Source organism: Isoptericola sp. NPDC058082 (assembly GCF_042885055.1).
Classification (GTDB): Bacteria; Actinomycetota; Actinomycetes; order Actinomycetales; family Cellulomonadaceae; genus Isoptericola.
Map to the genome: position 1 here is coordinate 129027 of NZ_JBHVSQ010000006.1, position 43224 is coordinate 172250.

Below are 43224 nucleotides of genomic sequence, written 5' to 3' on the forward strand. Positions count from 1 at the left end.
CAGCGGCACCGGACGGCCCGCGGGCCTCGTACTTGTGGAGGACGCCCGCAAAGTCGCGGTACAGCGCCTGCGCCCGCCAGACGCCGGGGGAGATCTCACGGCGGCGAATCTGCCCCCAGCGTCCCGGCTCGATGGGCTTGCGAGGCATCGGTCAGCCCACCGCGTGGTCGTCGGTAACGCGATCGAGCCAGGCCTCGACGTCGTCGGGCCGGTAGCGCAGCCGGGCGCCGACGCGGACCACGTTCGGCCCGCCACCGCGGCTCGACCATGCGTAGACACAGTGCAGGCTCACGCCCAGGTACTCGGCCAGCTCGTCCGGCGTCATCAGTCGTCGGCGGCTGGTCGTCCGGTCGATCTGGCTCACGCTCGTGGTGCTCATGATCGATACTCCTTCGCTCGGTGAATCTGCCTTCTCCGTTGAGGCCGTTCAGTGGCGGGTCGAGTTCGGAGCGAGGACAGACGGTCCTCGCTACCGTGACGTGGGTGACGAACCGGCAGCGACGCAAGCTCCTGCTCCTCGCTGGATGCCTTATCGCGCTGAGCGGCCTGCTCCAGTTGTTCGTCGCGCGGCAGCCGCTGTTCTTGGTGGTGCTGGCGTGGGTACAGCTCGTCGCCGGTATCGGAGTCGCGATTGCCGCGTATCGAGGTAACGGTGGCGGGTCCGACGATTCGGATGAGTTCCGGGGAGCGCACTAGACACCCGCAAGGATCCGCCGGACCTCGGCCTTCCACTGTGCGTACTCGCGCGCACGGGCGGCTGCGGCGTCGGCGAGGGCCTTGTCTCCGGGGTTGGTCCAGCCGGTGCCGGCGTAGGTCCAGTGCCCGATGACGAGCGTCGTGTCCTCGTCGTCGGCGAGCAGCCGGTTCTCGAGGTCGGCGGTGTCCATCGGGGCACCGTCGCGGTCGGCGTCGGCCTTGAGCTTCTGGAACCTGGCGCGGGCCCGGCGCAGCCGGCCGAGGGGGATGGAGTAGCGCCGGGACTTGCTGGAGAAGTGGCCGCGGAAGCCGAGCATGTGCGCCCACTTGGTCAGCAGCCGGTAGGGGCTGTCGGCGCACTGCCCGCACGTGCAGCCGCCGTCGTCCTCGGGGTCGGGGCCGGCGAGTCCACGGCAGGCGGTGCGGGCGCGTTCGGCGAGCCAGCGGCAGGTGCGGATGAGGCGCTGGTGGTGGGGCCGGGGCGCGTACGGGTCGGTGCCGGTGCCCTTGGTGGAGTACTTGGCGAGGTAGCCGGCCACCTGCTCGGGGCGCAGGTCGTCGGTGCCGTCGTCGTTGTCCGGCACGCCGGAGCGCACACACCGCACGTCGAGCTGCTTACCGAAACGCAGCACGCGCGGGACGTCGCCGCCGTCGACCGGGGGAGCGGTCACCACGACAGACCGAGCGGCGTCCTTGGCAGCTTGCGCCAGCGTCTCGCCATCGAGGGGTGCGGGCGAGCCGGGTCCGTCCGGTCCGTCGAGGCGGATGAGGGCGTGGAAGTGCACCAGGCCGCGCACCTGGTACTCGGCGACCTTGGCGAACTGCACCGACGCGACGTCACGCAGGGCGGATTCGGGGACGCCGAAGCGGCCGGCGACCTGGCGGCGCAGAGCGATGGTGAAGCGGCGCCACAGCTCGGGGGCGTGCCACTGCCACACGACGGCGGAGTGCCAGTCGTAGCAGTCCTCGCACAGCGGCCCGCCGACAACGGGGTCGGTGTCGGAGTGCTGGGCGGTGCACGAGCGCGGACGGCCATGCGGGCAGACGCCCGTGCCGTGGGGGCGGCAGCGTCCGCCGCGCTTGCCTCCGGTGCCGTGCACGTGCCCGAACGACGGCGCGGTGAGGGTGGCGAACACGAGCGGGCTGTCCGCGACGGCGTCGGGGACGGTCTTGCCGCCGAGCAGTCCGGCGCGGATCATTTCGAACGTGTCGCGGGCGTAGACACGGGAGCAGGCGGGACAGACGGACTCTCGCCGGTTGCCGCACGCCCGGTACAGGGTGCCGAGCGGGGCGTCGGTGGAGCTGAACTGCGACAGCACCTCACCCGTGGCCGCGTCGATCGTCGTCGAGGTGCCGTGCAGCCGGATCGGGTGGGAGCAGTAGCCGGTGCGGGCAGCCGCTTCGGCGAAGGCGCCCGTCGTGCGGTCCCGCAGGCGAGCCACGATTCCAGCAGCCTGCGCGTCGTTGAGACCGGCCAGGTCGAGGGGAGCCTCGGGGGAGTGCCCCCAGAAGCCCTCTCCTGCCACCGTGGCCGCGTTCATCAGGCGACCTCGGCGTCCCGCTCGACGGTCGACCTGCGAGGCGATCGCTTGCGCGGCGTGCGCGGCCGCGGCGCCGTCTCGACGGGCTCGCCTGGAGCCTCAGACTGGACGTCGTCGCCCGCAAGAGAGTCCGCCTCAGTCTCGGCGGGCAGCCGCGGCACAGGCGGTGCCGGGTAGGTGGCGGCAACCATCCGGATAAAGTCGTCGGCCCAGTAGTCCGCGCGGACGCGCTCGACGTGGCCGTCGTCCCCGACGAGGTACCCGGCGCCGGGCATCGTGGTCGCGACGTGGTGGGCCGGCGCGGCAGCGGCCATGCCCTCTCCGAGGACCATGCGCGTCTCGGCCGCCGACGCGAGGCGCAGCGCGATCGTCTGGGTGAACAGGTCCCGCATGCCCACGGTCTCCTTGCGCGGGTCCTGCACGAACGCGACGACCATGACCCCGAACGCGCGCCCCTGGGTCAGGATCAGCTTCAACAGAGTCGCGGCCTCGTTGACGACGTCCTTGGAGGCGTAGGCGGTGAGCACGGCGAGTTCGTCGATCATGAGCACGTGGACGGGGTCGCCCGGTGTCGGGGTGAACGTGCGCGACAGGCCACGCATGAGGCTCTGCCGGTTGATGATGACGCGGTGCAGGTCGCCGAGGAGCCGGACGGCGTCGGGCTCGTTCATGGCCACGTGGGAGAACATCGGCGCCCCGACCGAGACCTCGACGCCGCCCTTGAGGTCGACGCCCCACAGTTGCACCATCCCGGCGTGAGAGGCCGGGGCCAGGTTCCCCGCGATACCCCAGAAGATCGACCCCTTCCCCGACCCCGAGCGGCCGACAACGAGGGTGTGCCGCGCCGCGAGGTCGAGACGCCACGGCGACCCATCCGAGCAGCGACCGACGGTGACCCCGCTCGTCTCGATCACGGACGGGATGATCGGCAGGGTCGGCACGTGCAGCAGCTCGCGCATCGTGAGCGACAGTTCGAGCCAACCACCTCCGATCCGGTGGGTCTCGACCGCCTCGGCCCCGACCGACGTCGCGATGGCCTCGGCCGCGGCGGCGACGTCGTCGACGGTGTGCCCGACGCGAGCGCGGACTCGGAAGGTGAGCGTGTTCCCCGAGGTGCGCACACGGCGCAGGCGGGGGATCACCCGTGCCCCGTCGTCGGAGTCTGAGGTCGCCAGGCCGCAGCGGTCGGCGATCGTCGGCCAGCGCTTGCGTAGGTGATGGCGCCAGCCGCGACGCCGGATCGGCCCGCCGAGTACTGCCTCATAGGTCAGCGGGTGCACGACGGACCAGACCGCGCGCAGCAGGCAGAACGCCGGGACGCACCACATCACCGCGTAGCCGGCCACCTTGTGGTCGAGGATGAGCAGGACGTTGCCCAGCACGACGCAGGCCAGCACAAGCCGCCAGGACCGCAGCGTCCACCAGATCAGGTGCCACACCGCCCCGGCGACCGTCCGGATGACGGCCCACGCCGTGCCGAGCGTGTCCATCACGCCGCCTCCGCCCCATCAGACGGACGGTCGTCCAGGTCGTCCCACCACGGCTCGACCGGAGGGAACGCCCGCACCGGTCGGACGAGCTCGCCCGAGTAGTGCACCGCGAACCGCGGCTCGACCCCGGACATCGAGGACCAGACCGTGAACCCTCGGGCGTGGTCCTCGGGCGGGTACTCGGTCACCTCGCCCAGGGACAACAGGCGGGCCAGGTGCTCGGCATCCGCCTGAGAGTCGACGTGCACGCTCACGCGCGTGCGTCCGAGGGCGAGGTAGCCGACCCGGCCTCCGACCCACTCGACCAGATCCCCGGCGACCTGCAGCAGCTCGGCGGGAGCGAGCCCGCCCGTGGGCGCGGACATCAGGCCGCCGCCTTGGCCGTAGGCGGCTTCGCGTCGGTGCGGTCCTGCCCTGGAGCGACCATGCCCGACGCCCGGAACGACCAGGACAGGCGCGGCCGCGGGCCCGAGTCGTCGATCCACGGCAGCGCCGTCAGGCCGGTGAACTCCACCGGCGTCCACGGCAGGGGAGAGGTGTTCTTCGGCGGGACCGGCTGGACCTCGGCCGCGAACTTCACGTTGACGCCGATGTCCTTGCGGTTCGCGTCGTCGTCGCCGTCGATGACCGTGCACTGCCACAACGGCAGCCCGGTCTCCTTGTCCCGCTGCTGCGGACGTGATCCGTCGGCCCGCTTCTCGCCGTTGAAGTCCGCGACCGGCTCCACGTAGCCGCGCAGGAACGCCCCGTTGGGGAAGACCATCGCGTGAGCGATGGGGAAACGCTTGGCGATTGCCATCGTCTGACTCCCTGCATCTCGTGACTAGGTTGACTAGTCATGTGGTTGGACTCACTCAGGATGCATGGCTTGGCTAGTCATGTCAACGGATCGAGCAAGGTTGGCTGACTTGGATGGGCAACGGGTCCTAGGGTGGACGGCATGAGTCTCGATCCCGACGACCCGCGACCGCCCTACCTCCAGGTGGCGACGGCGCTCCGCGCTGCGATCCTCACGCGCAAGATCGAGCCGGGGGACAAGCTGCCCAGCCAGAACGAGCTGGCCGAGCGTTACGGCGTCTCGCGGATGACGATCCAGCAGGCGCTACGTGTCCTCAAGGACGAGTCGCTCGTCGTCTCCCGCCAGGGCAGCGGCGTCTTCGCGCGCGAGCGCACGGAGAAGCCGGTCGGCCTGCGGCCCCACATCGAGAAGGCGTTCGAGGCCGACGAGGTCAGCATCGACTTCCTCGGGTACACCGCCGAGACCCTGCACGGCGCGATCGCCGAACCGCTCGACAAGATCCGCGCGGGTCGGCTCACGCCGAAGTCGATCCGGATCCGCATCTTGGTTTCGGACATGACCCAGCCGCTCGCACTGCCCGTGGCGGTCGACGGCGTCGAGCGTGACTCGGCCGCCGCGCGAGCCCGGATGGCAGACCTGAGCACTCGCTACATCGGCGGTGTCACCGACGCCGTGCAGGAACTCGCAGACCTCGGTCTGGTCCCTGACGCCACGGTCGAGACGCGCCGCTTCGCCGGTGCCCCGATGTTCAAGGCGTACGTCATCAACAGTGCCGATGCCTTCTTCGGCTACTACCCGGTCGTCAAGCACGACGTCCGGACAGCGGGCAGCCAGGTGTCGATCTACGACCCGATGGGCAAGGACACCGTGCTGTTCCACTGGACCGACGACGGCGACATCGAGGCCGTCGACACTCAGTTCGTCATCGAGACCCGCAACTGGTTCGACAGCGTCTGGAACACCATCGCCGTCGAGGACGCCAAGTGACTGACGCCCGCACGCTGCTCTGGTCCGCACGCGCCGTACTGCTCGATTTCGACGGCCCCGTGACGCCGCTCATGCCGGCCCCGCTCAACATGCAGGCCGCCGACGCAGCACGCGCAGCACTGGCCCGACATGGCATCGACGCTGCCGAGATTCGCGACACCTCCGACCATCTCGCGATCATCCGCTGGGCTGGCACCCATGCAACCGAAGCGCTGTCGGCCGTGGAGACCATGTGCATCGAGGCAGAGACCGAAGCCGCCCGAACGTCGCAGCCGACCGCGGGCGCACACGAGCTAATCGCAGCACTCGACCAAGCAGGCGTGCCAGTCGTCATCGTCACGAACAACGCCGCAAGCGCCGCACGGATCTACCTCGATCGGTGGGACCTCACCGCGCATCTGCGCGGAGTTGTCGGACGCCCCGAAGGGCGGCCTCACCTGATGAAGCCAAGCACTCATATGGTCGAACGAGCGCTCCGGCTCGCCGACGCCACCCCTCGTGAAGCAGTCTTGATCGGTGATTCGGTCTCCGATGTTCAGGTAGCTCATGCGGCACGGATTTGGTCACTCGGCTATGCCAAGAATCCGCGCCGAGGCCGAGAGCTTGCCGCTGCCCGCGCCGATGCTCTCACGTCAGCGATCGGTGAACTCCTCCCCCAGGTGAAGCGGTCACACCGGCATATATCATAAAACCTCGTGAAATCGCGAGCGGTGCCGAACAGTAAGGTCTACGTCACGATGAATGAGCATGGAGGGTACTAATGCAATCCACTGCGGGTTCGGCATCGGCTGGCGGAGCGCGCGCCGCAGGCGGAATCTCGAACCAGGCACGCGTGACCGCATGGGCCGCTTCCTACCTCTTATCGGGCCAACCCCTGCCCGCCGAGTTCGGACGCGTGGGCGTTCCTATATCAATTGGTGCGGAAACGGCTTTCGAAGTGGACGACGTTGCCGTCACGACAGACGACTCTGTGTTGCTGATTCAAGCGAAGGGCGGGCTGACGCTCCGCAAAGAACCGACCGCGGACATCGCAAAGGCAATCGGCCAGGTAGTGCGACAGTTCATCGCCGGAGTCCCAAGCGGCACTGGAACACGCCCCCTCGATCCCGAACGTGACATCTTGGCAATCGTGGGCGACGAAAACACCAGTCAACCTGCTAGAGCGATGACCGTCGTTTGCGACAGACTCCGATCCTTACCAGCCAACGTCCTGATCGACTCGACTGCTCGGACGGCTGTCGAAAAGCGAGCCCTCAACTGCCTCATGAGCAATATAAAACACGCATGGCGGGAAGTGACTGGACGTGAACCCCTAGACTTTGAGATTCGAGGGGTTACGTCAGTACTGTCGATAAGGGCCCTTGATCTCGTCAGTGGAGAAGCGTTGGCAGCAGTAAAGCGGACGCTTGAGGGTTCACTGCTCAAAGCTACCGACGTCGATCGCGCATGGGCCGAGTTGTGCCAAATAGGTCTAGAGTTAGCCACCGAGCAACGCTGGCTGGATCGCAACGGCCTCGTGCGGAGTCTCACCGTAGATGTCGGACCTGAACGGCGCCTCGCTGCAGACATCCGACAATTACGCGAAAGCACGCGTACAACGTTGACCGCCATATCCCGACACGCGACGCTCCGGCTCGCGGAAAAGGAAATCTCAGTCCGGCGCCAGCAGGTTGACCTACTACTCGCGGACGATGCCAATTGTGTCCTGGTCGGTGTTCCGGGATCGGGCAAGTCTGGAGTTCTCGCATCCCTCGCCGACGAACTCGGGCGCTCTGGCCAAGACGTCATCGTCCTGGCAATCGACCAGCTAGGGCTGAGCGCTGGCTCGGCGAGGACCGAACTTGGCCTCAACTTTGATCTTTCCGCCGTCATCCGCGGGTGGACGGGGGCGGGGAGCGGTACTCTCATCCTCGACGGACTAGATGCGGTTCGGAGCGAGGCCAGTGCTTGGCTGCGGGAACTGTGCCTATCGCTTGAGGATACGCGGTGGCGTGTGGTGGCGAGCATACGTGAATTTGACCTGCGTCACAGTAGGGAATGGCAAAAGGTGTTCCCCGGTTCGCCGCTCGCCGACGAGAATCTGGATCAGACCCTGGCGTCGGTCAGACACATGCGCATGAACCCGTTCTCCGACCAGGAACTATCGAATCTTTCGGAACAGAGTGCAGACGTCTCAACTTTGCTACGGAACTCCTCCGAGGGGCTACTTGAACTACTAAGAGTGCCGTTCAACCTCAGCATAGCTGCCGACCTGCTTAGCTCGGGGCAGTCACAAGAGTCGCTGTCAGCGTTGGCGAGCGAAGTCGAACTGCTCGATCGATACTGGCATGCGCGGATTGCCGACGTGGCTGACGGCATTGGCCGGCGCCAGGTGGTCCGTCGCGTAACTCGAACAATGCTTGAATCGCGCCGTCTGAGCGTCGACTCTGATGCCCTCGCTGACGCACCGAGTGCCCCGTATCTTGCGCTACTCCGCGATGGAGTCCTGGCGGAATCCAGCGGAATCCTTAGATCTGGTGGCCGCGCCCGAGTTGGATTCTCACACCATACTCTATTTGATTTTGCGGTCGCCACGCTGGTCTTCGTTGAAGATGACCGTTCGCGTCTCAAAGCGGAACTCGACTTGGACCCCAACCTCGTCTTCCTAGCACGGCCGAGCATCGATTTTCACTTAGCGGACCTTTGGCGCGCCACGAGTGATCACAATCTGTTCTTTGAAGAAGTCTTCAAGATTGCGGAATCTGACCATGTGCTCGCTGGCATTGCAGCCGGTTCGACATTTCTCAGCGGACTAGACGATCACCCAGACACCCAAGACCTATTCTCGCGGCTCGAACTGATGGCGGACCGCGAACGCGTCGCCACAGTTATCGCGTGGATAGTGGGCGCGATGGAAGCGGCGGGCGGGATCGAGATTGAGATTGAGAGAATCCGGTCCCGGCTGTCTGTTTGGGCAGCGTTCGCTGGACGTCTTAGTACGATGCTGTCGACCGAATACAATCGGGCACTTGCGTATCAAGTGTCACGGCTTCACCTGCAGCTCGACACGGTCGTCGAACTAGGCCAAGGCCCGGACGATGCCGAAGAAGTGCGTGCAAGCGCTGTTCTAGGCTTGCTGTCTCTCGCCCTGGCGGAGCCAGAAGCTAGGGGATGGCTGATCGTCAATCTAGCCCGCCTTCTCCCTAAAGCCCTCGCCGTGCAACCCGCGTCGTCCGGCACGGTGCGCGAACTCGCGAGCCCTGCGCTACTCGAAATACTGCCATCGCGCGTTTACTGGGCACTCGTCGATGAGATCGCGATCTTGGCGCAGGCAGATCCCGAAGCGGCGACTGACCTTCTAGTCGGAATTTGGGAGTACTCTCCTGATAGTGATGAGGTTACGACGCTTTCCGCGGGGGTCGTGGGACTCACTAGCACACGGCGCCAAGACGCGAACCACGTTAAGTGGCAGATCGGGGAGGAGTTCGCGGATTTCGCTATTGCCGCGGGAGTTGAGCGTGCGTCACGCGTTCTGGTGGCGGTGTCCGGGTCGGCTGAGGGCTATTCTTCCAGATTCTCCTATGGCATCACGTTCGGTGACGCTCTCGGTACTGTCCAACAGGCTTTCGGAACGTTACGGCACGAACCTGGTATGGGTGCCGGGCAGAAGATTCTTGATTCCCTTGTAGCGGCACTTGCTGATGCCCCATCTGATGATGTGCGCGCAAGCCTGACCGTCCTTACTCGGTCCGTCTCGCATCCGGCCATTTGGCGTTCAATCCTCTCGGCAGCAGCACAACACCCCAGCGACCTCGGTCGGATCGTGCTACCGGTCCTCGAAGCCGGGGGGCTATTGGCGAATCCCGACACGAGGCGTTCTGCAGTTGGATTGGCCGTGGCGTGCGCAGCGTGCAGTTCGGATGCTTGGGTCGAACTCGAGCGAGCGCTATTGCGCGCGATCGATATCGTGTCTGAGAATCGTCACGTTTCGGACGTTCTGTGTGATGAGGTGCTGGCCGTATTCCCGCCGGAGATGCTTTCGGACCCGCAACTCAAGCTCCGGCGTGCTGCGCTCAGTAGCATCGATGTGTCAGCTATTCCAGAACCCTCTGAGTTCGAGGAGGCTGAATGGGAGGACCGGACGGGCATCGACGAAAGCGACTTGACCGGACTTGATTCGAAACGTCAAAAGTTGGGCCGTCTGCTTATTTCGGCGCTAGAGACTTTCCGAAGTACTGATAGTCCAGATGCAGGCCCGCTCTATGATGCACTTAAGTCGAACCTGGAAGCTGCTGAGTATTTGCCAGATGAGCCCAGCGCTCTAGTGTCGGCAGTAGTTGATGCCTGCGATGCGTTGGTCGGTAAATCAGCATTGAGTCCGGACGATCCGGTCGCCATTCGCGCCCTTGAGTTGATTCTTGCGGTATCGAGTGACGAGAAGGGTGCGCTGGCATGATGGCATGGAGTGCAACGAATGCCCGGGCCGCTGGCCTTGTGCTAGTGCGCCTCTGGTGTCGAGCCGAGTGGCGGGCATCAAAGGCGGGGCCCCGAATCAGGTCCCGCCTTTTGGAGATGCTAACTGACGACGACGATGTGCAGAGGCTTCGGGCTGCGGAGGTAGCACATCTTCTTGGAGACGGTGACGCAGAATCTTCTATGGCTCTAATACAATCTCGGCTACTGGTCGAGAGCAATCCTCACGTTTCAGCGATTCTGATGTCGGGTCTCGCCGGTTTTCGTTTTGAGCACCCCGAAGATGTCGACACGATTCTTTCCGATGTCGCCTCCCGCGAGCCTTGGGCGGCTGTCTGCGTCTCCGGTGATTCCGACGGCGTCTCCGGTGATTCCGACGGCAATGACCCACGAGCTCGCGTACTGGTTTCTTTAGTGTTATGGCTCGCCTTTCGCGGGCAAACCGACTTTGCCTCTCAGGCCGCGCGGTCTTGGAGTGATGCGCCGACGAAGAGCGAGGCTAGCCGTTTCGCGTTGCATGAGGTTCGTGGCTGGTTGGCTCTATCGGTGCCCGACTTCGATGTGCGTGGCCGAGCTTTTCATTTCGCCGCCGCATCAGCTAGGGCTCTCGCGGATCTGGTTGATGAAAAGAATTCGGAGGAGCAAATACGCGGGGCGTTTCGTGGGGCCGATGCTCTGGTCCATGCTGTTTATTTTTCGAGTGGTGCGTATGGCGAGGGCGACGAATTGCCGTCACGTCCACCGGCGGGTTACACGCCCGAAGCGCTCCCGGTACTCGATGCTCTTGCGGAGCTTCGCCATCCGGCTATTGTCTACTACTTGGTGGAGACGGCTGGGCACTTGGCTAGTATTGACCCGAAGGGTTCGTTCCAGGTCGTCCATAAGGCCGTCCGGCCGGATGAACCGTTTGCGCACGATTCGCTGGCGGCAGATGTAACGGTGAGTTTAATTGAGCGGTACCTGGCTGATTATCGCGAGCTGGTGGTTTCGGATCAGGAATTGCTGTCCCAGATTCGAGCCGTCCTAAATGCATTCGCCAAGGCAGGGTGGTCGGCGGCGGTTTCTCTTTCCTATCGACTCGGGGCGGTGTTCCGCTAGGCGATGTTTTGCATTTCTCGCACTGGGGTGACTCTAGGTGCCAGCGCAAATTTGTGGAAGGCGTATCGGAGATGTTTCGATGTGCCCTGTGAGAAGTTTCCTTACTGGCTCAAGGCGCGGTTCCGCCGCGCTGCCGGCGCCGACGGCGCGGGGCCCCGCGCTTCGCTCGCTCCGCTCGCTGCGCGCACCCCACCCCGCGGGCCGGCCGCATGACGAAGGGCGGCCCCGGGTTAGTCCCGGAACCGCCCTCGAGTCGTGAGTCCTCGTTGCTCAGTGTGACGTGAGCTCCTTCTTGCCATGCTGCGGCGTCTCACGCCGGACTGCCGCGATCAGCGCAGCGAGCTCCGGGATCACCTGAGGCTCGCCGTCGAGCGCGGCGTCAACCTGGTCGAGCTCTCGCGGGGTCAGCTGGATGACACGGTCCCGGAGAAGCACCTCGCGGGCATGTTCCATCGCGGCGCCGAGCACGAACGCGGACACGTCCTGTTGCTGGGCTGCGGCTGCCTCGCGGATCGTGGCGAGTGCCTCAGGCGAGACTCGCATGTTTAGGCGTTCGGACCGCGCGTTTGCGGTGGGCATCTCTACTCCCTGTGCCAGGTGGGTCTGTGGTGGGCGCTGATCCACCAATGTGCATCCATCGTACGTACGTGGTGCGTACGGTTCAACTTGGATCCACAGTGGCGAACGTCGCACGGAGGTCCTTCGTGGTGAGGAAGAGGTTGAGTTCGTGGTCCAGGAAGCGCCGGAAGCCGTGCTTGAGGTAGAAGCAGGCGGCGTCCTCATGGAGCGCGTGGACGACGACGATCTCGAAGCCGATGTTGTCCGCCGCAGCCAAGAGCTTCTGCAGGGCGTCTAGCAGGAGCAGGCGTCCGGCGCCGTGACCCTGGTAGTCGCTGTCGACCGCGAGACGCGCGAGGAGCATCGCAGGGACGGGGTAGCGGCGGCTGCGTCCCGTGGCCGAAGCCGCATCGGCGGCAGACAGCTCGTACGTGCGCATCGAGTAGTAGCCCGCGATTCGGCCCTGCTGCTCGTCGAGGAGCAGTGTCGTCCGGACGTTGTCTCTCTTCTCGCTCTGGCCGGCGTACTTGGTGAGCCAGTCGTCGAGCTCGGGTTCGCCGCAACTGAACGGATGGAGCTTGAGGGCCGCCGAGTCGAACGGCTGCGTGATGAGCATCCTGCTGAGTGCCTTCCGTCCGCGGTGACGAGTGCTGCTGCGGTCACCATAGAGCCACGCGGAGACGCTGGGGCTGGCGCCGTCAGGATCGTCGCGTTCCGGCCCCGCACCGACAGCCGAGCATCCGGCCGGCTCCGGTCCGCATCAAGGGCGCCTGCGGCGTCGCTGCGCGATGGCCTGCGGCCACCCTTGACCCGGACCTTCGCCGACCTCTTGTGCTCCGCTATCGGGACGGCGCCTCCGAGTGTCCCCACCGGCTGAGGTGCCGACAGGTCGCCGAATTGCCTCCGTTTTGAACGGCGGATCGGTGCCGGCGGGTACAAGGCGGTCCAATGAGCAGCGCCGCGAAAGAGCAGGTCAGATGGCAGAACGACCCGAAAATGCAGGGGCGACCAACGCGCCGTTTTCAAGCCCACCGCTACCGCCACCCGAAGGGCCCCACCCGCAGCATGGTGCGGGTGGGCCCTTTGCCATTCCCCGCATTCCGCTCGGCCTCACGGCCCGCACTCAGTACGTGGTGCGCCGCCTGCCGATGGCGCCGGCGATGGCGACCGCCGTCGCGAACAGGGTCACGATCATTGCTGCCTCCATGATCGACGCATCGAGGGGAAGCATCGGGCAACCGGCAGGTACGTCGTCGTCCAGGCACGTGCGCCACGGCTGCATGAAGAAGACGACGGACACGACGCCCCCCAGTACGGCCAGCGCCGTGCCGCCGACGAGCATCACGGTCGACGCGCGAGTCCTCATCTGGCGACAGTAGGGGGCGGTCGGACCTCGGGCTGGGCGCCGGGCAAGACTTCACCCGGGACTACTCCTGGTCGAGCGCGTCCCAGTCCCTCCGGAGCAGCCCGAACACCCACGAGTCGGAGACGTCGCCGTTGACGACGCAGTCCTCGCGCAGCGTTCCTTCGTGCACGAACCCCAGTTTCTCCAGGACGCGGGCGGACGCCGCGTTGCGGGTGTCGGTCTCGGACTGGACGCGGTTGAGGGGCAGCGTGTCGAAGCCCCATCCCAGCAGGGCGCGCGCGGCCTCGGTCGCGTGGCCGTGGCCCCACATCGACTCGCCGAGGCAGTAGCCCAGCGTCGCGCTGCGGAAGTCGGGGTTCCACTCGAACAGGCCGCACCAGCCGACGAAGGCGCCGTCGGAGGTGCGGTCGATGGCCACCCGGGCGCCGGTGCCCTCCTCCTCGATCGTCCGGGACATGGCGACGAAGCGGTTGGCGCGGGCCCGGTCGGTCCACGGCGGGGAGTCCCAGTAGCGCAGCACGTGGGCGCTGCTGTGCATCGCGTACAGGGCGTCGGCGTCGTCGTCGGCGACCGGCCGCAGCCGCAGACGGTCGGTGGTCAGCGTGGGGGTGGGCAGCGGCATGCGCCCATCGTGAGCGAATGCGGTGCGGCCGTCACGGCGAATTCCCCGTCCGACCGCACGACGTCGCGCCGATGATTCCGCCGCCGTCGCACCGTCTGCAGGGTGTCCGTCGACCGAGAGGCGCACCATGAAGCTGCTGCTGACGTCCGCAGGCGTGCGGAACGCGACCATCCGCACCGCGCTGGACGACCTGCTCCCACGACCGGTCGCGGACTGCACGGCCCTCGCCATCCCCACCGCGCTGTACGGGCACCCGTGGGTGGGCCCGGGACGGAACGCCTGGAACTTCATCACCGGCACCACGGACCACATGACCGGCCTCGGCTGGAAGTCGGTCGGCGTGCTCGAGCTGACCGCGCTGCCAAGCATCCCCGAGGAGCGCTGGGTGCCGCTGGTGCGGGAGACCGACGTCCTGCTGGCCGCGGGCGGCGACGCCGGCTACCTCGCGTACTGGATGCGCCGCTCGGGCCTGGCCGACCTGCTGCCCACGCTGGACGACACCGTGTGGGTCGGGATGAGCGGCGGCAGCATGGTGATGACGCCCGCGATCGGGGAGGAGTTCGTCGGCTGGCTGCCGCCCGACGGCGAGGACGCGGCCACGCTCGGCGTCGTCGACTTCTCGATGTTCCCCCACCTCGGCCATCCCGACCTGCCCGACAACACGGAGGCCGCGGCCGAACGGTGGGCGGCGAGGCTCGGCGGGCCCGCCTACGCCGTCGACGACGAGACGGCGTTCGTGGTCGCCGACGGCGCCGTCGAGGTCGTGTCCGAGGGGACGTGGCGGAAGCTGGCCTGACCGGCGGGCGCTGTACCTTGGCCTGCGGCGGCCGGGCACCGGCCGGCGTCACCCGGCCCGACGGCCCCCCTCAGCAGGAGACCAGCACCGCATGACCACGCACCACGACGGATACCCGGACGAGCAGGGACCGAGTCCGCTCCGCGCAGCAGCGGTGGTCGGCGTCGCGCTCATCCAGGCGGGCCTCGCGGGGCTGTTCGTGACCACGTGGTGGCGCCACGTGCAGAACGTCGTCGAGTCGCCGGAGGTGCTGCCGGCGCTCTTCCGGCTGCTGTCCGCGGTGCTGTTCGTGTGGGTCGTCGTCGCGGAGGTCCGCGGGCTGGTGCGCGGACGGCGGTCGCCGCTGCTGGTGGTCTCGCTCGGGGCGGTCGCCACCGTCGTCGTGCTGCTGCTCGAGGTGCTCACGCCCCGCTGACGGTGCCCCAGGCAGAAAGAACCTGACGGAGCGGCCGGGCACCGGCGATGCTGAGGCGTGCTCCCGACGTTCGCCCCCGACGCCACCGCCGACGACGCCCGCGCCGCCCTCGAGGCCGCCGGCTGGCGGGAGATCGGGACCGGCGACTGGGCGTGGGTGCTCGCGTCCCCGGACGGCACGCTCGCCGCGCGCGTCACGCCGTTCGACCCGGCGTTCCGGATGTTCGCCGACGCCTGCCTCGCCGGACCGCCGAACCCGTTCCTGGTGCGGGTGGACGACGTCGTCCCGCTCCGCCACCGCGGCTACGTCGTCGTCATGGAGCGGCTCCACCCGGCGGACGAGGGCCGCGCCCGGGACCTCGTCGCGTCCCTCGGCATCACGAGCGCGTCCGACCCGACGCCGCCCGCCGGCGCGAGCGCCGAGCTCGCCGACCACCCCGACGTCGTCGACCTGCGCCGGCGGATCGAGGACCTGCTCGCCGCCGGCGCCCGCCGCTACCGGCTGTGGGGCGGCGCGGACATCCGGCCCGGCAACATCCTGCAGACCGCGGACGGCGAGCTCCGGCTCACCGACCCCGTCTTCGTGCACGGCCCCACGGTGTTCGAGTCCATCCGCGACGGCCGGGCGGACCTGCTCGCCGACTTCTCCCGCGCTGACCTCGAGGACTTCCTGCGCATCCCCGCCTTCGTGCCCGGACCGGACACGGACGCGCTGCGTCGCGCGCTCGACGGCCTCGTGCTGAGCGACGCTCAGCGGACGACGTCGTAGACCACGTGCACCGCCGTCGTCGACGGCGTCGCGCTGCGCTGCACCAGGGCGTGGCGGTGGCCGCCCACGAAGAGCGGCGTCCCGTCGCCGAGGACGACGGGGGAGAGGTGCAGGCTCAGGACGTCGAGCAGGCCGGCGTCCAGCGCGGAACCGACGGTCGCGCCGCCGCCCATGAGGACGACGTCCCGGTCTCCGTCGCCGGCTTCCGCCGCCTCACGGGCCTGCGTGACGGCGTCGCGCAGGCCGGTGGTGACGAACGTCCAGAACGCGAGCCGCGTGCGTACGGGCGGGTTGCTCGTGACGACGAAGAACGGAGGCCGGCCGACCTCGCGGGCTCCGTAGCCCACCTCGTCGTTCCAGCCCTGCGGCCCGTCGACGACGTCGAACAGGTTCCGCCCCAGCACGACGGCGCCGCTGCTCGCCGTGGCGGAGCGCAGCTGCTCCCGGTCCACCGGGTCGTCGCTGAACGCCCACGTGTGCAGCGCCTCGCCGCCGTCGCCGAGGCCGTTCTCGGGCCCCGGGTTCGGCCCGGTGACGAACCCGTCCAACGAGATCGAGATGTCGCCCACCACTCTGGTCATGGATGGCGGACCGCTACGACAGCGCGAACTCATCGCCGGCCCGGGGTCGGCGAGGGAAGGGGCCTTCAGTCGACGATCCCCACGACGGCGAACGGGTCCGGTGCGCAGGACGCGCTCGGGTCGATCTCGCAGAGCGTCTTGGCGCCCTGGAGGTCGACGGAGATCCGCGCCTCGCCGATGGGCATGTCGTCCGGCACTCGGACGGTGGCCTCGGCGGCGCCAGCGTCGTCGGGATCGAGAACCGCGACGCTGGCGGAGTAGTAGCGGCTGCCGAGGTCGTCATTGCCCGTCCCATCCACCCGCGAGCCGATCGAGATGCCGTACCGGGCACCGCCCGGCAACGTGGACGAGCACTCGGCATGGTGGCCGACACCGCTGACCACGACCGTCAGCTCGTCGCCGGGAGCGACGCTCGTCGGGTTCACGACCGGGTCCTCGGGGGAGCAGTAGGCAGTGGGGCGGAGCGCGTCGGCGAGGCCGCCGCACCCGGCGAGCACTGCTGTCACTGCGACGAGGCAGGTGGCGAGCACGCTCCGACGTCGGCTGGTCCTCGACATGGCACGAACGTAGCGGTCCTCGACCGTCGGTGGGGATGTCGAGGAGGGATCGCGGCGGCAGGGCGTCGTCGCGCCGGGCCGCCGTACGATCCGGGGAGCCCGCCCGAGACACCGGAGTCCAGATGCACCCACGACCGTCGTCTTTCCTTGTCCCCGCACCGCGGTCGTACGACGCCGCCTGGACACGATGGGGCATGTGGTGGCTCCCGCTCGGCCCGGCGCTCGTGGCGTGCTACGCGACGGTGATGGTGCTGACGATCCTGGTGCTGGAGCCGCTGGCGGCGATGCCCGGCATGACCCAGGCGGAGATCTCCGGGGCCCTGGCGGCGGCGGGCTGGACGGTGGTGGGCAACGTCCCGTTCCTGGTGGCGTGGGCCGCGCTCGGGGTCGGGCTGTCGGTCGCGGGGTGCGCCGTCGCGCTCCGGCGGCGGGTGGCCCCCGACACCGCGGTGGCGTGGCAGCTCGCCGTACTTGCGCTGGGCGCGCCGGCGTACTTCTGGGGCAGCTTCGGCATGGGCATGAACCTCGCCGACACCTTCATGATCACCGGCGGTGACCACTCCGCCGTCCCGCCGGTCCTGTACGCCGTCAGCGGCGGGGCGCTCGTGGCGCTGGTCGTGCTCCAGGTGCCGCGCGTCGTGGTGCGGGTACAGGTGCGGCGCGGCTGACCGCCCTCACCGCTTGGCGAGCAGCCGCGCGATGCGGGCGTGCGTCATGAACGACTGGTTCATGCGCCGGTAGGCGTGGAAGTTCAGCACCACGTGGGCGTCCTGGCGCGGGTAGAAAAACAGGTGGGTGGCGAAGTGCCCCAGCCCGCCGACGGGCTCGGGCAGCCCGCGCAGGAAGGGCGGGGTGAACTCACCGAACCGGATCGTGACGGTGCCGGCCCCGTAGTGGATGCCGCGCCGCAGCCGGTGCCGGGGCCGGCTCATCCAGGCGAGCGTCGCGGGGGAGACGAGGCGGCCACCGTGCAGGGCGCGCTGGAAGGCCACGAGGTCGGACGGCGGGGCGACGATGCCGCCGCCGGCCCAGTCGAGGCTCATGCTGAGGGCGCGGCTGAGCTCGTGGTCGCCGATCCAGAACGGCGCGACGTCGAGGGCGGCGAGGTCGTGGGGCGTGCCGGCGTCGGTGTACGGGGTGGAGCTGCGCTCCATCCCCGCGGGGGCGAGCACTCGTTCGTGCAGGACGTCGTTGAACCGGCCCCCGGTGACCTCCTCCACGACCCTGCCCAGCAGGACGAAGCCCGGGTCGCCGTAGCAGAACCGCTCGCCCGGACGCCCGACGGCGGGGTGGCCGCGGACCTCGTCGAGCAGCGTCGCGGGCGTCCACCGCCGGTCGGGCCGCCCGGCCGTGACCTCGATCGAGTACGGCGTCTCGCGGAGGCCCGACGGCTCGAAGAGGTCGGGCAGCCCGCTGGTGTGCGTGAGCAGGTGCTCGACGGTGACGTCGGTGCCGAGGTCGACGCCGGGGGCCGCGGGGAGGCCGTCGAGGTCGCTCCCCGGGAGCACCTTCCCCACGGGGGTGTCGAACCCGAGGCGCCCCTGCTCGACGAGCGTCGCGACGAGCGTGGCGGTCATGACCTTGCCGACGCTGGCCGCGTGGAACGGCCGCGACCCGCCGGACTCGAGCTCCAGGCCCGGCGCGACGACGAGCACCTGAGGCGGCGGCATCGACGGGCGCCGTCGGGCGATCCTGTCCAGCGCCGACCTCAGGCGGTCGACCTCGCGTGACGTGCTCATGGCTCCTCCTCCGACATCCCCTACCTGTCTCATAGACATGTCTACTAGACAGGTCTATGAGGGTCAACGGTCTAGGGTCGGACCATGGCGCACGTGATCCTCGGGCTGCTCCTGCTGCGGCCGGCCAGCCTGTACGACCTCGTCAAGCACTTCGAGGCGTCGGTCTCGTTGTTCTACAGCGCCAGCTCGGGCAGCATCCGGCGCGCGCTGGAGACGCTGCTGACCGGCGGGCTCATCGAGGTCGCCGACGTCACGCCCGGCGCGCGCGGCCGCAAGACGTACCGCGTCACCGACGCCGGACGCGCGGACTTCCGTGCCTGGCTGACCGGCCCGGTGACGGGTCCCGACGCGGAGGCCGCCGTCCTGCCGCGCCTGTTCTTCCTCGGTCTGCTCGAGCCGGACGAGCGCGCCGCCGTGCTGCCGCGGCTCACGGCACGGGTCGAGCAGGACGTCGCGCGGCTGGAGGCGCTCGAACAGCGGCTCGCCGTGCAGGAGGTCCCCGACGAGCTCGGCGAGATGTTCGCCTTCCAGCGCGCCACCCTCGACTACGGCCTCGCCTCGGGCCGGTTCGCCCGCGACTGGTTCCGCCGCTACGGGCGGGAGCACGACGCCGGCACGCCGTGAGCGACAGGTGGTGCGCTTGCTATTGTCGTGCCGCCGGTCAAGCAGTGGCCGGTCCGCTCTGAGCAGTGTCGGAGGCGACTGTGCCCACAGACACCACCGTGACCGGTGAGCCCTCGGGCCTCCGTGCCCCACGCCTGGTGGGCTCCTTCCGTCTCGACCTGTCGTCCGACAGCTGGACCTGGTCGGACGGCGTCTTCCGCCTGCACGGCTTTGAGCCGCACGAGGTGGTGCCCACCACGGACCTCGTCCTCGCCCACACCCACCCGGACGACCGCGACGACGTCCGCGCCGCCCTCAGGACGGCACCCGCGACGGGGGCGTTCTCGAGCGTGCACCGCATCGTGACGGCACGACGCCGCGAGCTCACGGTCGCCGTCGTGGCCAGCGCGGAGGACGACCAGCACCGCGACGAGGCGGCGGGCTACTTCCTCGACCTGACCTCGGACGTCGCGAAGCGGGCCGGCGCGCGGGCCTCCGCCGACATCCGGGCGGCGGCGACGACCCGCGGCGTCATCGAGCAGGCGAAGGGCGTGCTCGCCGTCGTCTACGACGTCGAGATCGACGCCGCCTTCGAGCTGATGAGGTCGGCGTCGAACGACCACAACGTGGCCGTGCGGGACCTGGCGAGCGCCGTCGTCGACGTCGCGCACCGCCGCGACGTCGACCGCCGCGCGACGCTCGACCGCGTGCTGCGCCGCGGCTGACCGCGGGCGCGATCAGTCCTCGGTCCGGCGCGTCTCGACGGGCCCGGTCTCGTCCGCGAAGCTGAGCCGCCGCGCCACCACGTCCTCGGCGACGTCCTCGAGCGCGCTGCCCCGCCCGAACGCGTGCGCGCGCAGGACGGCGAGGGCGTCGTGCGGCTGGAGCCGCAGCTGCGCGGACACCATGCCCGTGGCCTGGTCCACGCGCGCCCGTGCGGACCAGCCGACCTGGTCGATCTCCCCGAGCACGGCGGTGCCGATGGCGTCCGCGAGGAACTGCGCGTCCTCGACGTCCCGCGCCAGCACCCGCCCCGGGCCGACCACGAGGCCCAGCACCCCGACCGGCTGGCCGCCGACGTGCATGGGGATGCCGAACCACCTGCCGTCGCCGGCGGCCTCGCCGGCGAGCTGCGAGAACACGGGGAACGGGTCGTCGTCCCCGAGGCCGAGGGGCGCGGAGACGATCGTGTCGTGCTCGAACGCCTGCCGCCCAGGACCCTCGCCGAGCACCTCCTGGATGCCTTCGACCCGCGCCGCGACGGCGTCCGTGCTGGTCACGGCAACCGGCTCGCCCGCCAGGGTGGCGAGCGTGAGGCTGCCACCCTGCGCGCCGAGGATCGTGGTGCACGCCCGGCACATCCGCGCCGCGACCGTCGCGTCAGGGTCGAGTCCGGCCAGGGTCCGCGCGAGCAGGCCCAGCAGCTCGGAGGTGTTCACCGATCGCTCCGTCCTGTCGCCTCCCGGCCAGTGTGGCACCGATAGGCGATGCACACGGAGCGCGACGCCGGCTCAGCGGTCGAGGTCGCCGATGACGTCGCCCTCGCCGCCCAGGACGAGGGTCCGCACGATCGCCTCGGCGACCTCCCGCTCGGTGAGCCCCCGGCGGTCCGCCGCCGTGTGCAGCACGGCGCGGGCCTCGTCCTCGGGGCAGTCGTTCGACGCCATGATCGCGCCCACCGCCTGCTCGACCGTCGCCCGGTCGGTCATGGTGCGGTACAGGCCGGCGACGGCGTCCCCGAGGTCGGCGAACTGGAGCTGGAGACGCACGGCGTCCGCCGCGAGCGCGGCGTGCCCCACGGCGGCGTCGACCAGGCCGGCGGGCCAGTCCCCGGGCGTGCGGCTGTACACGTTGATCGCCACGCGCGCGCCGGGGCCCACCTCGGCCGGGACGGCGAGCGCCTGCACGAACCCCTCGGCCTCCGCGGCCGCCTGCCAGGCCTCCCAGCCGGGCACCATGTCGGCGAGCCTCGTGGTCAGCACCGTGCCCCGCCGCATCGCGTCGATGCAGGGCCCGGTGTCGGCGCGCGCCTCGGCCTGGTCGCAGCGGCCCGCGCCGGGCGTGCTGCTTCCGGCGCGCAGCGAGATGCCGTGCTCGCGCAGGCTGATGCTCGCCTCGACGTCGTGGCCGAGCACGGCCGCGGCGCGGATCGCGCACTCGTCGAGGTAGCGGGACAGGGTCATGGGCGTCACGCTACCCGCGCGCCCCGACCCCGTCCCGCGGGTCTCCTCGACGGTGCCCGTCAGCGGTGCACCTCAGCGGCGACCGACCAGCCGGTCCACCTGGAAGAGCGTCGTCGTGCCGGAGACCTCGTTCGCGACGGCGAGCAGCGGCCGGTGGGTGGGGGAGTCCGACGCGGGAATGAACGCCAGGCCCTCGGGGCCCAGGTCGCCGGCGCCGGCCAGCGCGTCGGCGGGGGTGGCACCGTCGTCGATCGCGTCCTCGACGGACACCCCGTAGTCGCGGTTCGAGACGTAGGTGACGAACGCGGCCCGCTCGGGCCGCGTGATGTCGTAGACCACGACGCCGCCCGCACGCTCCAGGCCGACGAAGGCGTACGTGCGACCCGACACCTCGCCGATGGTGAGGTTCTCCGGCTCGGGGCCCTTGTCGTCGCTGCGGCCGTCGCCCTTCGTCTCGGTGTGGTTGGTGTTGAACGCGTCGCCGAGCGCGTCGGCGGTGACCCGCTCGAGCTCGTCGCCGGAGTCGAAGACGAGCTCGCCGTCGGTGCTCCAGATCGAGAACGACCGGCCGCCGAAGGCGTACAGCTCCTCGTAGCAGGAGCCGTCGGCGCGCAGGCCGGACGCCGTCGTGACGTTCAGCCGGCCGAGGTCCGCGTCGCCGAGCAGGCCGGCGGCGGGGGAGTCCTCGCACACGGGCGCGAGGCCGTCGTCGCCCAGGTCCTTGACCCGCGCGGGCTCGACGTAGTCGCCCCACTCGCGGGCGTCGCCCTCGTTCGCGGTGACGAGGTAGGTCTGGCCGCGGGAGGAGTACGACGCGATCCCGTCGGGCATGTACAGCCCCCGGACGGGCACCTCGCGGACGGCGGCCCCGCCGTCCTTGTCCGAGGGGCCGATGCCCTGCCCGGGCACGGAGTGGTCCTTGCTGCCGAGCGACCACAGGTCGGTGGTGCGGGCGCTGCGCAGGTCGACCTCGGCGACGGCGTTCGCCTCCTGGAGCGCGACGTACGCGGTGCGGGAGTCTTTCGACACCGTCACGTACTCGGGCTCGAGGTTGCGCGACACACGGTGCTCCAGCGACCCGTCCGGGCCGGCGACGTCCGGCCCGAAGACGCGGACGCCGTCGGGCAGCCGGTCGCCCTCGAAGGCGTGGAACGTCGCGGTGCGGACCGCGGCCTGGCGCACGGCCGGGGCCTTCCGCCCCGAGACGCGGTCGGGGAGCGCGACGACGGAGACGGTGCCCTCGGGGTCCACGCCGAAGTCGTCCGCCGGCTCGCCCTCGTTCGCGACGACGGCGCTGCGGCCGTCGGGCGTGATCGTCACCATGTCGGGCAGGGCGCCCACGCGCCACGCGCCGATCGCCTCGCCGGCGCCGGCGGCGTCGAACAGCACCAGCCAGCCGTCGGAGACCTTGTCGGGCGACTCCACCGCGACGACGCCGAGCCCGTCCGGGCGCACGGCGACCGAGTTCGCGACCGCGCCGTCGGGCACGGTCGAGCCGTCCGCGGCGCGCACCCCCGTCGTCTCGAGCGCGAAGAGCCTGCGGGGCGACGACGGGCGCCCGACGTCGAGCACGGTCACCTCGCCCGCCTGCGCGTTCACGGAGAACAGCCGCTCCGAGCGGGCGTGGTAGGCGACGATCTCCGCCGCGGACTCGTCGAACACGCCCGTGGCGTACGAGCCGAGGGGCGTGAGGGCGACGCGGGCGTCGTCGGCCGACAGCGCGACCGGGTCGGCGACGACGCCGGCGCCCGGCGTCACGTCGCGGTGGGCCGACGCGGTGAGCGCGACGGGCACGGTCAGCGTGACGGCGAGGGCGGTGGCGCAGCCGGCGACGACGGCGCGTCGCGGGGTGCGGGGGAACAGGGTGCGGGGGAGCGGTGTGCGCAAGGGGTCCTCCGGGGCCGGGGCGCGCGCCGAGCGCGCCGTCGGGGTGACCGTAGGGAGGACGATGGCGGCCCGGGGGGCTCGGGGTGAACGGGCGCCGACCCGTCGGTGAACGACTGCCTCGCGGGCCGCTCAGGCGGGTGTGCCGGTGTCCGTGCGCACGCCGTCGCGGCCGAGCTGCACGATGCGCCACACCGCGCCGGCGAGCAGCACCACGAGTGCCAGGTTCCGCAGCCCCTCGACGACCACCATCGCGGGCTGCCCGCCGAGGAACTCGCCGTACGCCACCGGGTAGACGATCTGCGTGCCGAGCGCGGCCAGCAGCACCCCGACGGCGGGCGGCCCCCACAGCCGCCGCGTGCCGGGACCGGCCAGGGCGACCGCGGCGGCCAGCGGCGGCCCGATCCACGCCACGAACTGCGGCGAGCCCACCTTGTTGAACACGATGAGCGACAGGAGCAGGGCGGCCGTGCTGAGCAGCAGGACGTCGCCGGCGTGGTCGGGACGGCGGCGCGCCGTCCACCACGTGAGCGCGGCGATCAGCAGCACCGCGACCGGCAGCAGCCAGTCGAGCAGGGTCGCGACCTGCCGGGCGGTGTCGCCCTGCACCTCGTAGGTGAAGATCACGTCGTTGTAGTCGATCCGCACCGACGGGTCCCACAGCCGCGCCACGCTGAACCAGGTCGCGAACACCGACTCCGCCTGCAGCGTGCGCGCCTCCTGCTGGCCGAACACGCTGAACGCGCGCTGCCCCGCGCCGCCCGCCAGGGCCAGCCCCACCACCACGAGGCTGACCGCCGCGCCCGGCACCACGACCTGCCGCAGCACGTCGCGCCAGCGGGCGCGGGTCGCGGCCAGCGCCACGACCACGGCACCCGGCGCGATCTTGATCCACGCGCCCGCCGTGGCGACGGCGGTCGCGAGCGTGGGGCGGCGTGCCGCGACCGCGAGGGAGATCAGGATGAGCGGCGCGACGACACCGTCCAGCCGGCCCAGGAAGATCGGCCCGAGGGCGAGCAGGAAGGCGAGCCACCACCAGGCTCCGAGCACGCCGCGCGGCGCGGACCGCACCAGCACCACCGTGGCCACGGCGTTCAGGGCCACGACCATCGCCGTCCAGACGATCTCGTAGCCCAGCAGGCCGTCGGTCACGAGCGCGGGCAGCGTGACCGGGACGAGCGCCCCCGCGGGGTACACCCAGTCGTAGTCGAGGACCGGCCACTGCCCGGTGTCCAGCCCGTGGCGGGCCCACCACTCGTAGAGCGTGACGTCGCCGTAGATCGTGTAGCCCCAGGTGATGGCCTGCCCGACCACCCAGGCGTGCACGGCGACGAAGCCGAGCGCCAGCAGCCACCGGGACCTCAGCACGGCGCCGAGGGGACCGGGGGCGTTCCGCGCGGCGGAGGTCTGCGTGGATGGCACGCCCGACATGGTGACAGACCAGGCTCACCGCCGCCCCGGAGCCTCCACGGGGATGCGTGATGCGGGTATGGACGTCTAAGGTTTCGGATAGCCGAAATTTCTCGATCCCACCCGGAGGACCGCATGAGCCGACCGACCCTCGATCGACCCGCCCAGGGGGTGCGTCACGCGCGCCTGGTGACCCTGCTCGGGCCGGCGTTCGTCGCGGCCATCGCCTACGTCGACCCGGGGAACGTCGCCGCCAACCTCACGGCGGGGGCGCGGTTCGGGTACCTGCTGGTGTGGGTGCTGGTCGTCGCCAACGTGATGGCCGTGCTGGTGCAGTACCTGTCCGCCAAGCTCGGGGTGGTCACCGGGCGGTCGCTGCCCGAGGTGCTGGGCGAGCGACTCTCCCGGCGTGGCCGGATCGCCTACTGGGCGCAGGCGGAGGTGGTCGCGATGGCCACCGACGTCGCCGAGGTGATCGGTGGCGCCATCGCCCTGCACCTGCTGTTCGGGGTGCCGCTCGTGCTCGGTGGGATCATCACCGGCGTCGTGTCGATGCTGGTGCTCGCCGTGCAGCAGCGCCGCGGCCAGCGCGTCTTCGAGACGGTCGTGACGTCGATGCTCGGGGTCCTCACCGTGGGGTTCTGCGCCGGCCTGTTCTTCTCGCCGCCGGACCTGGGCGCGGTGCTCGGCGGGCTCGTGCCGCGCCTCGACGGCCCGGAGTCGGTGCTGCTCGCCGCGTCGATGCTCGGCGCCACGGTCATGCCGCACGCGATCTACCTGCACTCCTCGCTCGCCCGCGACCGCGTGCGCCACGACGCCCGGGTCGAGCGTCGCCACGCCCTGGCCGCGGGAGCCGAGGGGCGCGACGACGTGGTGGCGGAGGACGACGTCGCCGTGCCGGGTCCGCCGTCGCCGCCGGTGATCCGTCGCCTGCTGACCGCCACGCGGTGGGACGTCGTCGCCGCGCTGGTGCTGGCGGGCAGCGTGAACATCGCGATGCTCCTGCTCGCGGCCGCCAACCTGCCCGGCCGCACCGGCACCGACTCGATCGAGGGCGCGCACGCCGCGATCGAGTCGTCGCTCGGGCCCGCCGTCGCCGTGCTGTTCGGCGTGGGGCTGCTGGCGTCCGGGCTGGCGTCGACGTCGGTGGGTGCCTACGCCGGCGCCGAGATCATGTCGGGCCTGCTGCACGTGCGCGTCTCGCTGCTCGCGCGGCGGCTGGTCACCCTGGTGCCCGCGATCGTGCTGCTCGCGACGGGGGTGTCGCCCACGTGGCTGCTGGTCGTGAGCCAGGTGGTGCTGAGCTTCGGCATCCCGTTCGCGATGGTCCCGCTGGTGCGGATCACGCGCGACGCCGGCCTGCTCGGCGGCTTCCGCAACGGCCTCGCCACCCAGCTCGCGGCGTGGGCGGTGGCCGCCGTCATCGTGGCGCTGAACGTCGCGCTGCTCTGGCTGACGTTCACCGGCTGACGCCGACGGCGACGGGCGGGCCCTGCGGCCCGCCCGTCGCCCGGGCGGCTACCGCGCGATCAGCGCGAAGACGCCCCAGCCGAAGTGCGTGCGCGCCCCGGCGGCGTACTGCTGCGGCTCGGTCGCCAGCAGGCGGCGGACCTCGTCGTGCAGCTCGTCGTCCGGGTGGGCGTCGGCCCAGCGCCGCATGGTCAGCCACTGGGGCGTCATGTAGCGGTCCCAGGACTCCTCGGTCGCGCAGACCATCTCGACGACGTCGTACCCCAGGGCGCCGAACGACGCCAGGAGGTCCGGCAGCGTGAGGTAGTCGTCGGCCGACCGCACCCCGCAGGCGGCGAGGGCCTCCGGTGTGGTGGGCACCGTGCGCCAGTACGGCTCGCCGACCAGCAGCAGGCCCCCGGGTGCGAGGCTCCGTCGCAGCAGGTCGATCGTGCCGGGCACTCCGCCGCCGATCCACGTCGCGCCGACGCACGCGGCGACGTCCACGGGCTCGTCGACGACGTAGCCGGACGCGTCGGCCTCGACGAACCGGACCAGGTCGCCCACGCCGAGCTCGGCGGCGCGCGCCCTCGCGTCGCAGACGAAGTCCGGGTTGAGGTCCACGCCGAGCCCGGTGATCCGGTGGTCACGGGCCCAGGTGCTCAACAGCTCGCCCGACCCGCAGGCGAGGTCGAGCACGCGAGCCCCGGCGGGCAGCTCGAGGGCGACCCCGAGGCCGGCGAGCTGCCCCTCGGTCAGCGGGTTGTGGATCCGGTGGCGAGACTCCCGGACGGAGAAGATTCGAAGGTCGGACATGGTGATGCTCCTTGGACGGTTGCGACAGGGTTGCTCGGGTGGGAGCGGGCGGTTCCGCTCACCGACGTCGAGACCGTCATCGGGCATCAGGTCCTTCCTGGTGTCGCCCTGTCGGCCGGCGGCGCAGGGCGTGGCTCCGTGCGAGCCGGTCCCGACGCTACGTCCACCACGGTGCGCGGGCCAGGGAATTCCGGGCCCGCGCCCCCTCGCGCTACCGGCCGAGCGTGGCCTCCAGCCGGTCGACGAACGCGGCCTGGGCGCTGACGAGGAGCCGCCGCGCGTCGTCGGGCCCCCACCAGGCCACCCGGTCGATCTCGGGCACCTCGATCCGCTTCCCCGACCGCAGCGGCCACTCGATCTCGACGGTGTTGCTGCGGACCTGGTCCAGGTCCGGGCCCGGCGCGGGCCACTCGCGCGCCCACGCGAGGACGCGCTTGCCAGACCTCTGGCGGACCTCGCCGAGGTCGATGTCGGTGCTGACGCCGGGGGACGACGGCGCGGGGAGCGGCAGCCCGAGCTCCTCCGCCGCCTCGCGCAGCGCGGCGGCGTGCGGCTCCTCGTCGGGTTCGAGCTCGCCCTTGAGCACCGTCCACGCGCCCTCGTCCTTGCGCGCCCAGAACGGTCCGCCCATGTGCCCGAGCAGGACCTCGAGGCCACTGTCGCCCGTGGTGCGGTAGAGCAGGAGGCCTGCGCTCGTCGTCGCCATGGTCTCAGTGTGACCCGGGGCTCCCTCGAGGGGCCCGTCCTCCCTCGACGCAGGGCGTGAGACGGAGTATCGCTTGACGTGAGACCCGGTCGCGGGTGACGATGGTGGAGGACCGGCGCCGACCACCACCAGCCTCGGACGGCGCCGGTCCACACTCCTCACCGGGCCCGGAACGCCGGACCCCCGCGCAGAGAGAGGTCGTCGATGACCCGCAGCTCGTCCCGTGATGTCCCCGTCATGCCCGGCGTGACCGCCCCCGACTACGACGTCTCGCAGCCGCTGGACCTCGACTACGTGGGCGCCTTCGCCGACGTGACGCCGCAGGAGCGCGCCCATCAGCTCGCCGTCCGCGAGTTCGTGCAGGCGGACGTCTTGCCCGTCATCGACGGCTACTGGGAGCGCGCCGAGGTGCCGTTCGAGCTCGTGAAGAAGCTCGCCGAGCACGACTTCCTGCGCGACGGCGTCGACGTCCCCGGCCGCCCGTCGGTCTCGTTCATGGCCGAGGGCCTGGCCAGCATGGAGATGTCGCGCGGCGACGGCTCGGTCGCCACCATCTGCGGCGTCCAGGGCGGCCTCGCGCTGCGGTCGATCATCATGCACGGCTCGCCCGAGCAGATCGAGCAGTACGCCGAGCCGATGGCGCGCGGGGAGATCCTCGGCGCGTTCGCGCTCACCGAGCCCACCCACGGCTCGGACTCCGTCTCGCTGGAGACCACGGCACGCAAGGTGACCCGCGACGGGGTCGATGGCTACGTCCTCGACGGCGAGAAGAAGTGGATCGGGTTCGGCTCCTGCGGCGACATCACCGTCGTCTGGGCCCGGCTCGTCGGCGACGACGGCGACAACCAGGTGCACGGCTTCATCGTCCCGCAGGACGCCCCGGGCTACACCGCCACGACGATCGAGGGCAAGGTCTCGCTGCGCGCCATCTGGCAGGCGCACATCGTGCTCGACGACGTGTTCGTCCCCGCGAGCGCGGCGCTGCCCGGCGCGACGTCGTTCAAGGCGACCGCCGCCGTCCTGTTCGCCACCCGCCTCGCCGTCGCCTGGTCCGCCGTCGGGCACGCCGTCGCCTGCTACGAGGCGGCCGCCGCGTACTCGACCCAGCGCATCCAGTTCGGCCGCCCGCTGGCCAAGAACCAGATGGTGCAGGAGCGGCTCACGCGCATGCTGTCCCTGGTCACGCAGATGCAGCTGCTCGTCGCGCAGATCACCCGCCTCGCCGACGCCGGCACGCTCACGGGCGAGCAGGCGTCGCTCGCGAAGTACACGACGACGCGGCAGGCCCGCGAGGTCGCGTCGATCGCCCGCGACATGCTCGGCGGCAACGGCATCCTCCTCGGCAACCGCGTCGCGCGGCACTTCGCCGACCTCGAGGCCCTGCACACCTACGAGGGCACCGAGTCGATGCAGGCGCTCATCGTCGGTCGCGACATCACGGGGGTCTCGGCCTTCGCCTGACACCCCGCGGCGTCGTCGTCCCGCAGGCCCCCGTCTCTCACCTGGAGAGACGGGGGCTTGACGCATTCCTGGGCCGCTGTCAGAGTCGGGCGCTGGAAATCGTTTTCGATGCCACGACGAGGTGGAGGTTGCGATGCGGCTCAGGCAGGTCTGCCTGACGGTGGGGGTTCTGGCGCTGTCGACGGCGGTGGCGGCGTGCGGCTCGACGACGGTGCCGGCGGCCGAGCCGGACACGTCCTCCGGCCCGCCGGTCCAGGGCCTCACGGCCTGGTCGCTCTCCGGCGGCAGCGACATCGTGCTGGAGCGGTCCTTCGAGAGCTGGAACGACGAGCACCCCGACCGGCCGTTCGAGGTGGGCTGGCTCGAGAACGACGTCTACAAGGACGAGATCCGCGCGGCCATCGATGCGGACGCGGCGCCGACGCTCGTCTACGGCTGGGCCGGGAGCGACCTCGCGGGCTACGTGGCCGACGGGGACGTCCTCGACCTCACCGGCCGGGTGGACCCCGCGCTCGACAAGGCGCTGCCCTCCGTCGCGAAGAACGGCACCGTGGACGGGCGCACCTACGCCGTCCCCGCCAACCAGACCCAGCCGGTGCTGCTCTACCACAACGCGGACGTACTGACCCAGGCCGGGATCGAGCCGCCGGAGACGTTCGACGACCTGCTCGACGCCGTGCCCGTGCTCCGGAAGGCGGGCGTGCGGCCCGTCGCGCTGGCGGGCGGGAGCCGCTGGCCCGAGCTGATGTACCTGCAGTACCTCACCGACCGGATCGGCGGGCCCGAGGTCTTCCAGCGCGTCGTCGCGGGCGAGCCGGACGCCTGGTCCGACCCCGCCCTCGTCGAGGCGCTCCGCAAGATCCGCGCGCTCGTCGACGCGGGCGCGTTCGGCGACGACTTCACGGAGGTCACGGCGGACTCGAGCGGCGACGTCGGGATGCTCGTGTCCGGGAGCGCGGCGTTCCTGCTGCAGGGGGCGTGGATCTATCCGGACCTCGTCACCTCCATGCCCGAGCTCGTCGCCGCGGGCGGCATCGGCTTCGGCGCGTTCCCCACCGTGGAGGGCGGCGTCGGCGACCCGGACAACGTCGTCGGCAACCCCGCGAACTTCTGGTCCGTGTCCGCCTCCGCGTCGCCCGCCGACCAGCAGGCGGCGATCGACTTCCTCAACGCGGAGACCTACTCCGAGCGGGCGGTCGACACGTTCCTCACGGTCCGCACGGTGCCTCCCGTGCGGGGGATCGACGAGCGGCTCACGGATGGCGACAGCGCGGAGTACCTGCGGGCGGTGTACGAGATGGTCGACTCGGCCCCGCACTTCCAGCTCTCCTGGGACCAGGCCGTCCCGTCCGACCAGGCGGCGGCGCTGCTCGACCACCTGCACCAGGTGTTCACCGGCGAGCTGGACCCCGAAGGGTTCGTCGACGCCATGAACGACACCCTCTGAGCGGTCAGGGCCCGAGGTCGGTCGTGACGACGTCGGGGAGGCCGAGACGGAGCCAGAACTCTCCCGCGGGCGGGCCCGGGGCGACACGGCCGATCGAGACCAGCCACGCCGTGAGCACCATGCCGTGCGTCGCGACGACCAGATCGCCGCCGGCGGCGTGAGTGCGCACCGCAGCATCGAACCGGCGGGCCGCATCCGTCGCGGACTCCCACCCGGTGTGCCGGTCGTCGGGCATGCCCTCGACCCAGGCACGGCGGATCTCGCGGAAGCCCGGGCACACCTGCTCGGGAGGGCGCCAGACCTCCGCGAACCGCGGGTCCGTGGGGACGTCGGCGACGCCGAGCGCCCGGGCCAGCGTCTCGACCGCCTTGAGCTCGTCGCTCGCGACGGCGGTCGTCCGGTCCGGTAGTCGGAGCCCGCGCGCCGCCGCGCGGCCGGCCGGGGAGAGCGGCCACAGGCTCGCGGGAGTGTCGTCGCGGATCGCGGGCGCCGCGTGTCGCACCAGGGTGATCCGCACCTCGTATCAGCCGGACGTGGCCGTCACGGCGGGCACCATGACGGCCACCATGACGGCCGTCTGCATCTCGTCCACGGCCTTCTTCACAGCCGTGCTCGCCCAGCTCCCCGCGGCGAGCTCCTTGGCGCGTGCCTCCGCCCGCCGCCGGTCCTCGGGCGCGACGAGGCGGCGGACGAGCGGCGTGCCGTTCGCCGTCGCGAGGAGCGCCGCGGTGCGGGCGTCGGGGTCGCGGAGGCCGAGCAGCACCTCGCAGCAGGTCGCGCGCAGCCGCGTCTCGTGGGAGGCGTCGGCGGCGGGCCACGACGTCGTCGGGAAGATCCAGAGGACCGTCTCGTCCTCGCGCCGCAGCACCCCGCGTGCCGCGAGGCCGGCCAGCAGCGGCTCGCGCAGCCCCTTGGCGAGCGGTGCGATCAGGCTCTTCGGCGCGCGTGGCAGGGTCCGCACGAGCGCCAGCGCGTGGTCGAGGGCGGGGTGCCCCGTCGGGGACGCGTCGCGTGCGACGACCCGGCCGGCGGGCACCCGTCGACCGTCCAGGTCCGCGCCCCCCGACGACGTGACGTCGACCCGGCCCATCAGGGCGAGCTCGACGAGCAGTGCCCCCGCGAGCCGGTAGTCGAGCTGGGTCCGCTCGAGCGTCGGGCGCCCGGTCGCGCCGTCGTACGCGAGCAGCAGCAGGTCCTCGGCGATGATCACCCGCCGATCCTGGCGGACGGACGGCCTATGGTCCAGGAGTGACCGACGACCTCGCCCGCGCGGACGCCCGCTGGGATGACGACCCGAGCGCGGGGGAGTGGATCTCGCCGCTGCTCGGGGAGTTCGGTCAGAGCCTCGGCCACGCCGTACCGCAGGCGTACGCGGCGTATGCCGTGGTGCCCCTGCCCCGGGACGACGAGGGCGACGTCGACCTGGACGCGGTCCGGGAACGCCTCGACGTGCTGCTCGACCTGCTCGACCCGTGGACCGGCGGGGCACCGCTGCACGGCACGCTCTGGGAGGGGTGGCCGTCCCTGTACGACCGGGGTGGCGGGGTGGGGTCGTCGGGGACCGCCGTCGGGCTCGCCTGGGACTCGGACGGGCCGGAGCCCACGGCCGAGGAGGTCGCCGAAGCGAGGCGCGAGGCGGAGGCGGACCTGCTCGCCCGGCTGGTCGCGCGGCCCTCCGCCGACCGGCTCCTGCTGCCCCACCGGGGTTACCACGTCTGGACGGGGGTACCCCGGTCGGTCAGCGCGCTCCTCGACCTCGTCGAGCTGCCCTCGCACGTCTGGCCCGAACACCGGGCGTGGTTCCTCGGGCTGCCGATCTACACCGCCGAGGTGGCGCTGGGCGGGCCCGCGGAGCTGGTGGCCACCGTCCTCGACGACGCGCGTCTCGGTGCCCGCGCCGCAGCGCCGGGCACCGAGCTCGACATCGACGACTGACGGGCGGCGCCGTCAGGGTGCGACGGCGGGCGTCGTCGTCCCCGTCTCGGCCTGCTCGCGCCGGTGCACGCGCCACCAGACGAAGAACCCGGTCAGGGTGAAGACGCCGTAGAACACGTACATCAGCGCCGTGGCGTAGTACCCGGCCGACCAGAGCAGGGGTACGCCCACGACGTCGACCGCGACCCACACCAGCCAGAACTCGACCCAGCCCTTGGCCATGCCGTACGTGGCGATGAGGGAGCCCATGAAGATCCACGCGTCCGACCACACGGGCTCGTACGAGCCGAGGGCGCGGAACAACGGGGTGAGCAGCAGGGTGCCGCCCACCATGACGACGACGATCCCGACGCGTTCTCGCCAGGAGGCCCAGTGCGGGTGCACCGCGGCACCTCCGTCGGCGGGGATCCTGCCGTCGGCGCGCACGTCCAGGGCGGCGCGCTCGGTCCGGCGCCACTGCACCCAGCCGTAGATCGAGACGATGAGGAACATCACCTGCCGGCCGGCCTGGCCGAGCATGTCCGCGCGGCTCGAGTCGCCGAACCACGAGCCCATGAAGACGGTGAACAGGACGAGGTTGCCGACGATGCCGACGGGCCACGCCCACACCTTGCGCCGCATGCCGCCGAGCGCGGAGGCGAGGCCGAAGCCGTTGCCGACGATCTCGCGCCACGACATGTGCTGGTCACCGATGGTCAGCGTGGCGTTGAAGAACGTGTCGATCACGTCCATCGTTCACTCTCCCGGTCCGAGGTGCGGCGTCCGGGGGTGAGGGTCGGCGCTCGCCGCGTCGGGCCCCGTGGGGCCGTCGTCGACGACACGACGCCCGGCGGCACCCACCCTGTCGGGCGCGTGCCGCACGTGCTTCCTCCCATCCGGACTTTGACCGTCGGCCCTGGAATCACACCAGGTCAGCCGGCCTCTCCCCGCGTCTGCGGGTGGAGGCCGGGTCGCGGGCTGTCACCGCCGGCTCGGAATTTCACCGACCCCGGAGCACGTACGTGCGTGTCTTTCCACCACCGGAGGTCCCGGCGGCGTCCTGCACAACTCAGGATGCCACAGCGGCATTCCCCGCCGTGGCCGTGGCGGTGGCCGCGGACCGTCAGCCGTCGAACGCGCAGCGCGGCTCCGTGGCGTCCGGGGCGCACATGGTGAGGGAGACGTGGTTCGTGAGCTCGCCCCGCCGTCCGTCCGCCACGAAATCGAGGGTGAGCTGTGCCGAGTACGCGGCGGGGGAGGTGCGGGTCACCTCGACGTGGACCTGGTCGGGAGGGTCCTCGTCGCAGACGGCCAGGACGTCGTGCGCGATCGCGCCGAGGCCGTTCTCGTCCAGCGTGCCCTCCGCACCACCCACGCCGTTCGACGGGTCGGCCGGCTGCCCGACCGTGAACCGCCGCACCTCCAGGCCGGAGCCGGGGTCCGGGACGACGGCGGTCACCGTGCCGGCGCTGCTGTCCCGCAGGCAGACCTCCGCGACCTTGATCGTGTGGACCTCGCCGTCGGCGACGTCGGAGACGCCGATCTCGGCGAGGATCCCGTCGTCGTCGCCCCCCGGGGTGCTCACCCGTGGGGTTCCCGAGCAGCCGCCGAGGGCCGTCGCCAGGAGGGTGGCGAGGAGGGCGCCGGCCGCCGCGGTGACGTGCCGTGGTGCTCGTGCCGCCATCGGTGCCCCCAGGGTCTCGTCGCCCCGGGTGCCGGGTGTCTGGAAGGTAGCGGTGCGGGGCGGTCCCGGCAAGAGGTGCCCGGGGCGGCTCAGGCCAGCGCGTCGCGGACGGCGCGCGCGACGTCGTCCGGCCCGGCCCCGGGCTCCAGCACCGTGACCACGACGCGCCGCCCGTCGCCGCCCGTCGCGACCGTCCGTGCCTCGCCCGGGCCGTCGACGGCGTCGGGGGCGGCGTCGACCGCCGGCGCGTCGGCCGCCGGCTCGCCGTCGCCGTGCGGGAACGGGGCGCCGGCGGCGCGTCGGAGGTCGGCGAACGCCTCCTCCAGCTCGGGACGCAGGTCGAGGTGGGGGTTGCGCAGCCAGCGGCGCAGGATCGCGTTGTGCACCGCGACGACGGACGCCGCGAACGCGATCGACATCGTGGTGGTGGACCGGTCCGGCGGCAGCGTGTCGCGCAGGTAGGCGGTGAAGGCGCGCTCGTAGCGGTGCGTCGTGACCAGCTCGCGGTCGCGCAGCGCCGGCACCTGCTGCAGCAGCTGGTGCCGGGCGATCGACGTCTCGCGCTGGCCGACGTGGTGGTCGAAGACGAGCCGGGCGGCCCGGCAGACCTCGAGGTACGGGTCGGTGGTCGGGTCCCACGCCCGCTCGGGCGCGCGGCCGGACTCCTCGCTCGCCCTCGCCTCCGGGCGGGTCTCCGCGAGCATGACCACGACCTCCTCCAGGAGCAGCTCGTGGTCGGCGAAGACCACGTCCTCCTTGGAACGGAAGCGGCGGAAGAACGTCGCGCGGCTGACGCGGGCGGCGTCGGCGATCTCCTCGACGGTGGTCTGCTCGTAGCCCTGCCGGGAGAAGAGGTCGATCGCGGCGTCGACGGCCTGGGCGTGGGTGTGCGTCCGGACGGCGGTCATGCCAGGGAGATTACTCCGGGGACCCGTTCCCACCCGACGACGTCCGCCCGTCCTGCCCGTCCAGCAGCAGCCGGTAGAACCGGAAGAAGCCGAAGTCGTCGACGGGCAGCACCTCGACGCCGGCGAAGCCCGCCTCGAGCGCGTACCGGCGGAGCGTGGCGGGCCGCATGACGGTGCCCGTCGCGGCGGAGGGCCACGACGACAGGCTGTCCGGCAGGCACACGAACAGGCTGTAGCCGTACATGATCCGGTCGACGTCGTCGGCCGGCGCCCGGAACTCCTCGGCGACCGCCTCGTCCATCACCACGACGACGCCGTCGGGCCGCACCGACTCCCGGACCGCCTCCAGCACGGCGACCGGTCGCGGCATGTCGTGCAGGCACTCGAAGGCGAACGCCGCGTCGAACGGCTCGGCGGTGCGCAGCTCCGCGGCGTCGGACAGGTGGAAGGTGACGCGTTCCTCGAGCCCGCGCTGGGCCGCGGCGACCCGGGCCGCCTCCACGGACGGCCGGTCGAGGTCCACCCCGTGCAGCTCCGCCGTCGGGAACGCGCGCGCGAGCGCGAGCGTCGACCAGCCGAACCCGCACCCCACGTCGACGACACGGGCCCCGGGACGGCTCAGCACCTCGCGCACCGGCTCGACGGCCGTCAGGGCGGAGGCGAGGCGGTGCTCGAACCAGGGGCGGTTCACGTCGGCCTGTGCGCGCCGGGCGTCGTCCCCGAGCTGGTCCCACGACACCCCGCCGCCGGTGCGGTACGACCGCAGCAGGTGCGGGAGCTGAGGCCCCACCGCGCCGACGAACCGCGCCAGCGGCGCGAGGTAGGACAGCGACTCGGGGTCGGCCAGCACCTCGGCGTGCGCCTCGGGGAGCTCGAAGGTGCGGTCCGCGGACCGGGTCCCGTCGGACGACCCGGCGGCCTCGTGGGCCACGAGGATCCCCGTGGCCGCCTGCTGCTCCAGCCACTCGCGGGCGTAACGCTCGGACGTGCCGGTCGCGGCGGCCAGCTCCGCGGACGTCTGGGGTCCCGACGCGTCGAGCGCGCGGTACCAGCCGAGCGAGTCCCCGACGTACACCGCCAGGGTGTCGATCGCGCCCAGCGTCGCGCCGAACAGCCGGTCGGCGAATTCCTCCACGGCCGTCGTCTCGGCGGGCGTGGCGTCGGGTGTGGCGGTGGGTGTGGCGTTGGTCGTGGTGGTGGTCGTCCCGGTGGACCGGGTCACGTCCGACATGGCGACGCCTCCGTCCCGGGGCCCGCGCACCGCACGGGCCGCCTCGGGGCGCCGGTCGGCCACGGCGCCTCCCACTCGACGGTAACCGTGGGGTTCGGCCCCCGTCGATGCCTCGGGCGGGTGACTCTTCGGTCGTCCGGTCGGTCGTCCGGCTCAGCGGCGGCGGCGCCCGCGACCGTCGTCCGGCTCCCCGCGGCGGCGCTCGCCGAAGCCCGCCTCGGCGGGGCGGCGGGCCCGCTGCAGGTACCGGATCTCGCGCACCGCGACCCCGGCGGCGATGAAGAACGGGATCCACGCCCAGACCTTGCCGCGCAGCACGACCCACAGCATCGCGAGCGCGACGACGCACGCCCCGACCACGGTCCACACGCTCGCCCACCGCACCTTGCGCACGGGCCGAGGCTACCGCTGCGCCCTCCCGCGGAACACGTGCCCCCGGCATGGGTAGGGTGGCGGTCGTGACTTCCGGGACCACCACCGCGCCTGAGACCACCACCGCCCCCCGCACGACCGTCCCCGTCGTGGACGTGTACGTCGACCCGCTGTGTCCGTTCGCGTGGATCACGTCGCGCTGGGCGCTCGAGGTCGCGGAGCACCGGGACGTGGAGCTCACGTTCCGCCTGATGAGCCTGTACCTGCTGAACAAGGACCGGGACATCCCGGCGGACTACCGGGCGAGGATCGAGGCCTCGCGCGGCATCGGTCGCGTCGCCGCGGCGGTGCAGACGGAGCACGGCCCGGAGGCGTTCAGCACCTTCTACACCGCGGCCGGCACGCGCATCCACCCCGGCGGCCGCCGGGACGACCTCGACGCCGTCGCCGCTGAGGCCCTGGCCGAGGCCGGCCTGCCCGCGTCGCTCGCCGACGCCGCGTCGTCGGACGCCTACGACGCCGCCCTCGCCGTGTCGCACGAGGAGGGCATGAAGCCGGTGGGCGAGGACGTCGGCACGCCGACGATCCACGTCGACGGCGTGGCGTTCTTCGGCCCGGTCCTCACGCGCATCCCGCGCGGCGAGGACGCGCTGCGGATCTTCGACGGCGCCGTCGCGCTCGCGTCGTTCCCGGACTTCTTCGAGCTCAAGCGGTCGCGCACCAGCTCGCCGACGTTCGACTGACCTCCCCGCCCCACCTCCCTCACCACCTCCCCGCACCACCTCCCCGCATCACCGAGAGGCGAACCGTGACCCTCGACCTGCGTGTGTTCACCGAGCCCCAGCAGGGTGCGTCGTACGACGACCTGCTCGCCGTCGCGAAGGCGACCGAGACGCTCGGCTTCAGCGCGTTCTTCCGCTCCGACCACTACCTGACGATGGGCGGCGACGGTCTTCCGGGCCCCACCGACGCGTGGACGACGCTCGCCGGCCTGGCCCGCGACACCTCCACCGTGCGCCTCGGCACCCTCGTCACGTCGGCCACGTTCCGCCACCCCGGCGTGCTGGCGATCCAGGTGGCGCAGGTGGACCAGATGTCCGGCGGCCGCGTGGAGATCGGCCTCGGCGCCGGCTGGTTCGCGCGCGAGCACGAGGCGTACGGCATCCCGTTCCCGGCGAAGCGGTTCGGGCTCCTGGAGGAGCAGCTGGAGATCCTCACCGGCCTGTGGGGCACGCCGGTGGGTGGCTCGTACTCGTTCGACGGCGAGCACTACACGCTCGTCGACTCGCCGGCGCTGCCCAAGCCCGCCCAGGCGAAGATCCCGGTCATCGTGGGCGGCGGCGGTCCGACGCGGACGCCGGCCCTCGCCGCCCGGTTCGGCGACGAGTACAACCAGGCGTTCCCCGAGCTGGACACGGTCGCGCCGCGCATCGGCGTCATCAACGAGGCGCTGGCGGCGGCGGGCCGCACGCCGGACTCGATCGTGCAGTCCGTCGCCCTGGTGCTCGCGGTCGGCAAGGACGAGGCGGAGTTCACGCGGCGCGCGGCGGCGATCGGCCGCGAGCCGGCCGAGCTGCGCGAGCACGGCGTCGCCGGCACCGTCTCCGAGGCCGTCGACCTGCTCGGCTCCCTGCGCGACCAGGGGATCCAGCGCGTGTACCTGCAGGCGCTCGACCTGCACGACCTCGACCACCTGGACCTGGTGGCGCGCGAGGTCGCGACGCAGCTCTGAGACCCGGCGCGAGCCTGTGACCTGCGGCGACAGTCGGTCAGGGCGACAGTCTCGCCAGCTGGACTCACCCCCGCCGAACCCGTGACAAGGGGGCGCGCCGGGGTTAGGTTCGCGACAGACGACGAGGTGGCCCGCTCTCCGGAGCGGGTCACCTCGACTCGTTCAGGGCCCACGTCGCGCCCGCTGCAGGCCAGCAGGACCGTCACGACGCAGCCGTCGCACGGACGACGCCGTCCACGCTCCCCGCCGCACGACCGCGCCCGCCCGGAGGACACGCCATGTCCGTCTCCGAGTTCGACCGTCTCGTCGTCACCCCGCGCCGCACCGAGCACGTCCGCTCCCGCCCGCACGGCCCGCTCCCCGCGGAGCCGCCGCGCCCCACCGCTCCGCCGAGGGACGAGAACGCCGCCTCCCGGTCGCCGTCGCTCGCCCTGATCATGCTGCTCGCGACGCTGGGCGTCGTGGCCTACGCCGTCTTCCTGCTCAACCCCGCGAACCGCGGGGACGCCCTGCCGTACGCCATGGTGATCACGGCGGAGACCGTTCTCGTCGTGCAGGCGCTCCTCGCGATGTGGACCGTGCTCTCCAGCGGCTACGACCCGCGCGGGTTCTCGTTCCACCACGCGCAGGACCGCCTGTTCGACCTGCCCGAGATCGTGCGGGACGAGGCCGAGGACGACCCCACGCGCTGGAGCCTGTACCTGCACGACAGACCCGTGACCGTCGACGTCTTCGTCACGACGTACGGCGAGAGCCTCGACACCGTCGCGCGCACGGTGCGCGCCGCCGTCGCCCTGCGCGGCCGGCACCGCACCTGGGTGCTCGACGACGGCCGCTCCGACGACGTGCGCGACCTCGCCGCCACGCTCGGCGCCCGCTACGTGCGCCGACTGTCGAGCCACGGGGCCAAGGCCGGCAACGTCAACCACGCGCTGACGATCGCCAAGGGCGACTACTTCGTCATCCTCGACGCCGACTTCGTGGCCAGGCCGGAGCTCCTGGTCGAGACGGTCCCGTTCTTCGTGTCCGACGACGTCGCCTTCGTGCAGACCCCGCAGACGTACGGGAACCTCGACAACCTCATCTCGCGCGGCGCCGGCTACATGCAGGCGGTGTTCTACCGCTTCGTGCAGCCCGGCCGGAACCGTTTCAACGCGGCGTTCTGCGTCGGCACCAACGTGGTCTTCCGCCGGGCGGCGGTCGACGACATCGGCGGCATGTACACCGACTCCAAGTCGGAGGACGTCTGGACGTCGCTGCTGCTGCACGAGCGCGGCTGGCGCACGGTCTACATCCCGACCGTCCTCGCGGTGGGCGACACCCCCGAGACCGTCGAGGCGTACACCAAGCAGCAGCTGCGCTGGGCCACCGGCGGCTTCGAGATCATGCTCCAGCGCAACCCGCTGAGCCCGCGGCGCCGGCTCACCCTCGACCAGCGCCTCCAGTACACGGTCACGGCCACGCACTACCTGTCGGGGATCGCGCCCCTCGTGCTGCTGCTGGTGCCCCCGCTGCAGATCTACCTGGACCTCACGCCGATGGACCTCGCGATCTCGCCGGGCACCTGGTTGCTGTACTACCTGGGCTTCTACGGCATGCAGATCGCGATCGCGTTCTTCACGCTCGGGTCGTTCCGGTGGGAGGTGCTGATGCTCGCGTCCGTGTCGTTCCCGATCTACACCAAGGCCCTGTGGAACGCCCTGACGGGCAAGGAGCAGGCCTGGCACGTCACGGGCCGCGCCGGTCGCGCCGACTCGCCGTTCACCTTCATGCTGCCGCAGGTGCTGTGCTTCGCGTTCCTGCTGCTGACGTCCGCCGTCGGCGTCTGGACGGAGTGGGGCGGCGACCCGCTGCCCAGCCTGGCGCTGGCCTGGAACCTCACCAACACGTTCATCCTCGGCGCGTTCGTCGTGACCGCGCTGCGCGAGTCGCACCGCGCACGCGCCGCCGCCCCGTCCGCCGGAGGTGCCGCATGACCTGGACCACCCGCCTGCGCCTGGTGGGAGGGCTGCTCGGCGTGGTGCTCCTGTGCGCCGCGCTCACCCTGGTCATGAACCGTCGCGAGTCGCAGGCCACGTCGTCGGCCGCGACCATCTCCGCGGAGACGTTCGACGTCGGCACCGACTACGCCGGGACGGTCACCGAGGCGCTCGTCGCGGAGGGCGACGAGGTGCGCGCCGGCGACCCTCTGCTGGTCGTGCGCAGCCTCACGCTGCAGCACGACCTCGCCGTCGGCCTCGTCAGCCGGGACGGCGGCGCCTACGAGGTGACCGAGGACGGCGCGATGACCGTCGTCGCGCCCGCCGACGGCGTCGTCACCGACCTCGCCGTGGCCCAGGGCGCGTTCGCGCAGTCCGGGGAGGTGCTCGCCACCGTCGAGCGCCAGGGCTCGCTGTTCGTCGACGCGAGGCTGGTGCTCGACCCGGCCGACTTCGCCCGCGTCCGCGACGGCGCCACGGTCACCGTGGTGCTGCCCAACCAGGCCGAGGTCAGCGGCGTCGTCGACTCGGTGGCCGTGCAGAACACGAAGAACCAGGCGGAGGCGACCGTGACGGTCTCCAGCGCCGGTCTGGTGCGCGGCGCTGAGCACGGGCTCGTCGTCCCCGGCACCCCGGTCACCGCGGTGATCGACCTGCACGACGACGGCCCGCTCGCCGGGGTGGACGCCTCGTTCAGCCAGTTCCTGCGCAGGGTGGGCCTGTGACGGCGCCCGGGCGGGGCCGCTCCGGGGCAGGGACGAGGCGCGTGGCGGCAGCGGCGGGCGGCGTGCTCGCGGCGGCCCTGGCGCTGGCCGGGTGCGGCATCCTCGGCGGGCCGGCGCCCGGCGGGGAGGGCGGGGAGGCGGTCGAGGCCCCGGCGCCGGAGGAGAGCCTCGCGGCGCCCGACGTCGACGTGTCGCTGCTGCCCGAGGAGCAGGTCGCCCCGGCACCCCGGATGCGCCTGGCCGACGGCCTCGCGCCACCCACCAACCGGTGGTTCTCCAGCCTGGCGCTCGGCGACGCGCCGCAGCCCGTGTTCCCGATGCCGCTCGCGGTCGCGCTCACCGGGGGCGGGTTCGCCTACGGGCTGCCGCAGGTCCAGGTGACCGAGACCTCGATCCTCGGACCGTTCGACCCGCAGGTCGGCGCGGACGTCGGCGCCGCGTCGGCGGTGGTGTCGGCGTACGACGTCGCGTCCGTGACGGTGGAGCTGCGCGACGGCGCCGGTGCGGCTCTCGGGCACCTGCAGGTCGTGGAGGGGTCTCCCGTGCTGCGGTACACGGCGGCGACCGACCACGACGTCGCGATGACCGCGGCGTTCACCGTGGCCGACGGTCGTGCGTCGACGGAGGTCCTCGACCGCGAGCACGTCCTCGTGGGTCCCGGCGGCGCCGACGACCCCGGCGCCGGGCTCTCGGGCGACGGGCGCGTCCTCTCGCTCGCCGCGGGCGAGTCCGTCGCGTGGTTCCCGGTGCCGGACGGGGCCTCGGGGGCCGCGGTGGACACGCTGGTCGAGGCGGCCTCGCGGCCCGTGACCGAGGTGAGCGCCGCGTACGGCGCGGGGGACGACGGCGTGAGCACCGCGCTGACGTACGCGACCGCGGACGGCGGGCCGACGGCGGTCGTCCGCATGCCGCACCAGGCGGACTCCGCGGGGGCCACCTGCGACCTGGGCACGTACGCGACCGTGCACGGCACGGTCGACGTGTGCACGGCGTCGACCCTCGGGTGGTCGAGCCCGGCGGTCGAGCCGGGCGGCCGGCTCGACCTGTCGGTCCTGGACGACGACGCGCGCGCCGAGCTCGCCGACCAGGTGCGCGCCGACGCGGCCGCCGTCGAGGCGGGGACGCTCGAGTCGCCGTCCGACACGTACTTCGGGGGCAAGGCCCTGGCCCGGGACGCCAACCTGCTCGCCCTGGCCGACGGGCTCGGCCTTGAGGACGCGGCCGCCGCGCTGCGGTCGGGCCTCGCGGAACGACTGCGGGAGTGGGCCGAGCCCGACGGCTGCGAGCGCCGCGCCGAGCGCTGCTTCGTGCACGACCCCGTGCTCGCGACGGTGGTCGGGAAGGTGCCCGGCTTCGGCTCGGAGGAGGCCAACGACCACCACTTCCACTACGGGTACTTCCTGTACGCGGCGGGCGTGGTGGCCGCCGACGACCCGGCGCTCGCCGCCGACCTCGCGCCGGTCCTGGACCTGCTCGCCGCGGACGTCGCGTCGGGCACGGGGGTCGGCGGCATGCCCTCGCTGCGGGTGTTCGACGTCTACGCCGGGCACTCGTGGGCGTCCGGGTACGCGCCGTTCGCCGACGGCAACAACCAGGAGTCGGTGTCCGAGGCCGTCTCGGCCTGGAACGGGCTGGCCCTGTGGGCGCAGGCGACGGGCGACTCGGAGCTCGAGGAGCAGGCGCGGTGGATGCTCGGCGCGGAGGCCGCCTCGGCGCGCGCCTACTGGACCGACTTCGACCGCGACGACCCTGCCCTGGAGGGCTTCGGTCACCAGGTGACGTCGCTCGTGTGGGGCGGCAAGCGGGACTGGGCCACGTGGTTCAGCGCCGAGCCGAGCGCGATGCTCGGGATCCTCGTGCTGCCGGCGCAGCCGGTCGCGCCCTCTCTCGCCGGGGACCCGGCCCGCATCCGGGCCAACCTCGACGAGGCGCTCGCGGGACCGCGGGACGACCCCGCGTCGTGGGACGTGATGTTCGGCGACCAGCTCCTGATGTACGCCGCGCTGGCCGGTCCCGACGACGCGGCCGCGGCGCTCGCCGTCGCCGGTGACCTGCCCGACGAGCGCATCGACGACGGGAACACCCGTGCATACCTCCTGGCCTGGCTCCTGACGCACGCGTCCCGACCGCCGAGGTAGTCCGAACCTCCGCGAGGTAGTTCGAACCTCCGCGAGGTAGTTCGAACCTCCGCGAGGTAGTTCGAACCTCCGCGAGGTAGTTCGAACCTCCGCGAGGTAGTTCGAACCTCCGCGAGG

Annotated in this window: 46 protein-coding genes and 1 riboswitch (1 of these 47 cut by a window edge); of the genes, 20 read left to right on the forward strand and 26 right to left on the reverse strand. The window is 71.5% G+C overall.

From position 1 onward, the window contains the following. Positions 1-148 carry the 5' portion of a tyrosine-type recombinase/integrase gene (locus ACFVS0_RS10685; RefSeq protein WP_430587932.1) on the reverse strand. 1124 nt of this gene lie to the left of the window's left edge, so only the first 148 of its 1272 coding nucleotides appear in the window; it begins with the start codon at positions 146-148; its stop codon lies off the left edge, out of view. A gap of 3 nt (positions 149-151) precedes the next feature. Beyond that, entirely contained in the window at positions 152-379 is a 228-nt protein-coding gene (locus tag ACFVS0_RS10690) for a helix-turn-helix domain-containing protein (RefSeq protein ID WP_430587933.1), read from the reverse strand. 104 nt (positions 380-483) lie between these two features. On the opposite strand from ACFVS0_RS10690, the gene ACFVS0_RS10695 reads away from it, so the two are divergent. Beyond that, on the forward strand, positions 484-696 hold the full coding sequence (locus tag ACFVS0_RS10695; RefSeq protein ID WP_430587934.1) for a hypothetical protein: 213 nt from the start codon (positions 484-486) through the stop codon (positions 694-696). On the opposite strand, the gene ACFVS0_RS10700 is transcribed toward ACFVS0_RS10695, so the two are convergent. The 4 genes from ACFVS0_RS10700 to ACFVS0_RS10715 are packed head-to-tail and all read right to left on the reverse strand — an operon-like array spanning position 693 to position 4526. Next, positions 693-2237 (reverse strand): replication initiator, encoded by a 1545-nt coding sequence (locus tag ACFVS0_RS10700; RefSeq protein ID WP_430587935.1) that lies wholly within the window; start codon positions 2235-2237, stop codon positions 693-695. The genes ACFVS0_RS10695 and ACFVS0_RS10700 overlap by 4 nt on opposite strands. Next, positions 2237-3727 carry an FtsK/SpoIIIE domain-containing protein gene (locus tag ACFVS0_RS10705; protein ID WP_430588014.1) on the reverse strand — a complete coding sequence of 497 codons (1491 nt, stop codon included), beginning with the start codon at positions 3725-3727 and terminating at the stop codon, positions 2237-2239. The genes ACFVS0_RS10700 and ACFVS0_RS10705 overlap by 1 nt, the downstream gene beginning before the upstream one ends. After that, positions 3727-4092 (reverse strand): hypothetical protein, encoded by a 366-nt coding sequence (locus tag ACFVS0_RS10710; protein WP_430587936.1) that lies wholly within the window; start codon positions 4090-4092, stop codon positions 3727-3729. Before ACFVS0_RS10710 ends, ACFVS0_RS10705 begins: the two co-directional genes overlap by 1 nt. Beyond that, positions 4092-4526 carry a plasmid replication, integration and excision activator gene (locus ACFVS0_RS10715; protein ID WP_430587937.1) on the reverse strand — a complete coding sequence of 145 codons (435 nt, stop codon included), beginning with the start codon at positions 4524-4526 and terminating at the stop codon, positions 4092-4094. Before ACFVS0_RS10715 ends, ACFVS0_RS10710 begins: the two co-directional genes overlap by 1 nt. 183 nt (positions 4527-4709) lie before the next feature. Between ACFVS0_RS10715 and ACFVS0_RS10720 the strand changes: the two genes are divergently transcribed. The 4 genes from ACFVS0_RS10720 to ACFVS0_RS10735 all read left to right on the forward strand — a co-directional run bounded on the left by ACFVS0_RS10720 (position 4710) and on the right by ACFVS0_RS10735 (position 11063). Beyond that, complete coding sequence (locus ACFVS0_RS10720) at positions 4710-5513, forward strand: GntR family transcriptional regulator (RefSeq protein ID WP_430587938.1); 804 nt, start codon at positions 4710-4712, stop codon at positions 5511-5513. Further along, complete coding sequence (locus ACFVS0_RS10725; RefSeq protein WP_430587939.1) at positions 5510-6202, forward strand: HAD family hydrolase; 693 nt, start codon at positions 5510-5512, stop codon at positions 6200-6202. Before ACFVS0_RS10720 ends, ACFVS0_RS10725 begins: the two co-directional genes overlap by 4 nt. Before the next feature lie 143 nt (positions 6203-6345). Then, on the forward strand, positions 6346-9948 hold the full coding sequence (locus tag ACFVS0_RS10730; RefSeq protein ID WP_430587940.1) for a hypothetical protein: 3603 nt from the start codon (positions 6346-6348) through the stop codon (positions 9946-9948). Between the two features lie 260 nt (positions 9949-10208). Then, positions 10209-11063 (forward strand): hypothetical protein, encoded by an 855-nt coding sequence (locus ACFVS0_RS10735; RefSeq protein WP_430587941.1) that lies wholly within the window; start codon positions 10209-10211, stop codon positions 11061-11063. Positions 11064-11333: 270 nt separating this feature from the next. On the opposite strand, the gene ACFVS0_RS10740 is transcribed toward ACFVS0_RS10735, so the two are convergent. The 4 genes from ACFVS0_RS10740 to ACFVS0_RS10755 all read right to left on the reverse strand — a co-directional run bounded on the left by ACFVS0_RS10740 (position 11334) and on the right by ACFVS0_RS10755 (position 13609). Further along, complete coding sequence (locus ACFVS0_RS10740; protein WP_430587942.1) at positions 11334-11642, reverse strand: DUF1778 domain-containing protein; 309 nt, start codon at positions 11640-11642, stop codon at positions 11334-11336. Positions 11643-11724: 82 nt separating this feature from the next. Further along, positions 11725-12237: a GNAT family N-acetyltransferase gene (locus tag ACFVS0_RS10745; protein ID WP_430587943.1), complete on the reverse strand. Its 513-nt coding sequence runs from the start codon at positions 12235-12237 to the stop codon at positions 11725-11727. A gap of 507 nt (positions 12238-12744) precedes the next feature. Further along, positions 12745-12987 (reverse strand): hypothetical protein, encoded by a 243-nt coding sequence (locus ACFVS0_RS10750; protein ID WP_430587944.1) that lies wholly within the window; start codon positions 12985-12987, stop codon positions 12745-12747. Positions 12988-13048: 61 nt separating this feature from the next. Continuing rightward, positions 13049-13609, reverse strand: coding sequence for a GNAT family N-acetyltransferase (locus tag ACFVS0_RS10755; protein ID WP_430587945.1), 561 nt, complete (start codon positions 13607-13609; stop codon positions 13049-13051). Positions 13610-13736: 127 nt separating this feature from the next. Between ACFVS0_RS10755 and ACFVS0_RS10760 the strand changes: the two genes are divergently transcribed. From ACFVS0_RS10760 to ACFVS0_RS10770, 3 genes are all read left to right on the forward strand, one after another. Then, positions 13737-14405, forward strand: a complete 669-nt coding sequence (locus tag ACFVS0_RS10760; protein WP_430587946.1) for a Type 1 glutamine amidotransferase-like domain-containing protein — start codon at positions 13737-13739, stop codon at positions 14403-14405. 91 nt (positions 14406-14496) lie between these two features. Further along, on the forward strand, positions 14497-14820 hold the full coding sequence (locus ACFVS0_RS10765; protein WP_430587947.1) for a hypothetical protein: 324 nt from the start codon (positions 14497-14499) through the stop codon (positions 14818-14820). 57 nt (positions 14821-14877) lie between these two features. Beyond that, a complete protein-coding gene (locus tag ACFVS0_RS10770) occupies positions 14878-15588 on the forward strand; it encodes a hypothetical protein (protein WP_430587948.1) in 711 nt (236 codons plus the stop codon). Here ACFVS0_RS10770 and ACFVS0_RS10775 read toward each other — a convergent pair. Together ACFVS0_RS10775 and ACFVS0_RS10780 are read right to left on the reverse strand one after the other, a co-directional pair. Next, positions 15570-16169: a dihydrofolate reductase family protein gene (locus ACFVS0_RS10775; RefSeq protein ID WP_430587949.1), complete on the reverse strand. Its 600-nt coding sequence runs from the start codon at positions 16167-16169 to the stop codon at positions 15570-15572. The two genes, ACFVS0_RS10770 and ACFVS0_RS10775, sit on opposite strands and share 19 nt — an antisense overlap. A gap of 65 nt (positions 16170-16234) precedes the next feature. After that, positions 16235-16726 carry a hypothetical protein gene (locus ACFVS0_RS10780; RefSeq protein WP_430587950.1) on the reverse strand — a complete coding sequence of 164 codons (492 nt, stop codon included), beginning with the start codon at positions 16724-16726 and terminating at the stop codon, positions 16235-16237. Positions 16727-16920: 194 nt separating this feature from the next. Here ACFVS0_RS10780 and ACFVS0_RS10785 point away from each other — a divergent pair, with 194 nt between their 5' ends. Continuing rightward, complete coding sequence (locus ACFVS0_RS10785) at positions 16921-17394, forward strand: hypothetical protein (protein WP_430587951.1); 474 nt, start codon at positions 16921-16923, stop codon at positions 17392-17394. A 6-nt stretch (positions 17395-17400) separates the two neighbouring features. On the opposite strand, the gene ACFVS0_RS10790 is transcribed toward ACFVS0_RS10785, so the two are convergent. Then, on the reverse strand, positions 17401-18465 hold the full coding sequence (locus ACFVS0_RS10790) for a serine hydrolase domain-containing protein (protein WP_430587952.1): 1065 nt from the start codon (positions 18463-18465) through the stop codon (positions 17401-17403). Positions 18466-18549: 84 nt separating this feature from the next. Between ACFVS0_RS10790 and ACFVS0_RS10795 the strand changes: the two genes are divergently transcribed. Further along, complete coding sequence (locus ACFVS0_RS10795) at positions 18550-19089, forward strand: PadR family transcriptional regulator (protein WP_430587953.1); 540 nt, start codon at positions 18550-18552, stop codon at positions 19087-19089. Between the two features lie 98 nt (positions 19090-19187). After that, positions 19188-19793, forward strand: a complete 606-nt coding sequence (locus tag ACFVS0_RS10800; RefSeq protein ID WP_430587954.1) for a PAS and ANTAR domain-containing protein — start codon at positions 19188-19190, stop codon at positions 19791-19793. 12 nt (positions 19794-19805) lie between these two features. On the opposite strand, the gene ACFVS0_RS10805 is transcribed toward ACFVS0_RS10800, so the two are convergent. The 4 genes from ACFVS0_RS10805 to ACFVS0_RS10820 all read right to left on the reverse strand — a co-directional run bounded on the left by ACFVS0_RS10805 (position 19806) and on the right by ACFVS0_RS10820 (position 24566). After that, positions 19806-20507: an ANTAR domain-containing protein gene (locus tag ACFVS0_RS10805; RefSeq protein WP_430551360.1), complete on the reverse strand. Its 702-nt coding sequence runs from the start codon at positions 20505-20507 to the stop codon at positions 19806-19808. 72 nt (positions 20508-20579) lie between these two features. Then, the gene (locus ACFVS0_RS10810) at positions 20580-21251 is read right to left on the reverse strand and encodes an ANTAR domain-containing protein (protein WP_430587955.1); all 672 of its coding nucleotides are present in this window, start codon (positions 21249-21251) and stop codon (positions 20580-20582) included. A 72-nt stretch (positions 21252-21323) separates the two neighbouring features. Further along, entirely contained in the window at positions 21324-23138 is a 1815-nt protein-coding gene (locus tag ACFVS0_RS10815) for a choice-of-anchor I family protein (protein WP_430587956.1), read from the reverse strand. 129 nt (positions 23139-23267) lie between these two features. Then, on the reverse strand, positions 23268-24566 hold the full coding sequence (locus tag ACFVS0_RS10820; RefSeq protein WP_430587957.1) for a glycosyltransferase 87 family protein: 1299 nt from the start codon (positions 24564-24566) through the stop codon (positions 23268-23270). Positions 24567-24680: 114 nt separating this feature from the next. On the opposite strand from ACFVS0_RS10820, the gene ACFVS0_RS10825 reads away from it, so the two are divergent. Beyond that, positions 24681-26015, forward strand: coding sequence for an Nramp family divalent metal transporter (locus ACFVS0_RS10825; protein WP_430587958.1), 1335 nt, complete (start codon positions 24681-24683; stop codon positions 26013-26015). 48 nt (positions 26016-26063) lie between these two features. On the opposite strand, the gene ACFVS0_RS10830 is transcribed toward ACFVS0_RS10825, so the two are convergent. Together ACFVS0_RS10830 and ACFVS0_RS10835 are read right to left on the reverse strand one after the other, a co-directional pair. Further along, positions 26064-26810, reverse strand: coding sequence for an SAM-dependent methyltransferase (locus ACFVS0_RS10830; RefSeq protein WP_430587959.1), 747 nt, complete (start codon positions 26808-26810; stop codon positions 26064-26066). A 211-nt stretch (positions 26811-27021) separates the two neighbouring features. Next, positions 27022-27516, reverse strand: coding sequence for an NUDIX domain-containing protein (locus tag ACFVS0_RS10835; protein ID WP_430587960.1), 495 nt, complete (start codon positions 27514-27516; stop codon positions 27022-27024). Positions 27517-27720: 204 nt separating this feature from the next. On the opposite strand from ACFVS0_RS10835, the gene ACFVS0_RS10840 reads away from it, so the two are divergent. Together ACFVS0_RS10840 and ACFVS0_RS10845 are read left to right on the forward strand one after the other, a co-directional pair. Continuing rightward, complete coding sequence (locus ACFVS0_RS10840) at positions 27721-28977, forward strand: acyl-CoA dehydrogenase family protein (protein ID WP_430587961.1); 1257 nt, start codon at positions 27721-27723, stop codon at positions 28975-28977. 133 nt (positions 28978-29110) lie between these two features. Next, on the forward strand, positions 29111-30424 hold the full coding sequence (locus ACFVS0_RS10845) for an extracellular solute-binding protein (protein WP_430564521.1): 1314 nt from the start codon (positions 29111-29113) through the stop codon (positions 30422-30424). A gap of 4 nt (positions 30425-30428) precedes the next feature. On the opposite strand, the gene ACFVS0_RS10850 is transcribed toward ACFVS0_RS10845, so the two are convergent. After that, on the reverse strand, positions 30429-30941 hold the full coding sequence (locus ACFVS0_RS10850; protein ID WP_430587962.1) for a histidine phosphatase family protein: 513 nt from the start codon (positions 30939-30941) through the stop codon (positions 30429-30431). A 6-nt stretch (positions 30942-30947) separates the two neighbouring features. Further along, on the reverse strand, positions 30948-31634 hold the full coding sequence (locus ACFVS0_RS10855) for a GPP34 family phosphoprotein (RefSeq protein WP_430587963.1): 687 nt from the start codon (positions 31632-31634) through the stop codon (positions 30948-30950). Positions 31635-31672: 38 nt separating this feature from the next. On the opposite strand from ACFVS0_RS10855, the gene ACFVS0_RS10860 reads away from it, so the two are divergent. Beyond that, complete coding sequence (locus ACFVS0_RS10860) at positions 31673-32359, forward strand: hypothetical protein (RefSeq protein ID WP_430587964.1); 687 nt, start codon at positions 31673-31675, stop codon at positions 32357-32359. Positions 32360-32371: 12 nt separating this feature from the next. On the opposite strand, the gene pnuC is transcribed toward ACFVS0_RS10860, so the two are convergent. From pnuC to ACFVS0_RS10885, 5 genes are all read right to left on the reverse strand, one after another. Beyond that, positions 32372-33091, reverse strand: coding sequence for a nicotinamide riboside transporter PnuC (pnuC, locus tag ACFVS0_RS10865; RefSeq protein ID WP_430564523.1), 720 nt, complete (start codon positions 33089-33091; stop codon positions 32372-32374). A gap of 125 nt (positions 33092-33216) precedes the next feature. Beyond that, a riboswitch (FMN riboswitch) is annotated at positions 33217-33360 on the reverse strand. A 101-nt stretch (positions 33361-33461) separates the two neighbouring features. Further along, positions 33462-34022: a hypothetical protein gene (locus ACFVS0_RS10870; RefSeq protein WP_430587965.1), complete on the reverse strand. Its 561-nt coding sequence runs from the start codon at positions 34020-34022 to the stop codon at positions 33462-33464. Between the two features lie 89 nt (positions 34023-34111). Next, positions 34112-34930, reverse strand: a complete 819-nt coding sequence (locus ACFVS0_RS10875; protein WP_430585164.1) for a TetR family transcriptional regulator — start codon at positions 34928-34930, stop codon at positions 34112-34114. A 10-nt stretch (positions 34931-34940) separates the two neighbouring features. Then, on the reverse strand, positions 34941-36161 hold the full coding sequence (locus ACFVS0_RS10880; protein ID WP_430587966.1) for a class I SAM-dependent methyltransferase: 1221 nt from the start codon (positions 36159-36161) through the stop codon (positions 34941-34943). Between the two features lie 153 nt (positions 36162-36314). Next, on the reverse strand, positions 36315-36554 hold the full coding sequence (locus ACFVS0_RS10885; RefSeq protein ID WP_430587967.1) for a hypothetical protein: 240 nt from the start codon (positions 36552-36554) through the stop codon (positions 36315-36317). 47 nt (positions 36555-36601) lie between these two features. Between ACFVS0_RS10885 and ACFVS0_RS10890 the strand changes: the two genes are divergently transcribed. From ACFVS0_RS10890 to ACFVS0_RS10910, 5 genes are all read left to right on the forward strand, one after another. After that, a complete protein-coding gene (locus ACFVS0_RS10890; protein ID WP_430564528.1) occupies positions 36602-37276 on the forward strand; it encodes a disulfide bond formation protein DsbA in 675 nt (224 codons plus the stop codon). A gap of 65 nt (positions 37277-37341) precedes the next feature. Then, positions 37342-38265, forward strand: a complete 924-nt coding sequence (locus ACFVS0_RS10895) for an LLM class F420-dependent oxidoreductase (protein ID WP_430551342.1) — start codon at positions 37342-37344, stop codon at positions 38263-38265. Positions 38266-38543: 278 nt separating this feature from the next. Further along, positions 38544-40241, forward strand: a complete 1698-nt coding sequence (locus tag ACFVS0_RS10900) for a glycosyltransferase (protein WP_430564529.1) — start codon at positions 38544-38546, stop codon at positions 40239-40241. Then, positions 40238-40969: an HlyD family efflux transporter periplasmic adaptor subunit gene (locus ACFVS0_RS10905; protein ID WP_430587968.1), complete on the forward strand. Its 732-nt coding sequence runs from the start codon at positions 40238-40240 to the stop codon at positions 40967-40969. The genes ACFVS0_RS10900 and ACFVS0_RS10905 overlap by 4 nt, the downstream gene beginning before the upstream one ends. A 41-nt stretch (positions 40970-41010) precedes the next feature. Then, the gene (locus tag ACFVS0_RS10910) at positions 41011-43107 is read left to right on the forward strand and encodes a glycosyl hydrolase (RefSeq protein WP_430587969.1); all 2097 of its coding nucleotides are present in this window, start codon (positions 41011-41013) and stop codon (positions 43105-43107) included. The last annotated feature ends 117 nt before the right edge of the window (positions 43108-43224 follow it).

Excerpts from the sequence above, each read along its gene's own strand:
- ACFVS0_RS10810 (WP_430587955.1), bottom strand. The coding sequence starts at position 21,251 with ATGACCCTGTCCCGCTACCTCGACGAGTGCGCGATCCGCGCCGCGGCC.
- ACFVS0_RS10880 (WP_430587966.1), bottom strand. The coding sequence starts at position 36,161 with ATGTCGGACGTGACCCGGTCCACCGGGACGACCACCACCACGACCAAC.
- ACFVS0_RS10900 (WP_430564529.1), top strand. The coding sequence starts at position 38,544 with ATGTCCGTCTCCGAGTTCGACCGTCTCGTCGTCACCCCGCGCCGCACC.
- ACFVS0_RS10830 (WP_430587959.1), bottom strand. The coding sequence starts at position 26,810 with ATGTCCGACCTTCGAATCTTCTCCGTCCGGGAGTCTCGCCACCGGATC.
- ACFVS0_RS10875 (WP_430585164.1), bottom strand. The coding sequence starts at position 34,930 with ATGACCGCCGTCCGGACGCACACCCACGCCCAGGCCGTCGACGCCGCG.
- ACFVS0_RS10870 (WP_430587965.1), bottom strand. The coding sequence starts at position 34,022 with ATGGCGGCACGAGCACCACGGCACGTCACCGCGGCGGCCGGCGCCCTC.
- ACFVS0_RS10835 (WP_430587960.1), bottom strand. The coding sequence starts at position 27,516 with ATGGCGACGACGAGCGCAGGCCTCCTGCTCTACCGCACCACGGGCGAC.
- ACFVS0_RS10745 (WP_430587943.1), bottom strand. The coding sequence starts at position 12,237 with ATGCTCATCACGCAGCCGTTCGACTCGGCGGCCCTCAAGCTCCATCCG.
- ACFVS0_RS10740 (WP_430587942.1), bottom strand. The coding sequence starts at position 11,642 with ATGCCCACCGCAAACGCGCGGTCCGAACGCCTAAACATGCGAGTCTCG.
- ACFVS0_RS10765 (WP_430587947.1), top strand. The coding sequence starts at position 14,497 with ATGACCACGCACCACGACGGATACCCGGACGAGCAGGGACCGAGTCCG.
- ACFVS0_RS10795 (WP_430587953.1), top strand. The coding sequence starts at position 18,550 with ATGGCGCACGTGATCCTCGGGCTGCTCCTGCTGCGGCCGGCCAGCCTG.
- ACFVS0_RS10735 (WP_430587941.1), top strand. The coding sequence starts at position 10,209 with ATGTCGGGTCTCGCCGGTTTTCGTTTTGAGCACCCCGAAGATGTCGAC.
- ACFVS0_RS10705 (WP_430588014.1), bottom strand. The coding sequence starts at position 3,727 with ATGGACACGCTCGGCACGGCGTGGGCCGTCATCCGGACGGTCGCCGGG.
- ACFVS0_RS10690 (WP_430587933.1), bottom strand. The coding sequence starts at position 379 with ATGAGCACCACGAGCGTGAGCCAGATCGACCGGACGACCAGCCGCCGA.
- ACFVS0_RS10890 (WP_430564528.1), top strand. The coding sequence starts at position 36,602 with ATGGGTAGGGTGGCGGTCGTGACTTCCGGGACCACCACCGCGCCTGAG.
- ACFVS0_RS10775 (WP_430587949.1), bottom strand. The coding sequence starts at position 16,169 with ATGACCAGAGTGGTGGGCGACATCTCGATCTCGTTGGACGGGTTCGTC.
- ACFVS0_RS10825 (WP_430587958.1), top strand. The coding sequence starts at position 24,681 with ATGAGCCGACCGACCCTCGATCGACCCGCCCAGGGGGTGCGTCACGCG.
- ACFVS0_RS10905 (WP_430587968.1), top strand. The coding sequence starts at position 40,238 with ATGACCTGGACCACCCGCCTGCGCCTGGTGGGAGGGCTGCTCGGCGTG.
- ACFVS0_RS10845 (WP_430564521.1), top strand. The coding sequence starts at position 29,111 with ATGCGGCTCAGGCAGGTCTGCCTGACGGTGGGGGTTCTGGCGCTGTCG.
- ACFVS0_RS10700 (WP_430587935.1), bottom strand. The coding sequence starts at position 2,237 with ATGAACGCGGCCACGGTGGCAGGAGAGGGCTTCTGGGGGCACTCCCCC.
- ACFVS0_RS10840 (WP_430587961.1), top strand. The coding sequence starts at position 27,721 with ATGACCCGCAGCTCGTCCCGTGATGTCCCCGTCATGCCCGGCGTGACC.
- ACFVS0_RS10715 (WP_430587937.1), bottom strand. The coding sequence starts at position 4,526 with ATGGCAATCGCCAAGCGTTTCCCCATCGCTCACGCGATGGTCTTCCCC.
- ACFVS0_RS10780 (WP_430587950.1), bottom strand. The coding sequence starts at position 16,726 with ATGTCGAGGACCAGCCGACGTCGGAGCGTGCTCGCCACCTGCCTCGTC.
- pnuC (WP_430564523.1), bottom strand. The coding sequence starts at position 33,091 with ATGGACGTGATCGACACGTTCTTCAACGCCACGCTGACCATCGGTGAC.
- ACFVS0_RS10710 (WP_430587936.1), bottom strand. The coding sequence starts at position 4,092 with ATGTCCGCGCCCACGGGCGGGCTCGCTCCCGCCGAGCTGCTGCAGGTC.
- ACFVS0_RS10760 (WP_430587946.1), top strand. The coding sequence starts at position 13,737 with ATGAAGCTGCTGCTGACGTCCGCAGGCGTGCGGAACGCGACCATCCGC.
- ACFVS0_RS10790 (WP_430587952.1), bottom strand. The coding sequence starts at position 18,465 with ATGAGCACGTCACGCGAGGTCGACCGCCTGAGGTCGGCGCTGGACAGG.
- ACFVS0_RS10750 (WP_430587944.1), bottom strand. The coding sequence starts at position 12,987 with ATGAGGACTCGCGCGTCGACCGTGATGCTCGTCGGCGGCACGGCGCTG.
- ACFVS0_RS10820 (WP_430587957.1), bottom strand. The coding sequence starts at position 24,566 with ATGTCGGGCGTGCCATCCACGCAGACCTCCGCCGCGCGGAACGCCCCC.
- ACFVS0_RS10755 (WP_430587945.1), bottom strand. The coding sequence starts at position 13,609 with ATGCCGCTGCCCACCCCCACGCTGACCACCGACCGTCTGCGGCTGCGG.
- ACFVS0_RS10785 (WP_430587951.1), top strand. The coding sequence starts at position 16,921 with ATGTGGTGGCTCCCGCTCGGCCCGGCGCTCGTGGCGTGCTACGCGACG.